Origin of the sequence: Nocardioides sp. GY 10113, from assembly GCF_004919105.1 — a bacterium.
Lineage (GTDB): Bacteria > Actinomycetota > Actinomycetes > Propionibacteriales > Nocardioidaceae > Nocardioides.
Map to the genome: position 1 here is coordinate 1 of NZ_STGK01000016.1, position 56,922 is coordinate 56,922.

The following is a 56,922-nucleotide window of genomic DNA, read 5'->3' on the forward strand; positions in this document are numbered from 1 at the left end:
ATTTCGGCGGCCCACGCCCGCCGCCTGGCCTGCACCGCCAAGATCGTCCCCGCCGTCCTCGGCGGCCGGTCCGAGGTCCTCGACCTCGGCCGCGCCCACCGCCTCTTCACCCCGGCCCAACGCAAGGCACTCCGGCTCCGGGACACCACCTGCCGCGCCGAGGGCTGCACGGTCCCCGCCACCTGGTGCGAGGCACACCACGAAGTCCCGTGGTCCCGCGGCGGCGCCACGGACCTCGAGAACGCCGTCCTCCTCTGCGGGTTCCACCACCACCGCACCCACGACCCGGCGTACGACACCGACAAGCTCCCCAACGGCGACCACCGCTACCACCGACGCCACTAGGCCGCCCTCGGCCGGAGCCTCCGCGGCGGCCGCGCCACGAGGCCCCGGCGGACCGGAACCGGACGCGCCGTTCCGCGGCCCTACCGGCACGGCCCGCACAGGACCGCGCGCGGACCGCATGTCAGCGAACCCGCGCGAGCCACGACTCGAGCAGGTAGGGTCCTGCCATCGCACGGCCCGCGCCACGTCACGGCGCGCTTGATGACTCACGACGACTCTCATGGTGTCCCCCCGTCCCCCCGCGCGCGCAGGGAGGCCGACGACGGACGCGACGCGACGAACCGCCTCCGACCGACCGCGCAGCGCCTGCTCCGCGATCGCTGGCCCGCCCTGACCGGCGAGCTCCGCACCGCACTCACGGCGGAGCGCGAGCCGGCGCTCGCGAGGCAGGTCGACGAGCTCGTCGTCGTCCAGCCCTGCGGGTGCGGCGACGGCTTCTGCCAGAGCTTCTACACCGCGCCGAGGCCGAACGGTCCGTGGGGACCCGGCCATCGGAACGTGGAGCTCGACCCGCCGTGGCGCGGCCTGCTGATCCTCGACGTCGTGGGCGACCGGATCGTCTACGTGGAGGTGCTCAACCGCCCTCCCCTGACCTGATGGCGAAGCAGGCCCGCGCCACCTCAGCCCAGCCCGGGGATCACCGTGTCGACGAGGTAGACGCGCAGATCCGGCACGTCGCGGACGAGGGTCCGCCAGACCCGGCGCGGGTCGAGGTCGTCGTACTGGTGGGCGGCGAAGCTCCGCATCGCCACGATCTGGCGCCACGGCTGGCCGGGGAAGCGCTCGAGGATCTCGTCGGGGACCCGATTGACGCCCTCGCCGATGCGGATCAGCCCCATCTCCACCGCCCACTGGCTGCGGACGTCGCCGAGGAACTCCTCCTCGCCCGCGCCCGCGATCCCGGCGAGGACGTCGCAGACCACGACGACGCGGCGCGCCGCGTCCAGTGCCTTCACCGGGTCGTCCGGCTCCGGGCTCACACCGGCACCGCCTCGCCCAGGACCCGGTCCCGCATCTCGCCCCGGAGGGTGTCCGCCGCGACGACGTCGACCGCGACCTGGAGCAGATCCGTCAGCGCGAGCCGCAGCCCGACCTCGTCCAGCAGCGTCGCCTCGTCGGTGAAGTCGACCAGCAGGTCGACGTCGGAGCCCGGCCGGTCCTCGCCCCGCGCGACCGAGCCGATCAGCCGAGGCGCGACCGCGTGGTGCTCGGCGACCAGCGCCCGGATCTCGGGCCGGTGCAGGTCCACGCGGGTCGACGGTCTCCCCCGGAGCGCGACGGCGATCCGTTCCAGCACGTCCGGGCTCGGCGTACGCCGACCGTTCTCGTACGCCGACAGGTTCGGCTGGGGGACCACCGCGGCGCGCGCGAGCTGCGACTGGCTCAGGCCAGCCGCCAACCGGGCGGCGCGAAGGTCCACCACACCACCCTATCGGGGTGTTATCGCTAGCGATATGGCTCGCGACGGGGAGCGACGACCACCCGCAGGATGCCGGCGAACACCGCGGCGACCGCCCCCCCGTCGACGTCGCCGTTGCCCCGCAACGGCACCACGAACTCGGGGTAGCGCCAGCCCTCGACGGCGATCCGGCAGCGGCGCTCGTCGAGGTCGAGGTAGGCCCAGTAATCGAGGCAGGGCGTGTCGGGCCACTGGTCGCCGTACGACCGGTCGATCTCGCTGTCGGGGTAGCGGGCGAGGAAGAGGGAGGGCGCGGCCTCCCAGAGCAGCGCGGACGGGCGCCCCTGCCCGTCCACCAGAGCCTGCCGGACGAAGCCGACGTCGGCCGCGTCGAACACCGGGTCGCAGTGGCGGCAGACGTCGTCCACCCAGGGCGCCTCGAACCTGCTCACGAGGCCGGAGGCTAGAGCGAGAGGGCCGACCGGGGCCTCCGATTTTCGGGAGGCCCCGGTCGTGCTCAGAACTCCTCGTCGAACCCGACGCTCCCGCTCACCCCCACCTGATACGCCGAGACCCGGCGCTCGAAGAAGTTCGACAGCTCCTGGACGTCCTGCAGCTCCATGAACGCCAGCGGGTTCGCCGACCCGTAGATCGGCTCCAGCCCCAGCCGCTGCATCCGGCGGTCCGCGACGTGCTCGAGGTAGCTGCGCATGTCGGCGACCGACAGGCCGGCGACCCCCATGCCGAGCAGGTCCTCGGCGAACTGCGCCTCGGCATCGACGCCCTCGATCAGCATCTGCCGGATCTGACCGGCCATCTCCTCGTCGAACAGGTCGGGCTCCTCCTCGCGGACCGTGTCGACCACGTCGAAGGCGAAGCCCATGTGCATCGACTCGTCCCGGAACACCCAGTTGGTCCCCGAGGCGAGCCCGTTGAGCAGGCCGCGGGAGCGCAGGAAGTAGACGTAGGCGAAGGCGCCGTAGAAGAAGAGCCCCTCGATCACCGCGGCGAAGCAGATCAGGTTGAGCAGGAACGCGCGCCGGTGCTCGCGGGTCTCCAGCCGGTCCAGGTCGAAGACCGAGTCGATCCACTTGAAGCAGAAGTCGGCCTTGTGCTTGATCGAGGGGATGTTGTCGACGGCAGCGAACGCCTCGTGCCGCTCGGCCTCGTCGGGCACGTAGGTGTCGAGCAGGGTCAGGTAGAACTGCACGTGCACCGCCTCCTCGAAGAGCTGCCGGCTCAGGTAGAGCCGCCCCTCGGGGGAGTTGATGTGCTGGTAGAGGTTGAGCACCAGGTTGTTCGCCACGATCGTGTCGCCCGTCGCGAAGAAGGCGACCAGCCGCGAGACCAGGTGCCGCTCGGCCTCGGTCAGCCGACCCAGGTCCGCCAGGTCCGAGTGCAGGTCCACCTCCTCCACGGTCCAGTTGTTCTTGATGCCGTCACGGTAGCGCTCGTAGAAGTGCGGGTAGCGCATCGGGCGCAGGGTCAGGTTCATGCCGGGGTCGAGCAGCATCTGGTTCACTCGCAGGCCTCGCAGGTCTCGGGGTTCTCCAGCGAGCAGGCGACGGCCTCGCTCGCGGCGACGGTCTCGGTGGGTACGGCGGCCGCGGCCGCCGCGGGGGCGACCGCGACGGTCGCCTGCTGGATCCGCGTCGCGGGCCGCGAGCGCAGGTAGTACGTCGTCTTCAGGCCGCTGCGCCAGGCGTAGGCGTACATCGAGGAGAGCTTCCCGATGGTCGGCGAGGCCATGAAGAGGTTGAGCGACTGGGCCTGGTCGATGAAGCCCTGCCGCTCGGCCGCCATCTCGACCAGCGCCTTCTGCGGCAGCTCCCAGGCGGTCCGGAAGAGGGTGCGCACCTCCTCGGGCAGCTCGGCCACGCCCTGGACAGAGCCCTCGGCCCGCTTGATCGCCTCGCGCACCTGCGGCGTCCACAGCCCGCGCTCCTTGAGCTCGCGGACCAGCGCGGAGTTCACCTGGAGGAACTCCCCCGACAGCGTCTCGCGCTTGAACAGGTTGGAGACCTGGGGCTCGATGCACTCGTAGCACCCGGCGATCGAGGCGATGGTCGCCGTCGGGGCGATCGCGATCAGCAGCGAGTTGCGCAGCCCGTGCTCGGCGATCCGGGCCTTGAGCGCGGCCCACCGCTCGGCCTGGGTCACCGTGGCACCCCACAGGTCGGGGTGCAGGTCGCCCCGCGACGCCCGCGTCTCGTCGTACGACGGGTGCGGGCCGTGCTCGGCGGCCAGCTCGCAGGAGGCCTCCAACGCGGTCAGGTAGATCTCCTCCGAGACCCGGGTCGACAGCGCCCTGGCCTCGGGCGAGTCGAACGGCAGCCGCAGCGCGAAGAGGACGTCCTGCAGCCCCATCAGCCCGAGCCCGACCGGGCGCCAGCGCGGGTTGGACGCCGCCGACTCCGCGCTCGGGTAGTAGTTGATGTCGATCACCCGGTCCAGGAACGGCACCGCCGTGCGGACGGTGGCGCGCAGCTTCTCCCAGTCGACCTCCGCCCCGGCGGCCCCGTCCGCCACCGGCCGCAGGTGCTGGGCCAGGTTGACCGAGCCGAGGTTGCACACGGCCGTCTCGCCGTCGGAGGAGACCTCGATGATCTCGGTGCACAGGTTCGACAGGTGCACCACCGGCTGGCCGGGGCCAGGGGTGTCGGTGGTCTGGTTGCAGTGCCGGTTGGCGGCGTCCTTGAACGTCATCCAGCCGTTGCCGGTCTGGGCAAGCGTGCGCATCATCTTCGCGTAGAGGTCGCGGGCCTTCACCTGGCGCACGTAGCGCCCGTCGGCCTCGGCGGCCCGGTAGGCCTCCTCGAACGCCGTGCCCCACAGGTCGGGCAGCTCGGGGGCCTGGTCGGGGTCGATCAGCGACCAGGTCTCGTCCGCCTCGACGCGGCGCATGAACTCGTCGGGGATCCAGTTGGCCAGGTTGAGGTTGTGGGTGCGCCGGGCGTCCTCGCCGGTGTTGTCGCGCAGCTCGAGGAACTCCTCGATGTCGGGGTGCCACGGCTCCAGGTAGACGCAGGCCGCGCCCTTGCGCCGCCCGCCCTGGTTGACCGCGGCGACCGAGGAGTCCAGCGTGCGCAGGAACGGCACGATGCCGTTGGACTGGCCGTTGGTGCCGCGGATCAGCGCGCCCCGGGAGCGGACCCGGGAGAAGCCGATCCCGATCCCGCCGGCGAACTTCGAGAGCCGCGCGACCTGGGTGTAGCGCGAGTAGATCGAGTCCAGCTCGTCGCGAGGACTGTCCACGAGGTAGCACGAGGACATCTGGGTGTGCCGGGTGCCGGAGTTGAAGAGCGTCGGGCTGCTCGGCAGGTAGGCCAGGCTCGACATCAGCCGGTAGAAGTCGATCGCCTCCGCCGGCGTCCGGGAGAGGCCGCAGGCGACCCGCAGCAGGAAGTACTGCGGGGTCTCGATCACCAGCCGGGTGGTCGGGTGGCGCAGCAGGTAGCGGTCGTAGACGGTGCGCAGCCCGAAGTACTCGAACCGACGGTCGGCATCCGTGTCGATCGCGAAGTCGAGCTTGCGGGCGTTGTCCTTCACGAACGCCGCGGTCTCGTCGCCGATCACGCCCTCGGCGTGGCCCAGCGCGATCGACTGGCTGAAGGAGGCGACGCCCTGGTTGCGGACCTCCTTCTCCACGTAGCCGGCGAGCAGCCGCGAGGCCAGCCGGGAGTACTGCGGCTCCTCGCCGATCATCTCGGCGGCGGTCTGGATCGACAGCCGGTCCAGCTCGGCCGTGGTGGCGCCGTCGTACAGGCCGCTGATGGTGCGGGTGGCGACCCGCATCGGGTCCACGTCCGGCAGGTCGTCGCTGACCCGGTCGACGGCGCGGACGATCTTGGTGACGTCGACGGGCTCGTGCTCGCCGTTGCGCTTGCGCACCTGCATCCCGGTGCGCGTCGGGGCCGCTGTGCCCCGCCGCGGCGCGGGGGCTTCGGTGACCGTCATGACTCTCTCCTCGCGAGGTCGGTCCCTGGGGTCCGGGTTCGCGGGAGAGGACGGTGCGGTCGCGGTGGTCGAGCGTGTCGAGCCCGGTCGGGACCTGCCAGCCGTCGGCCGTCCCACGAGGCCTCGGACCACCGCACCCGGCGGGTGCGGTGCGCTGGCAGGTCTTCGGACTCGCGGGCACGCCGCACGACCCGGCTGTCGCCGGTCGCTCGACCCCTACTGGCCGTCGCTTCCCGAGCTCGCGCTCAGTGCTGATGACGGCGGTCGTTCCCACTCACCGCTGCGGGGCAGTCCCGGACTCACACCGGGTTCCCTCTTGCCTCGACGTCCCTGGCTGGGGCGCCGAACCAGCTGCGTCGACCACCATATGTGGGCACGGGACGATTCCCGGGGACCACATCTTGGGGCGGCGTGTCCCCGGCGTGTCGCCGGCGTGTCGCGCTCGGGCGTGTCGGCCGGCACCGCTCAGACGAGCACCACCGGCACGATCGCGGCCGCCATCAGTCCCGCGGAGCCGACCGCCGCGGCGCGCTCCCCGAGCAGCCAGCCGCGACTCGCGACCAGGCGACGACGCATCGCCGCGGCGTACCCGACCGCGATCACCGCCGCGACCCCGGCGGCCAACCAGGGCAGCCACGCGCCGCCGGCAGGGACGGCGTCGACCGCCGCCGGCACGACGTGCGCGTGGCCATGGTGCCCGCCCGGGACCGCCATCAGCGCCGTGAGCACCGCCATCAGCGCCAGGCAACCGAACCGCTCCGCGGTCATCGGGTCGCCGCGGCCGGCGAGCAGCGTCGCCCCGGCCGCCGCCGCCATCACCGCGGCCCACCCGAGCGAGGGCAGCAGGAGCCCGCCGAGCATCATCGCGTCGACCATGCCGACGCCCATCACCAGCATGGCGACCAGGGCGACCAGGGCGAGCCGGCCGCCGTGCCGGTGACGGGACTGGTGACGGGCGCAGCAGTACGCCGCGACCACCGCCAGGGCCGCGGCGCCGACCATCAGGTCCTGGTGCCCGAGCACGCCGGCCTCCACCCCTCGACTCAGTGGCAGCAGGAGTCGCCGCCGGCTCCCTCGCCGCTCGCCGGCGCGCAGTGCCCCTTGGGTGACGCCGGCACGTCCAGCACCGGGTTGCCGTCGAAGAACCCGTAGGGCTTGAGCATGAAGCCGCAGTAGTCGACCGGCATCACGGGCCAGTCCTCCGGCCGCGGGAAGTGCGTGAGCCCGAACGTGTGCCAGAGCACCAGGTCCGCGCCCTCCAGCGGCCGGTCGGCGGTCATCCAGCTGGTCAGCCCGTCAACGCCCGGGTTCTGGTTGACGAAGTCGCCGGCCGGGTACCGCTCGTCGGGGTCGTACGCCGTGAACCACACCGGCCGGGTCGTGTAGGTGGCCCGGGCGGTGATGCGGGCCTCCGGGTCGGCCAGCAGCATCGGCGTCTCCGGTGCGTGCAGCACGTAGCCGGTCGGCTCGTCGACGAAGTTCCGCTCGGTGGCGCTGTTGATGTGCCAGACCCGGTTGAGCGCCGCGTTGTGGTCGCGCCCGCCCTCGGCCTCGCTGCGGATCGGCGTCGCGCGGTAGGTGAACGCGTTGCCGTACGGGTTCGACTCGCTGATCGGCAGCCGCTGCGCCTCGACCTCCACCGCCGAGTTCGCGGGCCCGTCGATGGCGAGGTCGACCCGGGCGCAGAAGAGATGCTGGTGGAACGGGGCGCCGACGCCCGGCGCGACCTCCGTCGCGTAGGGGAACCCCTTGCCCGGGTAGGCGCTGGGGAACAGGATGCCGGTGAGCTTCGCCTCGCACTCGATCGTGCCGTCGAGGTAGAGGTACCAGTAGAAGCCGTAGTCGTAGTTGCCGACCGTGGTGAAGAACGAGATCACCAGCCGGCGCTGGCGGCGCACGTCGGAGCCGCCGGTGAACAGGTCGGTGTGCTTCCAGAGGGTGCCGAAGTCCTCCTCGTGGATGCAGATCGCGTTGGGGATGGTCCGCGGCATCCCCATCTCGTCGGCCAGCACCGCGTCGGCGTAGTGGATCTCGCCGAGGCAGTCGCAGCCGAGCTCGAGGGAGTTGGCGTAGCGGCCGAAGAGGTACTCGCCGGTGTCGAAGTAGTTCTGCCAGTACCGGGTCGGCGACGGGTCGGCGTACGGCACCACCATCTCGGCGACCGACGCGCGGTAGGCGACGTCGCGGTCGCGGCCCTGGCGGCGGTCGAAGTACTGCAGGTTGCGCAGGACCAGGCCCTCACGGGTGTCGAAGCCGAAGTCCAGCTGCCAGTTCGCCCACCTCAGGTGCCCGTCCTCGACCGTGAAGGAGGGACCCTCGGGTTGGGTGATCTCGATCGGCTTGAGCCCGGTCATCTCCGGGCCGCGGTCCTCGGGCTTGTGGAAGTTCTCCGACTTCTGCGGGACCGCCATCACCTCGTGGTCGACGACCTTCAGCACCGTTCCGGTGATCGGGTCGACGTAGGCGCACAGTCCGTCGACCGGGTGCGCCCAGGGGTTGTCGGTCTCGTCGGTCCGGTAGAAGGCGAACGAGCGGAGCACCCGGTTCTCGGCCGGCAGGTCGGGGTAGCGGCCCGGCGAGAGCGGGACCGCGACGGTGTCCGCGACGTCGACGCCGCGGCGGGCCAGGGCGGCGGCCCACTCCTCGCTCTCACCGAGGATCCGGTCGACCTCCTCGAACTCGGTGTCGAGGACGGGCACCCGGCCGGCGCTGCCGTCGATCACGACGTCGGAGACGACCGCCCCGGCGTCGAGGTCGACCACCAGGTCCCGCTCCACGCCGCTGCGCAGGTCGAGGGTGAGCACGCGGGCGGCGCGGGTCGGCCGCGGCGCGTTGCCGTCGGCGTACGCGAGAACCTCACGCTTGTCCGGCTCGGCGAGGCCCACGTAGACGAAGCGGGTGTCGGCCCCGACGCCGGAGAGTGCGGTCACCAGGTCGCGGACGGCGAGGTACTCCTCCGCCGTCAGCGGCGCGAGGGTGGTGGCGGCGTGGCCGGTGGCGATGCCTCGGGAGACGCGGATCTGCGTGTCGGTCATGGCGCCATCACATCGGCAGCACGGGGGTGCTGTCAGCAGTCCGGACTCCTGGATACGACCTCTTCACACGACCCTCGCATCCCCGAAACAGAGCGGGTCGGGAGAGCTCTCTCCCGGGTGGGCGCGGTAGCGCAAGGAGGGGAGTCTCGGCCCGGGCGCCCGTGAACCGGCCATCCCCCTGGCCGGCCGGCGCCGGCGACCCCACGCTCGCCGCCACGGCGGGGTGGGCCGCCGTGGGACAGCCAGACGCGAGGCCTCGGAGTCCTCACTCGCGGCAGCGGGTCGGGGAGGTCATCGCGTCGGCGCCGACCCGGTCGGCGGTGAAGGAGATGGTCACCCAGCAGCGCCCGGTCCGCTCCCAGAGCCGGAAGGTCAGCGGGCGGGGGCGGGTCAGCCGGTAGTCGGTGCTCATGGTCCGTCGGACCGCGCCCACGTCGTAGCCGCTGAGCCGGGAGATCCGCCGGTCCATGCGGCGGGAGACGTTGCGGAGCGACTCGACCACCTCGGTGGCGCCCTCGTCGAGTCCGGCGGCGCGGCTGAGCCAGGCCGAGTTGCGGCGCGGGAGCTCGCGGCAGGGCACCGGCCGCACCCGGAGCTCATCGCCCCTGGCCAGCGGCGCCTCCAGGCACTGGGTCCGGCCGCCGCGGGTGAACTGGAACCGCAGGTCGTCGTCCATGCTGTCGCCGTTGCGGTCGGTGAGGCTGCGCGGCGCGAAGTGGATGCTCGAGTGGGCGGCGCCGAGGTACGTCGGCAGCATCACCTGGCGGAGGTAACGCCAGAACACCGCCGCGCTCATCGGCCTGGAGGCGGCGTCGACGAACCCGAGCAGGTCCTGCACCGGCGTCGCGCTCGTCGCGACGGCGTCGCCCGCGCACGGGCCCGCGGTCACCGCGATGGCCGCCCCGCCGTCCTTCTCGCGCACGCACGCCTGGTCCCCGAGGACGGTGAGGGTGAAGTGGTCGTCGGTGATCGGCGTCGCACCGACGTAGGTGCGCAGCCGCGGGCTGCGGCCCGCCAGCACATCGGTCCTGACCGCCCGCAGCGTCGGCACGGCCTCGGACAGGAGGTGCAGGACGTCCCGGCTGTCGCGGGCGGAGCGGTAGGCGAGGTTCGCCCTCAGCTCGGCGCGGAGCGCGCCCGTGGTGGCGAGCCGCTCTACGGTCGCCGTCCTCGCTCCCCAGGGCCGCGCGTCGTCGGCCTGGCTCGCCGGGGCGACACCCGCCAGGCCCGCGGTCAGCCCGAGCGTGAGGAGGGCGGTCGACGCGGCGGAGGCGAGGCGGCGGCGGCGGGGGCTACGGGTCACGGTGGTGCTGTCCTTCCACAAGCGCCGAACCACCTGTCCGGCCCCCGGACTCTAGGGCCGTGGGCGCCAGCCAATCCGCACGACCCGCCGGCGACGCGGCCGGCGGCCACCGGACTGGTGACGCTGGCGCGGCGACTGGTAGGGCCGTAGCGTGAGGCCATGCCGGAGCCGGCGGGGAACGCCCCGGACTTCACCCAGCACCGGGTCTTCTGGCGCCTGATCGGCTACTCGGCGCTGCTCGGCGTCCTGGGGTCCGTCGCCGGGCTGGTCTTCCTGGCCGTGGTCGGCCTCGGCCCACGGTGGTACGGCGAGCAGCAGACCGGCTGGATGGACGGGCCCTGGTGGTGGGTGCCGGTGGCGATGGCCGCTGGGCTGGTCGTCGGCCTGCTCCGCCGGGCGTTCCACAGCCCCGAGAAGGCACCCGGCCTGATTGAGGACGTTGAGGCGCAGCACGTCGACCACCGGCCGGTCCCGTCGGTCGTCGCCATCTCCGCCGTGTCGCTGATCGGGGGCGCCAGCCTCGGCCCCGAGGTGGCGCTCGGACAGGTCGGCGGAGGCGCCGCGGACGTGGTCAGTCAACGCCGCGGCCTCGACGAGGACACCGGCAAGGCGCTGACGCTCGGGGGCATCGCCGGCGCGTTCGGGGGGATGTTCTCCAGCCCGGTGCTCTCCGTCGTACTGGTCCTGGAGCTGGCGCGGCCGGGGCGCAAGGTCTTCGGCCCGGCCCTCTACGGCAGCATCGTCGCCGCGAGCCTCTCCTTCGCCATCTACTTCACCGTCGCCGGCACGATCTTCCTCGGCATCTACGAGGTGCCGTCCTTCGACTTCGCCGACTGGCACCTGGCCGCCGCCGTACCGCTCGGCATCCTCGCGGTCCTCGTCGTCCTGGCCACGATGGCCGTCGGTGCGGCGACGACGAAGGCAGTGGCGCTGCTGCGGCTGCCCGCGCTGCTGACGCCGGTGGTCGGCGGGCTGCTCTTCGGGCTGGTCGGGGTGGCGCTGCCGCTGACCAGCTTCACCGGCAGCGACCAGCTCGGCGTCGCGCTGGACAAGGGCTCTGCCCTGGGCACCGGCCTGCTGGTGGCGATCCTGGTCGGCAAGATGCTCGCCTTCGCCGTCAGCACCGCGACCGGGTTCATCGGCGGCCCGATCTTCCCGGTGCTCTTCCTCGGCGGGGTGAGCGGGATCCTCGTCCACCAGGTGGTGCCCGACATCCCCTTGGGCCTGGCCTTCGCCTGCCTCCTGGCCGCGGTGCCGGGCGCGATCGTCGGCGCCCCGTTCACCCTCGTGCTGCTGGCGGCGCTGATGACCCAGGTGGGCCCGCTGGAGACCGCGCCGGTGCTGATCGCCGTGGGGACGGCCTCGCTCACCGTCTCGGCCCTGAAGTACCTGCGGGCCCGGCGGAGCGCGGCCACGGAGCCGTCAGTGGCCTAGTCCACGACGGTTGACGCCAGGTCCCGGGCGGTCGGGGCCTTGGCCCCTTCACGCCACCGACGCCCGGGCGGAGTGTCGGACCGAGAGCTCCCGCCCCGCCGCTCCGAACGGTCGGTCCGGCGGGAAGGACCGACCGGAGGACCGCCATGGACGTCGACCACCGAGCCACACGAACCGCCAGCCGGACGCGCCGCGCCGCCGCCGTGCTCGCCGCCGTACTCTCCGCGGTCCTGGCGGCCACCGGCCTGAGCGCCACGGACCCGCCGGCCCGGGCCGCGACCGCCCTGGTCATCGACAGCCCGGCCGACTGCCAGCGGCTGTTCACCCTCATCGGCGCCACGATCGGCTCGGTCGGCAGGCGCACCTGCTACGTCTCGTCCGAGGGCTCCGAGGTGCACCTGCCGGCCGGCCACACCGTCACGATCGCGCCGGGATGGGAGGTCATGGTCGACTCCGTCGTGTTCTTCAACGAGGGGACGATCCGGAACAGGGGCTTCTTCAGAGCGAGCGGCGACGTCGTCAACAACGTGGGCAGCGCGGTCTTCGACAACGCCGGACGCCTGATCCTGGGCGTCTCGGACATGTCCTTCCTCGACCAGTCGGTCTTCCTCAACCGGGAGAAGGGTCACGTCGAGCTGAACATCGGCGGGCTGTCGATCGGCGACCACGGCTACAACCGGGGCGTGATCGACGTGGCGACGTCGCTCCAGGTCGGCGGCACGCTGGTGAACCACGGGAAGATCCGGATCGCCCACGGCGGCGAGGTGCCCGGCAACATCGTCGGGCGGCCGCCGGTGGTGATGCCGTACGACGAGGCGCCGGTGCTCGTGTCGTCGTACCCCACCGACGGCGCGGTCGGCGTCCCCCGCCGTGCATCGATCGTGCTGACCTTCTCCGAACCGGTCACGGCGATCCGCAGCTGGTACTCCGCCTCCTACCTCCTGGCCGAGGACCCGCCGGTCCGCGCAGCTCTCCGCACCCGCTACTACCGCGTGGCACCGAACAAGTACGTCATCGACCCCATCGACCCGCTGCCGGCGGGGGCGGAGATCTTCGTCTGGTTCTACACCGACCTGGTGACCGACCAGGACCGGATCGATCCGCCGGGCGCCTGGACCCCGGTCGAGTACTTCGTCTCGCTCTCGTTCACCACGAGGTGAGAGGCGGCCGCCGCCTGGCCGCCTCTCCGACGGGTGTCGCGACGGGCGCACGGCCCGGGCGGGGTGGCAGATCCGGCTGCGGACCCCGTGGTGATGCGCTCCCACACCGCGCGGATCGCGGGTCGCGTGCCTGAGAACCTGCTACTCCGGCGGGGTCCGCCAGGTCTTCCAGACCGGCGAGGAGACCGCATTCATGTAACACGCTGTTGCACGCCAGCCCGGCCTCCCGGAACCCGGTCCTCTGTTGAACACCGCCGACGGATCGCTGGCGGTCGGCTCCAGATCCGCCGGGGTGGCCCGGATGCCGTTCGGCTATCAGGAGGGCTGGCGCACTGGTGCTTCTTCTGGTTCTGTTCGCGGCCGGTGGCGGCGCTGAGCTGGAGGGGTTGCTCGTACCGATCGGCGCCAGCATGTTCGTCCTGGCGGCGGGTGGGCTCGTCCTCCCCGAGCGCAGCCCCAACGTCGACCGATGACGGCTACGTGAGCAGCTGCGCATGCCGCAGGTGACGCGCGACGCTGCCGCCATCCGCTCGTGTCGCGGTGCTGGGCGGCACCGCTGACCGATGCCCCACTGAGGCCGCGTGAGCGTGGGGCGGTCGGCACACCTGCGGTCCGACGTCTTGTGAAGATCGTCGTCGCCCTGGGCTCCGGTCAGAACCAGAGGGACGAGCGGGTGTGGCCGTTCGAATATGTGCAGGTGAACCCATCTGGCCATTGCCAGGAGTAGGAGACGCTGCGCTCGCCCGTCGCGCTCCAAGGAACCTCGTCGAGGTGTCGCTCGTCGAGCGGAGTGTCGCCGAGTCCGCATTCAGTCGTCATTCGATCCCACCCGGCCCGGAAGTAGATGGGGACCGCGACGACCATTGCGGTCACGACGAGGACAGCCGTGATGACGTACCTGCGCACGCGCGGAATCTACGGCTTCGCCGGCTCCGTTCATCGGTTCCCCCGGGGATTGATCCCCACGCCCCTCGCTCGGGCGGGAGGCTTCACGGGCGAACGGAGGGTTCCGCCACAAGAGGATGGCTGAGCGGGACTGCCTCGGCCGACTGCTCGGCCTCCTCCGGGAAGGGCGGCCTCCCCGGGCCGGTCAGCCCAGGCGCCAGCCCCCGTCGGTGGGCAGCACGACGCCGTGGATGTACGACGCCTCCGGAGATGCAAGCCACCACACCACCGCAGCGGCTTCAGCCGCCGTGCCCAGCCGCTTCGCCGGCACCTCCGAGCGCACCGCCGCCTGGAACTCGGGGTCGGCCACCGTCTCCGGCGGGAAGTAGGAAGGGTTCTCGATGAAGTTCGGCGCCAGCGCGTTGATGCGGACTCCATCACCGGCGAGCTCCTTCGCCGCGCTCCTCACCACGGCCAGCTGGGCAGCGCGGGCCGACTCGTAACCCGCGATCGGGTGACCGCTGGAGCGCAGCACCGTGGCTGAGGTCGGCACCACCACGATCCCGGTACCGCGTTCGCGCATGGATGGCACGCAAGCCCCCAACAACCAGAAGAGCGGGTGCACGAGTCGGTCGAAGAGATGCCCGAGCGTGGCGTCGTCGTGAGCCTCGACCGGCGCGACCGTGATCGGCGCCTCGAGGTTGGCCACCAGGACGTCGAAGGGACCTTCGGAAGCCACCAGGGCCTCGACCTCGGCCCGAGATCCGAGCGGTGTCGAAACGGCGACAACATCGTCGCCCTCAGCGCGGAATCGCTCCACCACGCCCGGCCCGAGGAACTCGTCCGCGTCGGTCACCAGCACCCGTCGTGCCATACACGGATCCTAAGGTGGCTCGCACCGGCCTGCGCGTGGCCCGGGTTGTCGAGCGGCGCCCGGTGAATCCAGGCCGGCTTGGGCCGTTCGGCCGACCGTATGCCGCGCCGTCCGGCCGGGGGGGATCCCGCTGGGACGATGAAGAACCGGCTCGCAGCCCAACCAGCCCGACCGAGCACGATCAGCGAACTGCAGGCCCTCATCGACGTCTTCGTCGACGCCCACAACACCACCCGCCCGAACCCAGGTCCTCGACCTCGTCGACGGACTCCACGTCCGGGTCATCAACGCCGCGACCGGCGAACTGCTCCGCGACCCGGTCATCGACCTCACCCGCGGCTACCAGCCACTCGGCCGGCCACCCGGACCCAAGCCCGGAAAAACCAGCAGGCCGGACCCAGATTCTGGGTCCGGCCTGTCCGGTATCTCTTGAGAGATCACACTGCGCGCCCGTAGGGATTCGAACCCCAAACCTTCTGTTCTTGAGTCAGATGGTTTCGGTAGTGCTCGTCGCTACCCATTGAGCGTCAATCCCACCGCCCTGGCCTGCCCAAATGCCGGTTCCCAGCGACGATAGTGCTCGTTGTTTCCCGTCGTCGCCCGTTGAATGTGCCCCGTTTATGGCCCCCAGATGACGCCGACTCGGGCCAGGGGCCGGATTGGGTGGCAGCGGTGTGCTTCACGCCGACTCGCCCTCTGCGAACCCGTCGAGCAGGACATCGAGCGCCACTGTCACGTCAACGGCCTCGGCGCTTCGGTCGTTGTAGTGGGCGTCGGCGATCCGGTCGCCGGAGTGCCCGAGCAGCGAGGCGCCCGCGGTCAAACCGAGCATCTTGATCGTCTTGGTGGCCGCGGTTCGTCGGAACGTGTGCGGGGTGATCCAGGAGATGTCCTCGTCCGTGCACATCGCCTTGGCCTCGGTCAGCGCGCGAGCAACGTTGCGCGGCCACAAGGGAGTGCCGGCCCGGGATGCGAATACCGGGTCCTCGGGGCTCACGTCGGTGCCCTTGGCCTCGGCCCTCGCGGTCGCCTCGTCCAGACGACGGCGCAGCATGCTCACCACGACGATGGGCAACGTGACGGTGCGGGCACCGTCCTTGGTCTTCACCTCGCCCCGCACCAGCCCCTGGCCCTTCACCGGGGTCATGTTGTCTTCGACCCGGAACAGGGCGGCGTCGAGGTCCAGGTGGTGCCAGCAGACGCCGGAGAGTTCGCCTGCACGGACACCGGTGCCCAGGCTCATCATCACCAGGTCGCGCAGCGGCACGGTGGGGTGATACCAGCGCCGCGCCTTCTCGCTGTAGCGCGGCTTCTCCCACTCCGTGATCGCGTCCCGCAACAGGGGCAGGTGGTGGGGCCTCATCGCCTTCTTGGGGTGGCGGCGTTCTCCCTTGGCGTCGACAGCCCGCGGGGTGACTGCGACGGGGTTGATCGCGACGGCCTGGTCGAGCACCGCCAGCCCCATGATCTGCGACAGAAGGGTGCGCGCGGTCGGGCGGTTGTAGCGCAGCGCCGAGTGCCAGCGGTGCACGGCACCCGGGGTCACCTCGCGGACGGTCAGATGCTCGAAGCCCGGCAGGACCGAGGAGTTCAGTGCGGTCTCGTACCGCTCCTTGGTGGTCGGTGCCAGACGAGTGCTCGCCTTGACCTGGGCCAGCCACTTCGCGGCCAGGACGGGGAAGGGAGTGTCGCCCCGGACCGGTGCGCCAGTGGTGGCGTTAGCAGCCAGGTCGCGGCACTTCTCGCGCAGCGCCGCCTCGGCCTTCGTCGGAGAGGAGCCGGTCGCCTTCACCTTGCGGTTCTGCCCGTCAGCGTGGCGGTACCGGGTGATCGCCACGTGAGTGCCGTTCTCCTGCTTCTTGATGTCGATCTTGCCGTGCGTGCCGATCGGGGTGCGGGGACGCGCCATCTCATGCCGCCTGGTTGTCGAGCCACGAATCAAGGTCGGCCCGACGGTATCGAAGGTGCTTCCCGACCCGCAGCGCTCGCGGTCCGGCCAAGTGCTGCCGCCAGCGGTAGAGCGTCTTGACCGGCACTCCGAGGTAGGCGCTGACCTCTTCCGGCGTCATGAGCGGGGAGCAGCAGTGGTTGTCGTTGCGCGTCGTTTCCTTCGTCATGGCCCGCAGGTGTGCGGCCAGGGCGTGAGAACTCCCCGCCCTCACGGTCCAGCTCGAAGAAGCGGTCGAGCCCCGCTCCACCTCCGCGTGACTGCACCGTCGCAAGTTGGTGGTCCAACGCCTCGCCGCGGGCACCACCAGGCGCCCCAGAACGGGGCTGAGGCGGCCAAGAAATCGCTCTGACCTCAAGGAGTAAAGACTCTTCACTGCGGGAGTCAAGATTCTTGACACCTCGCCGACGGAAGAGAGTCGAGGTCGCACGGGGCCCTTCCGCCGGTTGGGTGCGCGGCGGCATAGAGATTGATGAGCGCTTACGGGCCCCCCGGAATCACGCTCATCTACGAAACCGCCTCTCGAACAGAAGGACGCGAAGACATGAGCGCAAGCCCCCTGCACGACCACTGCCTCCACCCCGAGGTCAACCGACTCCTCGCCGCCGAGACCCTCGCCCACACCTGCGACCGAGGCAAGGCCATCAAGACCGAGGAGTCCCTCGGGGACGACACGTGGCTGGCCACGGTCGCCATCCTCCTCGGTGACGAGATCGGTGACTTCGACGAGGCCGTCGTCTCGATCGAGACGAACCGCGACCTGTGCCTGGTCGTGCGCCGCGGTGGGTTCGCGGCGTTCGAGATGGCGGAGTACGCAGCCGCCCGGATCGCAGCCGAGCAGATCGCCGCCAACTAGAAGTCCGTTGCCCGGCCCCGTACAGGCGGCGGCGGTTCGCGACCGAGCCTCGCGCCAAGTTGCAGTCCGCCGCCTCCGGGGCGGAAAGCAGCGGCGACCGCAAGCCCCCGTTCGGGCATGCTGGAGGCCCGGGTTCGCTCACGCAGGGCTGTAGGGAGGGCACGATGCCACACGACGTCGAAAATCTGCCGTCGTCCGCGGCTACCGGTCTGTGGCGGATCGCCTTCGAGCACGGGCCGCCGCTGCTCCTGCGAATTGATCCGGTCGACCCGGTGTGGCTCCGTCCCGCGGTCGTCGGACCGGACGGCGAGCCGATGGTCAGCGGCCTCCCGGACGGCAGGTGGAGCCAACTCGACATTGGACCGCACCTGATCCGATGGGGCGCGACCGGTGGTCCCGAGCCGGTCGCTGGAGACGGCGGGCCGGTGCCGGGTGTCCGGGTCGGGTACGGGGTGGTGGTCGGTCGCCGCACGAACCACGATGCCGGCTGGCGTACCCCGACAGTGGTTTCGATCGACAGGATCTCCTCGGAGGACCTGACCCACTCGCAGCGCGTCGGACTACGCCAGCGCGACCTCGAACGCGCACGACAGAAGCTGCGGGGTCGATACGACGGCGACGGGTTCGACTTCTGGTGGGCATGGCCGCCGGGCTGGGTACCCCTCGTGGTGGATCTCGACGCGCGGCTCGCCGCCCTAGACCCCGACTATCGCATCGAACGGATCCGGGGGAAGTTCGGGATCCTGTCGTTCAACGCCACGACCAGCATCACCCGCGAGCCGCTGGCCGCGTTCGAAGCCGCCATCCGCGACGCCGAGCAGCAGTCGCTCGTGACGTGCGAGGAGTGCGGAGAGGCCGGCGCCCTCTGCGGGGACGTCGAGGCTGGTGACCTGTTCCTGGCCACGCTCTGTGAGGAGTGCGCCAACGATGCGGCCGCCCCAGCCGTGCCGGGCGTGGATCCTCGCCACTTTCAGACCGTGCGGGCCGAGACGGACAGCCCGTGAGCGACCGCATCCCGCTCCTGGTCGACGTGGATGGCGTTCTGAACGTTCTGCTTCCGCGGGGCGCCGGCGGCCAGGTCGACACGCGGCGACTCGACGTCCACGAGGGGGTCTTGGGCCCGGACGGCCGGGCATTCACGCTGAGGTTCGATCCGCGCCTGCCGACCTGGCTAGACCGCCTGTCCGAGCGGTTCGAACTCGTCTGGAGCACGACCTGGAGCAACGCGAACGAGGCGATTTCGCCGCTGGTCGGCCTCCCTGGCGACCTCGATCAGGTCCGGCTCCCTCGGGGCGATGACTGGATCGGGGTCGCTCCATACCTGTGCCGCAAGACCGTGTTCGTACGGCGGTGGGCGGCCGAGCGTGGCGTCGCCCGGCTGGCGTGGATCGACGACGAGATCGTCGACGCCGACCGCGCAGCACTCACCGCCACATGGCCGCGGCAGGACCGGGCGCCGATGTGGATGGAGGGCTATGTCAACACCCCGGCGCTCGATGATGCCACTGTCGTGACGACGGACCCACTGGTTGGTTTGACCGAGGAGCAGGTCGACACGCTGATGGCGTGGGCAGAGAGTCGCTCCGGCCGGCTTGGTGCCGCTGAGGCCGGAGAGAACCGCCATGCCCATGACGCTGCCGTTGACTGAATCGTGCCCGAGATCCGCGAGGTTCGAGCGAGTCGATGACGCCTGGCGGGACTGTTCACCGCTCGCCGCACAGGTCGTCACGCGAGCGGGCAGCAGAGGGACCCCTGGACGGCCGAGAACCCGAGAGACCGAGGTAGTGGGCAAGCGAGCGCGCGAGGTCGCGTTCGAGACGATGTCGTTCAGGTCCGACAGAGGGTGAGGACCGCTACCGTCCAGCGCGTGGTGTGCGCGATTGACCTCCGGCTGTGGGCGAAGTGGGGAGACTACGACGCTGACGCCGCCAACAACCGGTACCCACTTCTCGCCCACCTGATCGACACCCTGGTTGTCGCCGAGCACCTCCACGACACCTGGCTCTCGCCGAGCGCCCGCACACGCCTGTCACGTCTGACCGGCGTTGGGGAGTCGGCGCTCCGCCCCACGCTGGCGCGACTCGCCGGGCTGCACGACCTCGGCAAGGCCAATCCGATCTTCCAAGGCCAGTTGGCCCACCCGACCCCCGACTTCGCTGACCACATGGCTGCGCTCGCCGACGCCGGCTATTGGGTTCCTGCCCAGGACGACGCCAAGGGCTATGCCGGCGAGGCGCTCGTGCGCCGCCACGAAGCCGTCACCGGAACCTTCCTGACCCCGGAGAGTGACGACGGGTACGCCCAGCACGCCGAGGCCATCGCGCTCGCCGGGCACCACGGTCACTTCCGGATCGCCGACCCCACCAACACCGAAACCCTCGCCTACCAGGACTTCCTCGACGAGACGGCGAGCGGTCCCTGGCGCGACCAGGTCAACGCCCACCAGCAACTCGTCGAGAGCCTCACCCCCGGATGGCAACCCCTCGATGCGGCCCCGCACAGCATCCCGATTCTCACCGCCTTCATCTGCTTGGCCGACTGGGTGGCCTCCGACCAGGATGCCGTCGCTGCAGGTTCACTGGCGGCCGCCGGTGGCGGAGCGGGCTGGGAGGACTTCGCGCGAGTACGGCGCGCCTGGTTCGCGGACCGCGTTGCAGCGCTCGGCACACCAGAACGCCCGATCGGTAACTTCACATCGACCTTCGGGTTCCCCCCGAACGCACTCCAAGACAGCCTCGTCGCCCGCCCCCAGTCCGGGCTGACGATCGTCGCGGCACCGATGGGCGAGGGCAAGACCGAGGCGGCTCTCGCCCGTTGGCAAGTGGCCACAGACGGGCGCCGCCTCTACTTCGCGCTCCCCACGATGGCGACCGCGGACGCCATGTTCGACCGCATCCGGTCCTTCCTGACCACGACCTCGAACGTGGGCGCGCTGACCCACTCCCGAGCCAGCCTGAACTCGTTCTACGCCGAACCAGCACGCACCTTCCGACCGATACCCGCCACTCCGGACTGTGGCGAGGACAGCGATCCCAGCGGGTTGACGCCGCAGAACTGGTTCCGCGGCCGACACCGCGCGCTCCTCTCGCCGATCGCGGTCGGCACCGTCGACCAACTGCTGTCGGGCGTGCTGAAGCACAAGTTCAACTTCATGCGCCTGCTCGGGGCATTCGACGCCACCCTCGTCCTCGACGAGGTCCACTCCTACGACCCCTACATGGCCGAGCTCGTACGCCGCCTGCTCGAATGGTGCGGGGCACTGGGCATCGACGTCATACTGCTGTCGGCAACGCTCCCGAGCGCCCAGGTCCACACCTACGTCAACGCCTACCGGCACGGCCTCGAACTCCCGCCCGTCGACGACATCGCCCTGTCGAATCCGATGCACCTCCACCAGCCGGCCTCCACGCTCGGGGCCGAGGCGCGAACCGCGGATATGGCGGTCACCGCGCTGAGCGACACGACTCCGGCAGCACGCCGCGAGATCACCCTCCAGCACCGCACCGTCCGCCACGGGAGGCTTGCCAACGCCGTCGTCGCCGAGGTTGAGGCCTTGCTGCGCGAGCATCCGGCCGCCAAGGTCGGCGTCATCGTGAACACCGTCAACGTCGCTCAGGATGTAGCCGACCGCCTCCGGGGCAGCGTGACGGGGCTCCATGTCTTGCACTCACGGATGACCGGATCGCAGCGGTACGACGCCACGACCGCCGCGCTTGAGGAGTTCTCCAAGACCTCCCGCGCGACCGCTGCGGTCCTCGTTGCCACCCAAGTAGCCGAACAGTCCCTCGACGTCGACTTCGACGTCCTGGTCACCCAGCTCGCACCCGCGCCGAGCCTGCTTCAACGGTGCGGCCGCGTCTGGCGTCACGTCACCACCAATCCCGCGCGCCCCGCAGCTGCCCGACCGGTCTCGACGCCGACCGTCATCGTCGTGTCCCCACTGGAAGTGGCCTGGCCCGGCACATTGCCCTACACCGTTGCCGAGATGCAGCGCACCTGGACCCACGCTCTCGACAAGGGGGCGCGCGGCCGGGTCCTGATCCCAGATGACCTGGCCCCGATGGTCGACGCCGCACACGTCACCTGGGACACGCTCGTCGCGACCGAGAGCGAGAGCGACACTGCCAGCCCGGCAGATCAAGCCCACCAGCATCACGTCATCGACACCGAGGCGAGGCGCCTCGCCGCAACCCGGCGCGCCATACCCCCACCCGCATCAGTGACGCTGCCGAGCCTGGCGAGCTTCACCGGCGACCGCGATCACATCGACGAGTACAACGAGACGCGGTGGACCACCCAGGCGTCCGTCACCGTTATCCTCACGAGCGCCGATCTCGCTCACCCGGCGCGCCGCTACCTTGCGCACCCCGATCTCCTCGCCGAGGACCGCCACCGCGGGGACGCGACGACCCGCCAACTCCTGGGAGCGACAGTCCCGGTCACAGGCACCTTGGCCGTCGAACTCGGCGTCCGATCGCGCACGCCTGACACGGGGGTTACAACATTCGTGCATGAGAGTCCACTCCTGCACTCCACGCTCGCGGTCGATCTCGATCGGTGTGCGGACTTCGAGCTCGACAGCCATCTCGGACTGCGGCGGGCGAGAGGCCAGTGAGTCACCGAACCAGGCAGATGGAAACCGATGCGAGAATGCACCAAGCGAGAGCGTTGCCGCAGGTGACAAAGTGTCCTTCCCGCGCAGGCGGGGTGAACCCACCACCACCGCGTATCCGAGCCGGCCGGCGGTGTCCTTCCCGCGCAGGCGGGGGTGAACCCGTGTAGATCCCCTCCGGGCCGGGAGCGGTCTTGTCCTCCCCGCGCAGGCGGGGGTGAACCCTTCACGGCCAGGCCGACCAGGGTCAGCGCGGCGTCCTCCCCGCGCAGGCGGGGGTGAACCCGACTACCTGACCGACGGCCAGCCTCGCCGCACATCCTCCCCGCGCAGGCGGGGGTGAACCCTTGCCGACAGTGCCGCCGAAGATCCACAGTTCGTCCTCCCCGCGCGGGCGGGGGTGAACCCTGGGACAGCTGCTTCGAGCAGACCGGCCAGCAGCCCTCCCCGCATCGGCGGGGGTGAACCCAAGATCGGCGAACTGATCCGTAACGTCTTAAAGTCCTCCCCGCGCAGGCAGGGGTGAACCGTGGTGCGAGTTGTTCGGAGGCCACATCGATACCGCCTCCCCGCGTAGGCGGGGGTGAAGCCTTCACCTGCGGCGTCACGGTCACGAACACGCCGTCCTCCCCGCGAAGGCGGGGGTGAACCCTACGAGCGCAACGTCATGACGTTCCGCGCGGAGCCCTCCCTGCGAAGGCGGGGGTGAGCCCGTGCCACTCGTCTTCGGCGTGGCCGTTGCCTTTCCTTTCCCCGCGCAGGCGGGGGTGAACCCAAGTTCGGCATCTACGCCCCCAAGGTCGAGATGCCTCCCTGCGCAGGCGGGGGTGAACCATGGGACCGCTGGTTCGAAGTCGCGACGCAGCAGTCCTCCCCGCGCAGGCGGGGGTGAACCCGATATCCAGCCGTGCTTCGCCACAATCAACCTGCTTCCCCGCGCAGGCGGGGGACAGCGCTAGAAGCGGGTTGCGTCGGGGGGCCGTCGTACGTTGCCGCAATCCGACCGCAACTGGAGTTCAGTCTCGATACGTTGCGGCGCGTAGGAGGCCCGCTCGTGCTCGAAGCCCACGCTCAACCGAAGCAGGACGTTCCTGCCGGCTCCCTCGCGCGTGCACACAGCGGCCCTCGTCACAATCTCGCCGAAATCGCCTGGATTCCGGTGACCACGGCTGACGGTAAGTACGCCGAGCTCTCGCTCGCAGAAGCCCTCCTCAACGGACACGAGTACGCAGGGCTGGCGTGCGCCGACCCGCTAGAGTACGCAGCACTGTCCAGGTACCTGATCGCGCTGACCTACCTCGTGCACGCCCACGACCCAGCGCGCGGCTGGCACGCGGTCGGCCTCGGGAAGGCTCCGTTCCCTCGGCACGCTGTCGACGCGGTTCTCGGCCGCCTGGCCGATCACTTGTGGCTCTTCCACCCGACCACCCCGTTTCTCCAGCAGCCGCGCCTGCGCGACGCGGTCACGAACGCGGCCACTCTGCGCGGGGGCGAGTTCGACCCGGCCGAGGTGTTCCACAATGTCGGTGCGCTCACTCCAGGCGGCAGCGGCGGCTGGTTCACCCGCACTCGTGCGGTCGGACAACTTTCGCCAGCACAGTGCGCCCGCGCCTTGGTGATCAGGCACTTCATGTCGCCCCACGGGAACGAGATGTTCGTTCGGTGCCCGGAGAGGGTGACGCGGATGTCCTCCGGCGGCGTCGGGTTCACCAGCGTCGGCGCGAGCACCCAGTTCTTCCGGACCGGCCCTACGCTGGCGGCCACCCTTGCGGTCAATCTGGTCCAGGAGATCGTCGACGACTGTGCCGGACAGACGTTCTTCGAGGCGCCCGAACCTGTCGGGCCGCCATCGAGGTTGTGGCTGTACACGTTCAGTACCGCTGCGACGTACCTGATCGAACCGGACCGAGATGAACCGGTCTGGTACACGCTGCGCGGACGGCACCCCTACGCTGCGTCGGCTCAAAAGGCCTTGCTGACCACCGCCAAGCACGCCGACCCGCACGTGGTGTGGGCTCAAGGGGCCAAGGCGAGCACCGACCCCAAGAAGCTGATCCTTGATCCGAACCTGCACCAGTACGACAACCTCGCCCACGCGCTGGCCCTCACCGCGAAGGCCACACCCCTGGAGAACGTCGTGACGGGTCGCCGGCCGATTCAGCCGCCCCGGGAGCACGCACGAGGGACGACCGCGATCTGTCTCAAGACGTCCGGCGCGACCATGGGGCCTCAGATCGCCAGCGCGGCGCGGATCTCCTGGGAGGCAAGCGGCCTCGTGGCCCCGAAGCGGCAGCGGCTCATCATGCTCGGGCTGCTCCGCCGCATCGGAGGAGCTTCCGGGTCGCTCTCCAGCATCCTCGGCTACCAGGTGCGGCAGGTCGTCGACGGCGGCCGCCGCGATCCCAGCGACATCACCGGGGGCGACAGGGATCGCGGGCTAGTCTCCCTCGCTCGCGGTGACCTGTTCGACGAACTCGACGACTTCCTGCGCCGCGCTCTCGCCGAAGTGCTCGACGGCTCCCGAACAACGGACCTACCTGCGGCAGCGGAGGTCACCGAGTTGGTCGCGGCGACCCTCACGGTCTTCGAACGAAGGTGCGCACCCTTCAGCAACGGCTCACGGCAGGCGGTTGCGATCGCCCGCGGCACCCAGCGGCTCTCATCGGCAGCTCGAAGGATTCTCACATGACGCAGACACCAGGCAGCAGCAGGAAGCGCGATACTCCGGAGGCGGTGGCAACGGTCCTCCGGCTCCGCACGGATACCGGCAGCAGGGCCCGCTTGCGCCGGGCCGGCAGCCCCGCCACCGAGCGCTTCGCCTACCCACTGCTGGCCGGCACGTGGACGGACGCCACACGCCAGCCGATCCTGTCCTTCGCGGCGCTGGCCGGGACCTTCGCACGAGTTGAGCACGACGAAACCGTGCCGCTCGGCGCGATGATCCGTAAGACCTGCTCCACCCCGGAGGACGTCACACGGATGGAGCGTCGCCTCACCGTCGCCCAGAATCAGACCCTGTCCGGCTTCCTCACCACGCTCCGCTACGTGTTCGGGAAGGCCACCGACGCTGGCTGCGCGGTCAACTACGTCGACCTGTACTGGACCGTCCTGAACTGGGAGCACCCCGACCTCGACCGCCGCAACCGCGTCCGCCGGCGCCTGTTCGAAACCTTCTTCCGCGCAGACAACGCCGCAGCGGCCGCTGCGGCCGCCGCGGCAGACCCGACACTCATGCCCTGACGGCCCAGACCAGAGAGACACATCGCGAATGAACGCGTTCCTCAACGCCCACATCCTGCAGCCCGCCCCGCTGGCCAACCTCAACCGAGACGACACCGGCGCCCCGAAGGACCTGGTCTACGGCGGGGTCACCCGAGCCCGCTGGTCGTCCCAGTCGCTCAAGCGTGCCGCGCGGGTAGCGTTCGAAGGGCAGTCGAACGCGGACCGCACCAGCCGCAGCAAGATCGTCGCCGACGACATCGCGGACCGCGCCATCGTCGCGCTCCGCGACGCTGGCGAGACCGTCGACGACGCCCTCGAGAAGGAGCTACGGACGGCTGCGCGGAAGAGGGTCAATTCGCTGGTCACGACCAAGAAGCCCGAGGACGGCAGCGAGACGCTGATCTGGCTCGCCGAGCACGAGAGCCAGCAGATCATGGAGCAGCTCGTCGCCGGCACGGACGCGGACTGCGTCCAGCCGCAGACCGCGTCGCTGTCCATCGCCGGGTTCGGTCGGATGTTCGCCGCCGCCAAGCCCCAGCAGACAGAGGCCGCGGTCCAGGTCGCGCACGCATTCAGCGTCAACGCCGCCTCGATCGACGTCGACTACTTCACTGCCGTCGACGACCTCGCCGCGATCGGCGCCGGGCACCTCGACGTCGCCGCCTTTACCAGCGGCGTGTTCTACCGCTACTTCAACATCGACCGGCGCCAGCTCCTGGCGAACTGGTCTGCGGCCGGGGAGGCAGACGCCACCCAGCGGCTCGAAGCGTTCCTCGGCTGCCTGTTCACGGCGCTGCCTACGGGCAAGCGAAACGCGACGGCACCTCACACGCCGCCCGTCTACATCATGCTCACCACGAGCAACCAGGGCGCATCGCTTGCCCACGCTTTTGAGGCTCCGATCCCCGCTAAGACCGAGGGCTACCTCCCCGACGCCATCAGCCGCCTCGAAGACTGGGCGACCCGTCTTGAGCTCTACTACCCGTCCATGACCGGCTCGACGGCGATCATGAACATGACGGCCGACGGCCCCCCGAGCCTGACCTTCGACAGCATGGTCTCGGCCGCTGCGCGATGGATCCTGGACGGTACGCCGCTGTGAGCACCCTCGTGCTGCGCATCGCGGCACCACTGGTTTCCTGGCCCTCGCCGTCGCGCCGACGTACCCGCGGCACCGAGCAGCTCCCGACGTACTCGGCTCTGGTCGGGCTCGCTCGTGCGGCGCTGGGGTTGCCCCGGCTGGAGCCCGGGCAGTCGCCTGAGTTCGATCTCGTCGCCGCGGTGCGGGCGGACCAGCCGGGTCGAGCCCTGCGGGACTTCCACACCGTCAACCCCATCTCGTATGGCTCGTACCGGAACTTGAGCGCGGCGGATGCGAAGAAGGCCGCCGACCTGGATGCCGCGGGCGCCGGGTTCAAGCGGGGAAATCCGGTGGTGTCCGAGCGGCACTTCCGCACCGACTCAGTCACCACCGTGTTCATCGACGACCCCGACCAGAGGCTCGCTGCCGCCTTCACTGCGCCGGGGTTCGCGATCGCGGCCGGCCGCAAGGGTTGCCCTCTCACCTTCCCTTTCGTCCTCGGAACAGTCGAAGCCGACCTTGAGGACGCGCTCGCAGCCGTCCCCACGGTGGGCGACGCCGTCCGCCCGGTGCCAGCACACCTGTTCCAGCCGCCGGCGCGGCTCCCCGTAACCAGAACCGCCACCAAGTGGGACGACCCCGCCGGCAGCGTCGGGCACGAATATCGCAGCCGCCCCAGATTCCACACCCAGGTGACGCCACCCGTGGTGTCGGACCTCTTCGCACTCCTGAGCCACTTCGGAGGATGACGTGTTGTTCCTGACCCACGTGCCGGCCCACCACGAGCGCCTTCGCGGGCTTCGCAGCTACCGGGACCGAGCGGTCCTGCATCGGCGCGTCATGTCGCTGTTCGGCGACCTCGGAGGCGGCAACACAGCACGCGAGCGCGGCAACGTCCTGTTCCGCGTCACTGCCGACGGACTGCTGGTGTCCTCGACCGTTGCACCCGCCGCCGGCGGCGTTAGGACGAAGGACGCCTCCGCGCTCCTACAGCTTCCAGCCGGTGTGGCAGTCCAAGGCGCTGTGGTCATCAATCCAGCATTGACCAAGAACCGCACTCGCGACGGGTCCGTCCGTCGTACCAGGGAGACGCTGCCCGAGGATGAGGTTCCCAACTGGCTCGCTGGACGACTCAGTGGGATGCGCGCGGTTGCGGTGCGAGGGGTCCGCCGCGAGACCGTGACACGCGCTGGCACGCCACTCGTTCTCGATGCCGTCACGTTTGACGCCGTCACCGACGACCCAGCCCAGATCGGTTCGGTGCTCACGGCAGGAATCGGCAAGGCGAAGGCGTACGGCGCCGGGATGGTCACCCTCGCTCCACGACGGTGACACTCGCCCGGCGATTTCGGCGACCGGTTCCTGGCTGCAAGTTCTGCAACGAATGGAGACCACCGGTGGGGTGATGCTCCGGCCTATGCCTCGTCTTGCTGTTACGAATGAACTTCGCTTTCCGCTCCAATTCCTTGCAGAACTTGCAGAAGCACCACCTGAACTGGGCTAACGCTCTTCCAGAACGTCGCAGGAATCTCTCAACGAGCCGGCGAAGCTCGCAAGTCAGGAAGGCTCGGAGACCCCCAGCAGGCGGCCTGCTGGGGGTCTCCGAGCCGTCGCAGTTCAGTACGGGTCGACAGCGAGCCAGTTGCGCCAGCCGTGACTGCCCGCGCGGTTGCGCATGGTGGCGCTGTCGCCGTACTCGGCACGCTCGTTGACCTTCTTGACGAGCCCGTTCTTGGACTGGATGCGACGCCCCTCGGGGATGTGCTGGTCATCGCACCACCGGGTGTACAGCATCCACATCTCCCCCCTGGTGATGATCGTGTCCGGATCGCCGTGAAGCGCGTCTGTTGCGGGCACCGGACGAGTCCAGTCCTTGAGGAACTCGCCAAGCCTGTCGCCAGAGTTGAGCCATGCTTCGAGACGCCGAGTGGAGTCGTCGGTGCGAGAGATCTCGCCGCCGTTGGCGATGAGTTGGCGGGCGCCATCAACGAGCCATGCCAGGATCGCCTCCTTCGCGCTGGGGTCCTCGCGAAGCCGGTCAAGGCGCGCCCCCTCGACCCTGCGGTCGATCTTCCGCGAGTGGCGGCAAAACACCACCCGCCGTCGCAGGGCCTCATTCTCCCCAGCGAGCGCACCGACCGCGGGGAGGTAGTTGGTGCCCAGGTACGGCGTGCCGGTGATCCGGATCGTCTCGGGGTCGATGCCCTTTCGCTCGATCTCGATGGGCTCGGCGTCCTGACTGAGGAGTTTGAACTTGCCCTCGTCCAACCGTTCGCCCGCGTTGGTCTCACCGATGATGAGCGCGCGCCTGTAGCGGATCGCCGCGAAGGAGAACTGGTTCCCGCCGTCCTTGCCGTCGAGGATAGCCCGCTTGTTGAGGGCGCCCTTGTAGCCCGCCGGCAGCACGCTCGTGATCAGGTCTGCCGCCGTCGAGATACCGCACCCGCCGGCACCGTGCGCAACGATCGCCGTGTCGTGGTTGCATGCCATCAGGACGGTTGACCACGCCAGTTGAGCCATGCGCTCGAAGTCCTCGTCGTAGGTCCACGACGGGTCGCCGCTATCGAGACGCCGCTCCACCGTGAAGAAGTCGCGACAGAAGTCCGTCCAGTCGGCATGGGTGGCGTCAGGGACGTAGCGCACCTCAGAGCAGTGCAGGTTCATCGCCCGCGGCGTGTGGGGCAGGATCTCTCCGGTCGCCAGATCGATCAGCCCGTCAGCAGAAGGGAAGGTGTGCTTCCAGTCCGCGGGCTCCCACTGGTCCGGAAGACGGTGGAGGCGACGGTCGCGCTTTGCGAGTGACACCGCGTTACGAAGTTGCGTTGCGCCGCGCGCGGCGGTCCGCATCTTCCGGGTCGATTCCTTGTCCTTGCCCAGGATCCGGCCGGCGCACATCTCAGCAACCGAGAGCACCAGGTTCTCGCCAGGATCAGACTCGAAGTGACGGCCGTTGTGACGCCACCACTGGCCGCTCCTGCCGAGGTCGAGGAAGATCAGCCCCTGACCGTTGGCTTCGACTGCGACCCGCGCCGCCCGACCTGCATCGTCGTTCGGGTGGTGTGCCCACCGTTCGATGTAGGTGAGTCCCTCGACAGCGTCCGCGAGGAGAGGGCCGAGCCAGTCGGTACCCGGCTCGACCTCCGCCATGGCTGCGGCGTAATCGTCGAGGCCGGCGCCGCTGCCCAGGTCCTCGATCCGACCGCTTCGCGGGTGGCGGACCGTTCGCGGCACATGGACGACTCGCACGCTCCCAGCGCCCTGGTCGAGTCCGGACTCGATGGTCCGTTGCGTGGCGACGTTGGAACCAGGGTTGTCCTCGTGGTCGGAGTCCGGGATCCAAAGAAGGTGTCGACCCTCGACCCCGCCGAGAGCACGATCGACATCAGGCGACAGGCGAGGAAAGTACTCCAAGGGGTTGTTGGGGTTGGACTTCCCCTCGTAGGCCATCGTGATGCCTCCAACGGCGACGATGTTAAGGGCGTCGGTGAGCGAGGCGAGTGAGTCGGCACGCACAGGTGACTCGATGATGGCGGGCGGGCGGGAGTGGTCGACCGCGTGGAGCCCGTCAACGAGTCGATCCATCGTGGACGTAGCCCGCGCCGCGGGGAAGTCGAACTTGTGCACCTTGGCGATCTCGCCCGATTCGGGATCCATCTCCTCGCGGGGGACCTCCCACCGAATCTGGGAGCCAACCTGGTTACCCGCAGCATCACGCCACGGGATCAGTAGCCAAGAGCGCCCGCCGGCGGTCGCAGCCCACGCGATCTGCGCGTTGGTCCATCGGCCGAGCCCATCGGGAACGGCGGGAAGGTCGCCCGTGCCGGAGAGGTACCCCCGCCGTGCGGCGATGTTTGCTGCGACGCGCCGCTGCGCGAGATAGCGCACTGCCCAGGGCGCCAAGGACGGCAAGGCCGCGACGCGGAACGCCGCGTCGTAGGCCGCGTCGCTGCAGTCAGGTTCCCGCTGGCGAAGAGTGCGGAGCGCCGCGATCGGATCAGGGTCCGAAAGTGACCACTGCTCGTCACCACTGTCCGAATCGCTACCGGTCAGGGAGGCCGCAAGCGGGGAAGCAGGCACGACCGCAAGGTGGGCAGCCCGCGCAGCCGCGGGGGCGCCGAGTTCCTCGAAGTCGACGAGATCGGCGCCATCGATCGGTGCGTCGTCGAAGTCGTGGTCAGCAGACTCGGAGTCTTGAACGACGGAGAAGGCCGGCGTCCCGCTGGCCTTGTGGACGTTGGTTTGCGCGAGGGCAAGCCACTGTGGCTGGTTGGTGTTCATCAGTCGCGCGGATCCCAGTCGGTTCCGGCGATCCGGATGAGTTCCGGCAGGCTGGACACCCGCTGCTCGGCAGCATCCAGATAGTCCTCCCCAACGAGAAGCCAGCGGTAGTCAGCGGTCACCGCAGTGAGAAGGCCCTCGGCCGCAGCAACCGCTTCGGCCCGGCACCTGAACGCCGCGATCGGCTCACTCCAGCGCCGAACCTCCCAAGGGTTGTCGTCATCGAGGTCCTGACGAGTCCAGAGGACCTCGGGCTCAACGCGGTAACGCCGCGCACCGCTCGTCGAAAACAGGACGGGGATCTCGACACGGACGTAGTCGTACGAGTTCCCCGGTCCGCCGAGCCAGGCGGTGAGAGCCCGGTACTGCGCGCTCAGGCGGAGGGACAGGGGGCCTTCCGGTTCGGGGTGCACCGTACGCACAACCGTCAGCGTCACGCGGTGGTCGTCTGCGACGACTTCCCTTGTTGTTGCCATTGGAATTGGGTCTCCGTTCGAGTGTGGTGTCGACGAAGTTTTGGTCCACCGGGGACCGCCGCTTCGCGCGAATCTGCTGTTGACACCACCCAGGTGTCCGGCACCGGTCCGTTCTCTCCCCGGCACCAAGATCCGCTTCGAATCCTTGACGTCCGGCGCAGTGGAAGACCTCGGCCAGGGCTCGACGACACTCGAGCTGACGCACCGCGCTGGCCGGACCTGCGGGACGTCGAGCGCCCGGTGCAGCAGGCGAAGACGAGCGACCGGGGCCAGTTCGCCAAGTCCTTCGACCCGCCGTGGCAGCCATCTACGCGAGCCGGCACCATGGAGCGCACACGCACCTGAGTCGCTGCTGTGCCTTCGGGGTCCTCTGGCGTCTGCCGCTCGCGGAAACGTCAGAGCTTGGTTGGCAACGCCTTCAACCCTCCGGCGCGTCCTGGTGGTCGCGCCGAACCGCGCAGCCGATGCGCGTAGGGGGCTCCGCCGGATTGCATCTCAGCAGCCGCGGGCACTGCGGGATTCGCGGGCATCCGACCACGAAGTCGAAGACATCCGGATGTCGCGAATCCTCCAGTCGGGCCATCGACCGCCACCGCCCCAACTTCCGCCCTCCGGGCGGTCACGAGGTGGTGGGGGGCTATGGAGGTGAAGTGGTCGGGGTGGTCGCGGGTTCAAAGACAGGCGCACGGCGAGGTGAAAGGCATTGAGGAAATCGCAGAGAATGGAAGCCGAATCGGGACGAACTAGCCACGCAACGAACGACCCGAGATCACACCGCCCCGGCGAGCGAAGCGAGCCTCCTTCGTATGGGGCCCCCCCTTGCCTGGCGGCGGGTTTCTCCCTGAAATGCGGTCCGCGACCGCGACCGCGAGCTGCGTGGCTGGCCACGCCAAGCCGGCCGGCCCGCAGCAGAGCCCAGCTTCAGGAACACCCGGAGTCGACACAGCGACGCCAAGAAGGACTCGCGTCGAGGTGACTAGACCAGGGCCGGATCCGGTGGCAGAGCGGGATGGCCGATGCGAGCATGCCGCGTGCCCGCTGCGAAGCCCCCCTCCCTTCGACGTACTCCGCGGCTGACCCCGCTGTGGGGCCAAGCGCTCGGTGCCGCGCTCTTCGCTATCGCAGGCGCCGTGCTGTTGTACTGGTTCGTCGCCGAGGTCCTCCTGGGTCTCCCGCTCCAGGTCGACGCCAAGGCCGAGGCCGGCCAGCAGGCGGCTCAGCGCAAGTTCCTCGCCGACCTGGTGAAGATTGCGCTCGGGTTGGCCGCGGGCATCGGCGCGGTGATCGCGCTGGTCGCCACCTACCGCAAGACCCGGATCGAGGAGTACGCCAGCCACCGCGACGACCACAGACTATTCAGCGAGCGCTATCAGAACGCCGCCGAGCTGCTCGGCCACGCCAAGCCCGCGGTACGCCTGGCCGGCGTCTACGCCATGGCCCGCCTCGCTGACGACTGGGACGAGCAGCAACAGCAGTGCATCGACGTCCTGTGCGCCTACCTACGACTCCCCGCCAACGAGAACGATCCCGGCGACGGGGAGGTCCGCGACACCGTCATCCGACTCGTCGCCGCCCACCTACAACCTGACGCCGAGCCGTCCTGGCAGGGCCGCAAGTTCGACTTCACCGACGTCACCTTCGACCACGGCGCCAACTTCAGCTGGGCCGTGTTCTCTGGCCAGACCTACTTCGGCAACGCGAAGTTCGCCGGCCCCGCCGACTTCCGGGGCGCGAAGTTCGCCGGCAACGCCCACTTCCGGGACGCGAAGTTCGCCGGCTACGCCTACTTCCTGAGAGCGGAGTTCGCCGGCCCCGCCGACTTCCGGGACGCGAAGTTCGCCGGCGACGCCCACTTCCCGGACGCCGAGTTCGCCGGCTACGCCCACTTCGCAGGCGCGAAGTTCGCCGGCGACGCCCACTTCCCGGACGCCGAGTTCGCCCGCGACGCCCACTTCGCAGGCGCGAAGTTCGCCGGCTACGCCCGCTTCAAGGGCGTGAAGTTCGCCGGCCCCGCCGACTTCCCGGACGCCGAGTTCGCCCGCCCTGCCGACTTCCCGGGTGCGAAGTTCGCCTACGCCTACTTCCAGAGAGCGGAGTTCGCCGGCAACGCCCACTTCCAGAGAGCGGAGTTCGCCGGCGACGCCGACTTCCGGGGCGTGAAGTTCGCCGGCGACTCCGACTTCCTGGGCGCGAAGTTCACCGGCCCCGCCGACTTCCCGGGCGCGGAGTTCGCCGGCGACGCCCACTTCCCGGGCGCGAAGTTCGCCGGCGACGCCCACTTCCAGAGAGCGGAGTTCGCCGGCAACGCCCACTTCCCGGACGCCGAGTTCGCCGGCCCCGCCGACTTCCCGGACGCCTTGTTCGCCGGCCCCGCCCAGTTCAAGAGCGCGAAGTTCGCCCGCCGCGCCGACTTCGCAGGCGCCGAGTTCGCCCGCCGCGCCGACTTCGCAGGCGCCGAGTTCGCCCGCCGCGCCGACTTCGGCGGCGCCGAGTTCGCGGGCCGCTATGCGCGCATGTGGGTCACGGTCACCAGCGGCGGATCTCTGGATCTGAGCGAGGTGAAGCTAGGCCGGGAGCGTACGAGCGAGGACACCGAGCAACCGGCGCGGCGGTCGGTGGTGTCGCTACGACACGCAACGCTGGCCGATCCAGCCTCGATCGCCGCAAGTGTGGCCGAGGCCGCGAACGGGTGCGTCTTGATTCTCCCTGGCGGCACGAGGGCCCCGGACCCCATGCCCAACACATGAAGCCGGTTGCACGTCTGTCGGCGAGCTCGCTCGAAGCTCTGGGAACGAAACGGGCCAGGCGGTGGGCCGGCACAAAGGTGTTGTCGACCCATGGCGCGCCGGTGGCCAGCACTCAGCGGCCGACATCAGTTCGTTGGTCGGCGTGAGCCGCTCGAGCGTCTACCGCGTCATCGAACTGAACAGGCCCGGCAGTTCAAGTCTTGAACTCCATCGGTTCAAAATTTGAGCTCCTTGAGGTCAGAGGCACCCTTTGCGCTACCCAGCCGGATCGACTCCCCTACGTCATCGCGTCGTATCGGGCGCAGGGGCGTGACCGGACCCGAGCCGAGCCGAGCCGAGCCGAGCCGAGCCGACTAGCGTCTGCATGACGCCGGAGCGCCGACGGTTCGGGCGCCGACAGACAGGGGTGAAGCGGTGAGGGTTGGCGTCGCCGGCGACTGGCACGGGAACACCGGGGTCGCGCTGGCTGCAGTGCGGACGTTCGCCGAGCAAGGCGTAGACCTCGTCCTGCACCTCGGCGATTTCGGTCTGCTCTGGCCCGGGAACTCCGGGCAGAAGTACCACCGCAAGGTCGAGCGCGTGTGCGCCGAACACAGTGTCCGACTCCTGGTGACGCCCGGGAATCACGAGCACTGGACAAGAACAGATCGCCTCCCGCTGGAGGCTCGTGACGGGTTCGGCGAGATCGGCTGGGTCACCGACCACGTCGCAGTCCTGCCGAGAGCCCACCGCTTCAAGATCGGCGATCGCTCGTTCGTCTCGCTCGGCGGCGCTGTGAGCGTGGACCGCGAATGGCGCACCGCCGACATCGATTGGTGGGCGCAAGAGGCGATTGAGCCAGAACACGTGCACGCGACAGTCGCGGGTGGGCCGGTGGACGTCTTCCTCGCCCACGACTCCCCGGCAGCGCCCTACTGGACGCCTGCTGTCGCGCAGATCTGCACTACGAATCCGCAAGACTGGCCGGCCGACGCCGTCGTGGACGCCGCGGTCGGAAGGACGCTGATGCGGCAGGCGTTTGAGGCGATCGCACCATCGCTGTTCCTTCACGGGCACTATCACGTGAGGGACTCGGCCGATGTCGTGCTACGGAGCGGTGGCGGATGTCGCATCGAGTCGTTGGCCGCCGACGGGGAGCCCGGTAACGTCGCCATCCTGGACTTGGACACCCTCCGGGTGGAAGACCTTCAGGTCAGGTGACCGCGACCGGCGTGTCGACGTCGCTCGCACTACGTCGACGCCCAGCGCTGATGCGGGCTAGATCGCCGCCCTGGCCGGATCCATCACCAACCGCCCCACTGCCGCGTTCGCGCCCGGCATCGAGGTCGCGCATGTGAAGTTGGACGAGACCTTCGACTGCGGCCCGGTCTTCGACTTCTCCCACACCGCCGACCTGATCGGCCTCGGTGAGCGCGCCGCCTTCACCGAGATCAGTAACCGGCCTCAGCGGCCGGGATCTGCGCCTAATACCCTCCCGCCATGAGAATGCGCAACCTCCTCCGCCCCGCTATCGCAGCCGTGGTCATGTCGGCCTCGCTGGCGACGATGGCGTCCCCCGCCCCCGCCAACGCCGCCACGGCGGAGTGCTGGAACCCGTCCGACTCCCGCACCTTCAAGGAGAAGCAGTACATCTTCATCGGCGCCCGGGGCAGTGGCGAGAGCAAGACCAGTTACTACGGGATGGGCAGCCGGGTCTGGAAGGCGTGGCAGGCCGTTAAGAACGACCCCAAGTACCGCGGAAAGGTCGCCTGTGTCGCGGTCAACCCCAACGTCTACCCGGCGCTGGCCGTCCCGAAAGGGTTCGACAAGATGGAGTGGGACACCTACATCGACGAGGTCATCGGCGGATACCCGTACATGAACACCCAGGCGGCGTACCTCGCCAAGCGATTCCCCAAGTCCAAGTTCATCTTCGCCGGTTACTCCCAGGGCGCCGCGCTGACGCACATCACCACCTCCAAGTGGGCGGCGTCGAGCACTCTGCGCGGCAAGGTTGAGGGCTCGATCCTCATCGCGGACCCGCTCGCCGGCGCGACCGACCGCCGGATGTCGTTCCCCAACGCCGCCAAGGAGTGGACCGGACCCAGCCAGCCGGGGGTGCTGTCCTTCGCGCGGGCGGCGACGAGCAACAACTTCGGCAACTTCCAGATCTGGACCACCGTCGCCCTCGCCAACGTCCTCCTCAAGCGGGTGCCCTTCTGCCTCGGCATTCCGTTGTGCAAGAAGGTCAAGAACGCGGTCAAGACCGCGAACGACTTCAAGACGATGGCGGCCGACCTGCACGCCTACGAGAACACCCCGGCGCTCTCCGGCCTCCTCACCGCCTCGCAGATCGCCCGCAAGGGCATTCCCGTCGCCTCGGTGTGCTACTCCGGCGACATCGTCTGCGCGCCGATCGGCAAGATGAGCAAGCAGTCCTTCGCCCGCATTTCCGTCACCTACCCGTCGGGCGGGTTCTCCGACTCCATCCACAGCAACAAGTACCAGATCGACTACCGGTGGGCATCCCCCACAGCGAGGTACATTGCCACCCACTGACCCCGACGAAGCGCGGCCCCGGCCCTCCCCGGAAAGCCGGGGCCGTGCCATCTCACCGAGTGCAATCTGGGTCCACCCGGAGGCGCGCCGGGGCGCGGCAGGGCCATCAGCGCCAGGCGGCTGCGCCGCGCACCCCTCCGGCATGAGCACCTCCCTGAACAACCCGAGCCGTGTCCCAGCCGGCGTCCCCACCGGCGGCCAGTTCGCGGCCTCGGCCCGCACCGAGGCCGGCCTGGCGCTGGCCAACCCCCACCCCTGACACCGAGGACACCGAGGACACCGAGGCACGATCGGCGTTGATCGTGCTGCACCTGCGACTGGATCCGAAGGTGATGGCGACCAAGGACGGCGCCTCCTTCGACGGGATCAAGGCCACCTACACCACCGACGACGGCGAGAGCGGCGAGTTCATTGCGCCTGACCCGGACTTCCGGGCTCGTCGGCCGCGGTGACGGCGGCTCCTGAGGACGCCGCGCCGCTGCCGGCCCTCCTGCGAGGGCAAGGCATTCCTCGGCCCTGCGGCCCTGAATCAGGACCACGCCCCCCGCATGACTTCCTCGTCGCCGAGGTCCGCCGTCGCCTCGTGAAAGCGGTTCAGGTGGTCGAGCGTCGCGGCGGGAGCGACCAGGAACCCAGACCGATGGAGCAGCGCACTAGCAACGGCGAGCGCCCGGACGGCTTCGCCTCGTTCCCTTGCCCCGTCGTGCTCGGCCAGGTCGGCGGCTAGGGCGAGCCAGGCGGAAGCCCGCTCGGGGTTGAGGTGGCCACCCTCCGGGGTGACCAGGTCCAGATCAGGAGAGATGTCACCGGACACGAGGTGGAGGATGACATTGGCGCGGTCACGGGCGACGGGTTCGAGCAGGTAGCCATCCGCGAGACCGTCGGCGTCTTCTTCGGAGGCGTAGCCCTCAGCCAGGTCGCCGGACGCGATGTTCGACTCCGGCGCCGACACGCCCGACAGGCGCAGGCGCGAGTCAGCTCGAAGGTCGGCCAGGTCGCGTGGCGAGGCAGCGTAGCAGGCGCGCGCGGCCCGGTTGCCCATCGCTCGACCGAGCACGGCCGCGGCTCTGTCCAGGCTGTCGTCCCGGTCAGCATCAACGAGCCTGCCAACCTCAGCGAGCAGGGCCCGCAGGCGCGAGCGGGCGCGACTGCGGGATGAGGAGGTCAGGCGCTCCGCAGCAGGGCCACGGTCGGCGACGGCGAGCAGGTCCCACGCAGACTTGGTCGACAGGGGGCGGCCGGGCCGATCGCGGTGGGCGAGGCGGCGTACGTCCTCGGCGTCGATGACCCACTGGGAGCCGACCCGCTGAGCTGCCAGTGATCCCTCTCGTATGCGTTCTCGCACACGCTGGGGCACCACTCCGAGGACTTCGGCCGCCTCGGCGACGCTCATGAGTGCACCCATGATTCCGCCATCCTGATCGCCACTACCTTCCGGGAATCCTAGCGTTCTCAGAATGGATGTGCGGCCCAGACGGAGCTGGACCGACGGCGTCACGTCCGAGGCAGAGGCATTGGCAGCAACCAGTACCGCGACGAATGTCCAGAGCGACCGGCGGGATGCCGGCGGGTACGTCGAACACGCGCTGTACCAGCGCCATGGCCTGCCGCACGACGGATGACAGGTCGACCACCAGACATCTATGGGCGTAGCAGACCCCATCCCTCACGGCCTCTCACCCGTCTTGGGGACGTGACGCCTCCCAGCATGCGAGCCGCTGAGGCGATTGCGAAGGTCGATCCTCCAATTGGCGCGACAGAAGTCGCATATAGACATGGGGGAACCGATGCTCAAACTGCACGCCAAACTCGCGCTTCCGATCGCGATGCTGGTGACGTTGGGTTTGGTCGCGCCGGCGTCGGCGACTGCCCCACCATCGGCTCGACTGGCGAACTCGCCGTCCGCGACCGCAGACGCCCCGGAGGTGGATGACCGGCGGAACCAACGCCGCCTCGCCGCCAAGAACCCCATCCTCGGTTGGCTGGTCGTCGTCGTGGTCGCTGGTGGCCGCCAGGCCGTCAGAGTGGGCGTCCGCGCCGCAACCTCAAAGGCCGCGAAACGCGCCGCGAAGGGAGTCGTGCGCGACTTGGGCCTGATCATCGACAGCGTCAGCACCCCCATCAAGGGCGACTACAAGACCGCGGGCGGGTTCAAGATCAAGGTCAACCAGGACCCGAAGCGGGAAGACGGGTACACCTCTTTCGATGCTTTCAAGACCCGATGGGGAGCAGCAGGAACCGGTCGCGAGTGGCACCACATCGTCGAGCAGAAGGCAAAGAACCACCAGGGCAACCTGTTCCCCTCCTGGAAGATCAACAACCGGCAGAACCTGGTCAACATCAGGACCGGCTTGCACCAGAAGTGCATCAACGCCCTGATGGCCACCAAGCTCAAGAACCTGATCAAGCGAGACCGCGACGCGCTCAAGGTCGTCGTTGTCGACGCCAACCGGGACCAGACGCTACGACGCACCCAGCGCGGGTACTCCTTTAACAACCAGCATTTGTTCGGCTTGCGCCTGCTTAACCACTGCGGCGTTGAGATCATCGGATCCGGAATCTGAGCGCAGCACCAACCGGTGGCGTTTAGGGAGTCAGCGAGGTGAGTGACCGATGAGCATGGAGGGTCGTTCGGGCCTGCCCGGGGACGGGCCACGACCAGGCTCACCCAAGGTCGCGCTGCAAACCGCCTACTGGCACCAGGACGAGTTCTACGCCGACCCCGCGATCGCGCTTACCCCGCAGGCGATGCCTATGCGGCTGGCGGTGATGCTGACGCCGATTGACCCCGCGCTTCCCCAGAACGAGTTGGGTGGGTTCAGGTCCTGGACGTTCTTCGCCGGCGCGCCGTCCCGTCCGGTCGGAAGCGGCCTGGATTGGCCGCGGCGCAGCCCAGAAGCACAGCGCGGGCCAGGGGTGCCCTTGACCCACGTTCTTCAGGTCGACCTGTACGGGCTAGCCGTCGACCAGGGGGACGAGGTCGTCGCCGAAGCCGGTCTGCCGGCCACCGGATTGCTGCAGTTCTTCCACGACTGCAGCACCTACGGCGACGAGGCTGGCGATGCAGATGCGTGGTCGGTGCGATGGGTGCCACGCGAGGAGGCACCGAGCGGGACGATCGGGTGGGAGCCCACGCCACAACCGGACGACATGGATCCCGAGGCCTACGACCCGCCGGTGCCGCTGGCACACGAGGTGGCGCCGTCGATCCCGAACATGGCCGGTATGGAGGTGGGGGAACCAGCGGCCGGGGCCCATTACTTGCGGCTCTACGAATGGATCCAGGCACATGCCTACATGCAAAACAACGGGCGTCGCGACGAACACTTCACGGCGCTGCAACGCACACCGTGGGACGACGGGTTCGAGCCGCTACCTGCCCCGTCGCGACTTCTCGGGTTCAGTGCGGTCCCGCCCAACGAGGACTACGACCGACTGGTGCGCAAGCATCTCCGTCTTGAGGCCGGGGACGAGCACGTGCTGCTGGCCGACATCAACCCGCTCCAGTTCGATGAGGCGAACGTTGACTGGTTGCACGGCGGCCGCCACTTGGAGTACTGGATTCGGCGCAGCGACCTGACCGTGCGGCGCTTCGACCGCGCCTGGGCGCTGATCCGCACCGACCACTAGCCCAGTCGAGTGCGCGTCGCGCCAGACGACGCATCGCGGCGGGCGCTTGGCTGCCGGCCAACCAGCCTCGGCTGCCATTGCCGCTGTTCGGCTCACCGTCGGCCCCGACGACGGTGGCTCAGCAATCGACGCTGCCCAGCTTCGCGAGGCCCTCCCGATCGCCCGGCCCGTAGGTAGTTCGTTCGGTGTACTCGTACATCAGCTCGCCCGGGTCGTCGACATGATCGAGCCCGACGACGTGCCCGAGTTCGTGGTCGACGATCGCTTGGGCGTACTCGGCGTCCCGGGGACCGAACGACGCGAACAGGTCTCGGTCGAGGATCACCTGACCCGTGACGTACCTCAGCCGACCCGGTGTCCCGACCGCGGTGCTGCCGCCGATTCCGGCCACGGCGCCGGCCAACTCTGGGAACTCCTCGGGTGTTGCCCAGGCGATCAGAACCGGCCGGCGCCGGGCCAACCCTCCACGCGGAGTGCCGCGATCATCCGTCAGACCGACTCGGACGAACTTCAGCCCGGTCGCAGCACCTGTGCGCGCGAGCCCGGTATCGACCAGCTCGTCGTAGTTCGCGGGAGCTCCGTCGGGGTTGACCACAACCTCGATCGGGCGGCAGGGGGTGAAGGCGACCGGAACGTCGCTGCCCCGCTGGGTCCGCATGAATGCATAGGTGCCAACGCCCTGGGACACCGTGGGCGCCACGCCCAGCCGATCGTTGTCGAACCCAGCGAGGCGTCGGATCGTGCGGAAACTGTTGTCCGGATCTAGGGCGACGACGCCGCCAAGGAGTACCGCGATGACTAGCAGGCCCGGCAGCAAGGCTCCATGTGACCGCCGGCCGCTGTCGGACAGACTCGAGGATGGCGGCGACGTCTCGCTGCCCGACCGGCCATCAGGGTGGTCCTGATCGATCATCCATCGCCCCCAGCGTCGTAAGCGACCATCTGCCAGCAGCACCCGACGCCCTGAGGAACCACCGCGCCATCATGACGCACCCAACGAACCGCAAAGGCCATCTTGAACACCTCAGACGTGCTGACACTCCCGAACGGCACTCGTGGCCCGACGACGTGTCCGCCAATGCTCGGGGCGTCACGGAATAGCCATACCCAGCCGCCGACTGCTCCCCACGGGACCCCCTTCCTCCGTCACGGGCAACCCAGCCGGCGCGCACCCAGTCCGGCGGCGTGGGCGCGGCAACCCGGCCGCGCAGCAGGGGTTCCACCACGTGCTCGGCGGCTGGCTGTCGGCGGCCCGCACGATCACTATCCGCCTGCGCGAGGAGCGCCGCTCCGGAGTCGGGCGCCGGGGCTGACCTCCAGCCGACCGCCTCCGCGTCGGGCTAGAACTCGCAGACCACGCCGTCGCCGTCGCGGTCGTCGTACCAGTCGTACTCCGGGTCGCGTCCGCGAACGTAGTTTCCGTACCCGGCGTCGTTGGCCTCGTAGCAGTACGAGAACCGCGGGTCTGTCTGGCTGGCGCTCGGGGTCGGCTTGGGGGTGGGTTTCGGGGTCGCGGACGGGGGCGGTCCACCCGTGTTGGCTGCGATCGTCGGCTGAGACCCGGGCTCGGGGACGTTGTCGGCCGGGCACGTCTCCAAGACGGTGAGCATTGCCTGCTTCTCGGGCTGGGTGACCCAGACCCGGTACTTCGTCTTCACTGCTGCCTGACGGGCGACGTACTCGCACCGATAGGACTTGTTCGGCGGCAGCCACGAGGCCGCGTCGGAGTCACCCTTCTGGCGGTTCGCGCTGGCATCGGCGGGCTGCAAGTTCAGCGGATCGTTCGCGAACGCCACCCGCTTGGCGTAGGGCCACTTCGCCGCGCCCTTCTGCCAGGCGTCGGAGAGTGCGACGACGTGGTCGATGTCGACCTCGCTGGTGCCGCCGCGCACGTATTGGATCGATGTCCCGGTGTAGGGGTCGGCGAGAGTCCCCGACATCACCTTGCAGCGGCCATCCTTCGTCTGCTCGGTGAGGGTGGCGACGAGCATGTCGGTGCGGGTGTCGCAGCCGTTCTGGTCGACGTCCACCCAGTCCGGGCCGAACTGGTCCCGGGAGTAGCCGGTCTTGGCGGCGCGGCCCTTCACGACCAGGGCGTCGACGACGTCGTCGGCGTCGCCGTCGGCCGGAGCTTCAGTCGGAGTCAGAGTCGGAGTCGCGGTGGTCGGAGTAGGCGTCGGGTCTTCTGTCGGTGTCGCAGAGGAGGTCTCGACCGGCGTCGGTGTCGGACTCGAGGACGCCGAAGTAGCGGGGTCGCCAGTCACGGTGGTCTCGCTGCCGGTCAACCCAATCGCGAAGACGGCAGCGAGGGTGACCACCGTCCAGAGCGACTTCCACGCGACGCTGAGGCCCGGGCGCTTCCAGAGCAGCCAGAAGCCGGGCACGAGGCACAACACCATGCCGATGACGATCATCGGCCAGGAGTAGAGCCATCCGCCGCGGGTCCGTGTCATGCGCGCAACCTAGGTTGCGCATCGGTTCGTCGCCGAATTGTTGGAAGACGACACCTGGATCGGGAGGTCGGTCACGACCGCGTCGCCCGCCCTACGGGCCGCGCCCGTTCGAGCACTGGGACGAAGACGCCGAGATTCGTTGGCCGGATCGGTAGCGCTCGCCGCAGGCACTGCACACCTCAGTGCGGATCGCTCGCCCGAGCGTTCCATCATCCCTCGTCAAAGGCCACCCATGGACACGATCAACCCCAGTCAGGACCCCGATTCCAAGACCCGCAACCGCGCCCGCAAGGCCGTCGGCTTCACCTTCGGCTTCATCACCGCCGCCGTTGGCGGCGCGATCGCGGCCTCCCTGCTCTCCGGTAATCAACAGCGGGCACCCGCGCGGAGCCGGCCCCGAGACCGGCCCGAATCGAGAGCAATGCGGCCCGTTTCCGGCCCCTAGATGCACCAAAGGCCCTCTCCGCCGATGGGAAAAGGGCCTCTGAACTGCAAACTCTTGCGCGCCCGTAGGGATTCGAACCCCAAACCTTCTGATCCGTAGTCAGATGCTCTATCCGTTGAGCTACGGGCGCCCGCCGCGTTACCGCGACCAGAAGAGACTAGCGGAGGGTGGCGCCGGATGCCGAATCAGCGACGCAGGGCGCTCGTCCCGGTGGCTGTGGGACGATCGACCCATGCCGGGATACCCACCGGAGGACCGTGAGATCTTCGAGTCCGAGGCGCTCGGACTCTACGAGTCCGCCGTCAAGGAGCAGGGGATCCGCCTCGACGACCCGCGGATCGCCGACGGCGGTGCGACCAGGCGCGGCTTCGAGCTGCTCGTCCGGATGGGGCTGCTGCACCGGGACGCCGAGGCCCAGGTATGGCTGCCGGCCGATCCCGCCGCCGCCCAGTCCCAGGTGGTCGCGCCGTTGGGCCAGGAGGGCACCCGACTGATCGAGGAGTCCGCCCGCTGGGCCAAGACCCTGGGCGCGCTGGGCAACACCTGGCGACGCGCCCCGCAGCCGGAGGACACCAGCGGCCTGGTCACCTACCTGCACGGCCTCGCGATCAGCCCGTTCCTCAACGACCTGGTGGCCGACGCCGAGGAGGAGCTGCTCACCGCGCAGCCGCAGACCGGCCGCGACCCGCAGTCGATGGCGGCGGGCGTCCTGCGCGACATCGACGCCCTCGAGCGCGGCGTCCGGATGCGCACGCTCTACCAGCACAGCGCCCGCCGCGACGCCGTCACCCACAAGTACGTCGCCCGGGTCACCGCCGCCGGCGCCGAGGTCCGGACGCTCGACGAGTTCTTCAACCGGCTGATCGTGGTCGACCGCCGCGTCGCCGTCATCCCGGGCGCCGACGGCCTCGCCACGGCCGTGGTGGTCCGCGACCCGGCCGTGGTCGCGTACCTGGTGGACGTCTTCGACCGCGCGTTCGCCCGGGCCCGCCCGTTCACCAGCACCGAGCGGACGGTCACCCGCGAGATCGCCGCCGAGCAGCGGGCGATGACCATCCGGATGCTGGCCGAGGGCCACGCCGACGTGATCAGCGCCAAGCGGCTCGGGGTGAGCCCGCGCACGTACGCCGGCTACGTGGCCGAGCTCAAGGAGGAGTACGACGCCGAGAGCCGCTTCCAGCTCGGCTACACCCTCGGCCGGCTCGGCGTCACCGGCAACGACGAGGGCGAGCCTCCGCCCACCGAGGGCGGCCCGGACGCCTGAGGGCGCCGCGTGGGGCCACCGCCCGGGGACACCATGCCCCGGGCGCGCCCCGCGCGCGGGCGAACCTTCAGCTGCCGCCTCCCCAGCTGGTGTCCCGACCGTGGTCGGGTCCGGCGGCTGCGACGGGGAGGGCCCTGCGCGTCAGCTTCTTCATGTGTCCGCTCCTGCTCCTGTGTCAACGGCGACTCGTCGTGACGCCGCCCGTGGGGTGTCGACGGGACGTCCGCCCCGGCCCCTGGCCGCCGTCGGCGGAGGACCGGACTTCCGTCCAGAAGGCGAACTCTTCCCCCGTTCGCCCCAGGCAAACCCGACAACTGGAAGAAAAATGAGACGCGACGGGCCATTGCGACCGAAAAAGCGGAACGCCCCTGGTGAGCGGGGCTCACCAGGGGCGTTTTCCTTCGGCGGAGGCGGCGGGATTTGAACCCGCGAGAGGGGGTTACCCTCAACCCGCTTAGCAGGCGGGCGCCATAGACCGGACTAGGCGACGCCTCCCCACCGGCCAGATTTCTCCGGCCAGCGCGCCAAGGCTACAAGCACCGGCCCTCTGCACCGAATCCGGCCACCCCGGAACCGGCCCGAGGCGGCCAGTGCCAGCCTGCGAGCAGCCGGTCAGCGGATCAGCGACCGGCGGCGATCAGGTGCGCGCGGACGTCCCGGGCGAAGTCGTCCTTGTCCGCGGCCAGCAGCTGGACCGGGATCGTCGTCGTACCGCCCTGCTTGAGGCGCAGCACCACGCACTCGATGTCGCGCGGCGCCGCGGCCACGGCGTCCTCGACCTCGCTCCACCGGGCCTCGCGCACGCCGACGCCGCGGACCAGGCGGACCCGGTAGCCGGTCGCGGTGAGCCGGACGACGGCGAGCCGGCTGCGCAGCCACCAGCCGAGGATGCCCAGTCCGACCAGCCCGAGCAGCAGCAGCACGACGATCGCGTTCGGGTCGATGCCCAGACCGGCGGCCGCGACCGTGAAGACGAGCACGACGACGGCGAACACGACCAGATACGCACCGACGAAGCGCGCCATCACCGGCGGGGCGAGGCGGTAGTCGGTCACGGACGGCGCTGCGTTGCTCATGACCCGCATTGAACAAGAGGACCCCGCACCGGCCAAAGCCGCGGCGGCCCGGCCACCGGCCCCGGCGGCCGGCGGCTCCCCTAGACTCCCAGACCGTCGGCTTGGTCGGCTCGTGTGCCCGAGACCCCGCTCCAGCGGTGCCGGAGGCACACGACCCGCGCTCGGCCGGCCTGGAGGAGTGCCGGAGTGGCCGATCGGAACCGCCTTGAAAGCGGTCGTAGGGAGACCTACCGCGGGTTCGAATCCCGCCTCCTCCGCCCATCGGGCAGGCGCGCGCGCCTGCCTTGCGAACGGCCCTAGGCTGCGACACATGCGGACGCTGCTCAACGTGATCTGGCTGGTGCTGGCGGGCTTCTGGCTGTTCCTCGGCTACCTGGCCGCGGCCGCCCTGTGGTGCATCACGATCATCGGCATCCCGTTCGGCATCGCGTCGTTCCGGATCGGGCTCTACGCGCTGTGGCCGTTCGGCCGGACCGTCGTCGCGAAGCCCGGCGCCGGCGCCGGCAGCCTGATCGGCAACATCCTGTGGATCATCCTGTCCGGGATCTGGCTGGCGATCGGCCACGCCGTCTCCGGGGTGCTGCTGTGCCTGACGATCATCGGGATCCCGCTCGGCCTGGCGAACTTCAAGATGATCCCGATCAGCCTCACCCCGCTGGGCAAGGAGATCGTCGACCTCGACGACCCGCGCGCGACGTACGCCGCGGGCTAGCCGCGTCCCCGTCCGACCGTCGCCTCATCGTGGAACCACCGGTTGGCCGCGTGCTCGCCGGCCATCGACCGATCCACGCTCAGAGCAGCGCGGCGGTCCGGTGCGGCTCGGGACGCAGCGGCTCGACGGCCTGGGTGGCCACCCGGCGGCCCCCGCCGGAGCTCGGGCCGCTGCCGGTCACCAGGCGGTCCACCTTGATCACCGCCCAGCCCAGCAGCACGCCGACGACGAGGCCGAAGCCGACCGAGAGCAGCGCCTCGCCGGCCGCGATCTCCGGATTGCCCAGCGCGGTCGCCGTCGGCGCGGTCGCGGCGACACCGAACGCGCAGACCCACCAGCCCTGCCGGCGCCGCGCCCGCATGTGGCAGCCGTAGACGATGGCCGGGACGCCCAGGATCGCCGAGATCGGCCGCGGGAACGCGCCTAGGTTGTCCCGGCTCCAGCGCACCACGGCCAGCAGCTGGTCGATCAGGGTGTAGGCGCCGTAGCGGCGCAGCATCTCGGCGTAGAGCAGCGTCACGGCGAGCAGCAGCGCACCCACCGCCACCACGATCAGGCCGCGCCGCCCCAGCCCGTGGAACCCCGCGCCCAGGCGGTAGACGACGCTGAACGCGCCGAGCAGCGCCAGGCCGAGTACGACGTACTCGTAGCGGTTGACCCGGATCGCCGGCTCGAAGCCGATGCTGGCCAGCGCGCCGACGGCGGCCGTGCCCAGCGCGATCCCCGCCTCGCGTGCCGAGGCCCAGTAGCCCCGGCAGGGGACGGTGACCATCACGCCCAGCACCGCCGCCACCGCTGAGATCAGCACCGCGGCCCCCGCGCGCAGCACCTCCTGCTCGGAGACGACCGCGGTGATCGCGAACGCCAGCGCGATCGCGCCGAAGACGAACGGTCGGCCGCCCTCGCGGGCGGCGAGCGCCCAGCCGTAGGTGCCGGAGACCACGATCGCCCCGACGCCGGCGAGCCACTCCGGCCCGATCGGGACCATCGCGGCGAGCAGCATCATCGCGCCGGCGATCGCGGCCAGGCCGGCGATCCGCAACGGCCACGGCGAGGAGATCGCCTGCTCGACGCGGATGCTGACGCGGCGCTGGAGGTCGGCGACGGGAGCAGGCACGGCGCGTCAGCCTACAAGCGTCGGTTGCGCAGCGACGGGTTGGCGTCGCGGACGCGCGCCAGGACGGCGGGGTCGGCCACGCCGATCGTCACCCCGGTCGCCGCCGCATCACCGGCGTCGACCTCGGCCACCACCTCGCCGGCCGGGTCCACCAGGATGCTGTTCCCGCAGTACCGCGGCCCCGGCTGGCCGACGGCGGCGACGTAGACGGTGTTCTCGATCGCCCGCGCCGTGACCAGCGTGCGCCAGTGGTGCACCTTGCCGGGGCCGGCCACCCAGGCGGCGGGCAGCACCAGCAGGTCGGCGCCGGCGTCGACCAGCGCCCGCGCCAGCTCCGGGAACCGCAGGTCGTAGCAGGTCATCAGGCCCACCCGCCATCCGGCGACCTCGACCACGCACGGCTCGACCGGGCCGGGGCTGAGTCGGTCGGACTCGCGGTAGCCGAAGGAGTCGTAGAGGTGCACCTTGCGGTACGACGCCGAGGCGCCGCCGCGCAGCGCGAGCGTGTTGTAGGGCCGCGCCGGGTCCGGACCGACCTCGAACATGCCGGCGACCACGGTCGCGCCGCGCTCCGCCGCCACCCGCGCCAGCTCGGTGGCGAACGGGCCGTCGATCGGCTCGGCGTACCCGCTGATGTCGGAGCCGGGCGGGCCGAAGTCCCGCGCGAACGCCTCGGGCAGGACCGCCAGGTCGGCGCCGGCGGGCACCAGGTCGGCGAGCGCGGCCCGGTTCATCGCCGGGTCCAGGGCGGACGCGGACTGGACCAGCGCGATCCTGAGCGGCGCGGGCGGGGGCGGCAGGTCGGTACGGCGGCTCACCCTCCCAGCCTGCCAGCACTCGGGGAACTCCGCGGGACGCCCACCCGGCTCGTGTGCCCCGGGCCCCGCTGTGCCGATGTCTCAGGCACACGACCCGAGCCGGTGCCCGATGTGTCAGTCTGCGGACGTGACCGAGGCGGACCTGACCAGCTTCTGCGCCGTCGTGCTCGCCGGCGGCCGCGCGACCCGCCTCGGCGGCTTCGACAAGGCCTCCATCGAGGTCCACGGCAGGACACTGCTCGAGCGCGGTCTGGACGCGGTCGTCGACGCCGCCGAGGTAGTCGTGGTCGGCGAGCAGGTGCCCACCGAGCGACCGGTCACCTTCGTGGTCGAGGACCCGGCGTACGGCGGACCGGTGGCCGGCCTGCTCACCGGGCGGGACCACCTGCTGCGGCGGACGCCGACCCTGGCGGTGCTGGCCGTCGACATGCCGTTCCTCACCCCGAGCACGTTCCGCCGGCTGCACCGCGCCGCGCTCGGCCACGACGGCGCGGTGCTGACCGACCCGGGCGGTCGGCGGCAGCTCGCCTTCGTCGTCGACCTCGCCCGCCTGGACCGGGTCCGCCCCGACCGCGAGGCCCAGCACGGGGCGGCGCTGCACCGGCTCCTGGCGCCGCTGGACCTGGTCGAGGTACCGGGTATCGGTGACGAGCACCGCGACATCGACACCTGGGCCGACCTGCGCGACGCGGCGGACTGAGCCCGAGCCCCGCCCGACAACCCCGGGGGCCCTTGTCTTCGCCCCCCTGCGGAGGTCACTCTGGTCGGGTGAACCTCCACGACTGGATCGATGAGGTCTGCGACCTCCTCGACATCGAGTCCGAGGCCGACGAAGGGCTGCTCAACGACCTCGCCGACCGGGCGGTGGCGAACGTGCACGCCGCCGCGGGACCGGTCACGGCGTTCCTGGTCGGCGTGGCGGCCGGCGCCACCGATGCCGACCCGGATCGCGTCGAGCGGATGGTCGAGCGGGTCCAGGGCCTCGCCGACGCCTGGGACCGGCCCGCCGGCGTGGTCGAGGAGGAGATCGAGGACGTCGAGGTCGAGGAGCTCCCGGCCGCGGACGCGCCGGCGGACGAGTACGACGACGAGGACTCGCTCGTCTGAGCCACCCGTGCCCGGCGACCGCGGACCGGGCAGACTGGCGGCATGCGCGCCGTCACCGTGACCGAGCCCGGCGGACCCGAGGTCCTGACCATCGCCGACGTCCCCGACCCCGTCGCGGGTCCGGGCGAGGTCGTCGTCCAGGTGGCCGCCACCGCCGTCAACCGCGCCGACCTCCTGCAGCGCCAGGGCTTCTACCCGCCCCCGCCAGGCGCCTCGGAGATCCTCGGGCTGGAGTGCTCCGGCACGGTGGCCGAGGTGGGCGAGGGCGTCGAGGGCCTCGAGGTCGGCGACGAGGTCTGCGCGCTGCTCGCCGGCGGCGGGTACGCCGAGCGGGTGGCGGTCCCGGCCGGCCAGCTGATGCCGGTGCCCGCCGGGGTCGACCTGGTCACCGCGGCCGCGCTCCCGGAGGTGGCGTGCACGGTGTGGTCGAACGTCTTCATGGTCGCGGGGCTGCGACCCGACGAGGTGTTCCTGGTGCACGGCGGAGGGGGCGGGATCGGCACGTTCGCCATCCAGCTCGCCTCCACGATGGGGGCGCGCGTCTTCACCACGGCCGGCAGCGAGGCGAAGCGCGAGCGCTGCCGCGAGCTCGGCGCCGAGGTGGCCATCGACTATCGCGAGGAGGACTTCGTGGAGGTGGTCCGCGCCCACACTGACGGTGCGGGGGCCGACGTCGTGCTCGACAACATGGGCGCCAAGTACCTGGGCCGCAACGTCGACGTGCTCGCCGACTCCGGCCGGCTGGTGATCATCGGCATGCAGGGCGGGGTCAAGGCGGAGCTGAACATCGCCCAGCTCCTGGGCAAGCGGGGCGCGGTGATCGCGACCGCGCTGCGCTCGCGCCCGATCGAGGACAAGGCGCGGATCTGCGCGTCGGTGGTGGAGCACGTCTGGCCGCTGGTGGCCGACGGCTCGGTGCTGCCGGTGGTCGGCAGGGCGCTGCCGATCGAGGAGGTCGCCGAGGCCCACCGGCTGCTGGACGGCGACAACGTCGGCAAGGTGCTGCTGACCTTCTGACCGAGTGGCGCGCTCGCCCGCTGGCGCTGTGGTGCGCTGGCTAGGGTGAGGCACATGAGCGAGAAGCCCTCCGCCCAGGACGCGCCCGGCCCGGCCGACCCGCAGCGGATCATCGTGGTCGGCCCCGACGGGCAGCCCGTCGGCTCGGTGCCGGCGAGCGCGATGACCGAGCACGTCGCCGACGGCGCCGGGGACGCGGGCGAGGACGACGGCGAACGGTCCCTCACCGACCTGGTCGAGCAGCCCGCGAAGGTGATGCGTATCGGCAGCATGATCCGGCAGCTGCTGGAGGAGGTGAAGTCGGCGCCGCTGGACGAGGCCAGCCGGCTGCGCCTCGCCGAGATCCACCGCGCGTCGATCTCGGAGCTGGAGCAGGGCCTGGCGCCCGAGCTGATCGAGGAGCTGGAGCGCCTCTCGCTGCCGTTCGACGAGGCCGCGACGCCCTCGGAGGCCGAGCTCCGGATCGCCCAGGCCCAGCTGGTCGGATGGCTGGAGGGGCTGTTCCACGGCATCCAGACGGCGATCTACGCCCAGCAGATGGCCGCCCGGGCCCAGTTCGAGCAGATCCGGCGCGCGCTCCCCCAGGGCACGCCGATGCCCGGCATGCCGCACCCGGAGGCCCACCAGCCCGACGGCGCGGAGGAGGGCCGCCCCGGCGGCATGTACCTCTAGCCGGCGAACCCGGCCGGGCGGCGCCGGATCAGGCGTGCCGCCGCTCCCGGCCCAGCCAGGAGACCAGGACGAGCCCGAGCAGGCCGGCCAGCGCCAGCGCGGCACCGGGCGCGACCAGCCGGCCGAGGGACGGCGGGTCGACGGCGGCACCCTCGACGGTGGTCAGGGTCGGCGTCGGCACCGCGGGCGGCGCCGGCCGCAGGTAGCCGTCGAGCTGCCCCTCCAGCTCGGCGGTCAGGCCGTCGGGCAGCAGCACCGCGCCGGTGCAGGGGTCGGCGTCGTAGTCGGCCTTGCTGGCGGGAGTCTCGCCGCGACCGATCTCGGTGCCGAAGAACAGGTAGGTGGCGTTCTTCTTCAGGCGGCCGACCAGGGGCTCGCCCGGCGGGTGGGAGATGTCGACGGTCAGCGTGCTGCCGGCGCCGGCCAGGCTGGTGAACCCCTTGGTCACCTCGACCGTGTGCTCCCATCCGCTGATCCGCAGCCCGCCGGCGCTGACCGGCTGGCGGCCGGTCACGCGGCCCGCGAAGACGGCGTCCACGCTGTCGGCGCGCGCCACCACGGCCGACTCGTCGGCGAGGTCGAGGTCGCCGCAGCCCGCGGGCAGCGCGGCACGGACGGCTCCGGGGACCGGCGTCGTCGCGGCGTGCGCGGCGCCCGCCGTACCCGCCGCACCGACCGGCACGGCGGCGACGACGAGCAGGGCGAGGGCGGTCGGGAGCAGTCGGCGCTGCGCGCCCGAGCGCGGGCGCGGGGAGCCGGTCACGCGCCCATCCCAGCAGACGAGGCACCCGGGAACCAGCGCCGGATCTCGACCGCCGCGCCGTCCTCGTTGACCGATGCGGTGACCGCGTCCGCGGTCTGCTTCACCTCGTCGATGGCCTGGCCCATCGCGACGCCGCGCCGCGCCCAGGTGAGCATCTCCAGGTCGTTGCGGCCATCGCCGATCGCCAGGACGTCGTCGGCGGCGAGGCCGAGGGCCTCGGCGACGTAGGAGAGGCCGGAGGCCTTCGAGACGCCGACCGGCGCGAGGTCCAGCCAGGCGGTCCAGCCGATCGCGTAGTCGGTGCCGTGCAGGCCGAGCCCCTCGGCGAGCGCGACGAACTCCTCCACGGTGGCCTTGGGGTCACGGATGATCACGCGGCTGACCGGCGCCGAGACCATGTCCTCCACGTCGGCGACGGTGGTGTTGCCACCCAGCTCGCCGTCGGGGAACGGGGCCGAGACGCGGTAGCCGACGCCCCGCTCCTCGACCGCGACCAGCGCCTCCGGGTGCCGCTCGAGGACGGCACGCACCGCCGGCGCGGCATCGAAGGTGACCTCGTGGACCACCTCCATCGGCGGGTAGCGGAAGACCACGGCGCCGTTGGCGGCGACGACCCACAGCTGCTCGCCGTGGCCGTGCAGCTTGAGCAGGTCGGCGACCACGGTCATGTTGTGCGGGGCCCGCCCCGACGCCAGCACCACGTGGCAACCGGCGTCCAGGACGGACTGCACGGCGTCGTGGACGGCCGTGGTGACCTCCTCGTGGCTGGCGCCCTGTCCGTCGATCCAGCGCAGCAGCGTGCCGTCGATGTCGAGCGCGACGATCTTCGGTTGCCAGCCGGCGGGCAGCGGCTCCTTGGCCGATGCAGCCACGGGCAGGCGCTCAGCCATCGACGGCCCCCTGGGCCGCGCCGACCGGCGCCAGGACCTCGAGGCCGCCGAGGTAGGGCTGCAGCGCCTTCGGCACCCGCACCGAGCCGTCGGCCTGCTGGTGGGTCTCCAGGATCGCCACGATGGTGCGGGTGATCGCGGTGAGCGTGCCGTTGAGGGTGGCCACCGGCGTGGTCGGGCCCTCCTCGGAGCGGGTCCGGATGTCGAGGCGGCGGGCCTGGAACTCGGTGCAGTTCGAGGTCGAGGTGAGCTCGCGGTACTTGCCCTGCGTGGGGATCCACGCCTCGCAGTCGAACTTCCGGATCGCGCTCAGGCCCAGGTCGCCGGCTGCGATGTCGACCACCCGGTAGGCCAGCTCGAGCTTGTCCAGGAACTCCTTCTCCCAGGCCAGCAGCCGCTCGTGCTCGGCGTAGGACTCCTCCGGGGTGGTGTAGACGAACATCTCCACCTTGTCGAACCAGTGCACCCGGATGATGCCCTTGGTGTCCTTGCCGTGCGAGCCCGCCTCCTTGCGGAAGCAGGGGCTGAAGGCGGCGTACCGCTTGGGCAGCGTGGCCGCGTCGAGGATCTCGTCGGAGTGGTACGCCGCCATCGGCACCTCCGAGGTGCCGACCAGGTAGAGGTCCTCGCCCTCGATCCGGTAGACGTCGTCGGCGGCCTGGCCGAGGAACCCGGTGCCGTCCATCGCGCGCGGCTTGACCAGCGACGGCGCGATCACCTGGGTGAAGCCGGCTTCGCGGGCCTGGTCCATGGCCATGTTGACCAGCGCCAGCTCGAGCTGGGCGCCGACGCCGGTGAGGAAGTAGAAGCGCGAGCCGGAGACCTTCGCGCCGCGCTCGAGGTCGATCGCGCCCAGGAGCTTGCCGAGCTCGACGTGGTCGCGCGGCTCGAAGTCGAACTCACGCGGGGTGCCGACGTGCTCGATGACGACGAAGTCGTCCTCGCCGCCGGCGGGCGTCTCCTCCGCGGCCAGGTTCGGGATGCTGCCCAGGGCGGCGGTCCACTCGGCCTCGGCCTCGCCGCGAGCGGCCTCGGCGGCCTTCACCTCGGCGGCCAGGGCCTTGGTCCGGGCCAGCAGCTCCTGCTTCTCCTCGCCCTGCGCCCGGGGGATCAACGCGCCGAGCTGCTTCTGCTCGGCACGCTTGGCCTCGAACGTGGAGATCGCCTCCCGGCGGGCGGCGTCGGCGGACAGCGCGCGGTCCACGACGTCGTCGGACAGGCCGCGCTTGGCCTGGGCGGCGCGGACGCGGTCGGGCTCGTCACGAAGGGTGCGCGGGTCGATCATGGGACGAGGCTATCCGGGAGGACCGCTTCCCCGCCGACTCGGGCGAGGCCCCGGACAGCGGCTCGGGCACGACGCACGGGCCCCGCCCCCGCGGTCCGGGCGGGGCGGGCCCCGGTCCCGCGCCAGAAATTGGGACCCTGTCCCGCCTTGAGACCGGTGGCACGTCAGCCGATAGGGGCGGCGAGGACCTCGGGGACCTCGACTCGTCGGACTCGTCCGACCCGTTGCTGGGCCGGTCCGGCTCGAGGGCGGTCAATTCCCAACTGGGGGGTGGGGAATGGCGCCGCTCGACCGGCCGGAGCGCCCAGCCCGTCGAGTCAGTACAGGGCGACCTTCTCCGGTGCGGGGAAGAGCTCGTCCAGCTCGGCCAGGTCCTCCGGGGTAGCCACCCAGGAGGACGCGGCCGCGTTGGCTGCCACCTGCTCCGGTCGGGTGGCGCCGGCGATCACGCTGGCCACCGGCTCCTGTGCGAGCAGCCAGCCGATCGCGACGGTGACCTCGCTGATCCCGCGCTCGCCGGCGAACTCGCCGTACGCACGCATCCGCGGGGAGACCGCCTCCTCCAGCAGGTGCTGGCGGGTGGTGGAGAGCCGCGTGCCCGCGGCGGCCGTGCCGGCGGCGTACTTGCCGGTGAGCAGCCCGTTGGCGAGCGGGAAGTACGGCAGCACGCCGAGCCCCAGCTCCCGGCTGGCCGGCAGCACCTCGAGCTCCGCGCGACGGTCGAGCAGGTTGTAGTGGCTCTGGCTGGAGATGAACCGCTCCGTGCCGAGCTCGCGGGCGACGTACTCGGCCTGCGCGATCTGCCAGCCGGACCGGTTGGAGTGGCCCAGGTAGCGGACCTTGCCCTCCGCGACCAGCTCGTCGAGCGCCGCCAGGGTCTCCTCGATCGGGGTCAGCGGGTCGGGGGTGTGGAACTGGTAGAGGTCGATCCAGTCGGTACCGAGCCGGCGCAGCGACGCCTCGACGGCGTTCTTGAGGTAGCGGCGCGAGCCGCGGGCGCCGAAGTCGGGGCCGTTCGCGCCGCCCATGTCCATCCCGAACTTGGTCGCCACGATCGCCTCGTCGCGCCGCCGGCCCAGCGCCTTGCCGAGCCGCTCCTCGGCGAGCCCGGGGGTGGCGCCGTAGATGTCGGCGACGTCGAAGAGCGTGATCCCGGCGTCGAGCGCGGCGCCGACCACCTGGTCCGAGCCGCGCTGCGTCTCGCTGGCCGCGCCGGGGCGTCCGAGCACGTTGCAGCCCAGGCCGACGGCCGAGACCGCGAGGCCGGAGCGACCGAGGCGACGCAGCGGAACCGGGGCATCGGAGACGGCGGCGGTGTGGCTCATCCCACCGACGCTAGCGGTCGCGCACCCCGACAGGACCGGCGGCACCCCCGCGGTGCCCTATCCTCGCGGCGTGCTCGACCGACCCCGCCTGACCCCGCTGATCTGGGCCCTCGTCTGCCTCGCCGCGTTCACGACGCTGGCGGTCGGGGTCACCGCGGAGTGGGCCTGGCTGGTCGATCTCGACGACCGGGGCCAGCCCGCGAGCGCGTGGGCGATCGACGGAGCGGTGCTGCCCCACGTGCTGCGGATGGTCGAGCTGGCCTTCGCCGCCGTCCCGATGACGGTGTACGCGATCGTCCTGGCGGCGGCCATGTGGTTCCGCGGCCACCGTCGCGCGGCCGTGCTGATCGCCGCGGTGATGGCCGGCTGCGGGCTCGCCACCCGGCTGGTCAAGCTGGGGATCGCGCGGGACCGCCCCGCCTGGCAGGACCCGGACTTCTACCTGAGCAGCCCGGCGTTCCCGTCCGCGCACGCGTCGTCCGCCGCCGCGCTCGGCGGGCTGCTGCTGGTGCTGATCACGATGCTGGTCCGTCGCGCAGCGATCCGCCGGCTGCTCGACGTACTGGTGGTGCTGGCCGTGCTGGTGGTCGCCGCCGACCGGGTGCTGCTCGGCCGGCACTACCCGACCGACGTGGTCGGCGGCCTGCTGCTGGGCGCCGCCAGCGTGCTGCTCGGGCTCGCCCTCTACAGCCCGTTGCCGCGCAGCCACGCGCGCAAGGCCGAGCCGCTCGCCGAGCCCTTCGCCGCCGGCCGCGACCTGGCGGTGGTGCTCAACCCGATCAAGGTCGACTCGGTCCCGCAGTTCCAGACGCTGGTGACCACGATGGCCCGCGAGGCCGGATGGAACGACCCGACCTGGCACCTCACCACCGTCGAGGACCCCGGCACCGGGCAGGCCGAGCAGGCCGCGATCGACGGTGCCGACCTGGTCATCGTCTGCGGCGGGGACGGCACGGTCCGCGAGGTCTGCGCCGAGCTCGCCGGCACCGGCATCCCGGTCGGGATCATCCCCGCCGGCACCGGCAACCTGCTCGCCCGCAACCTGGACATCCCGCTGTTCATCCGGGCGGCCATCGACATCGCGCTGACCGGCCAGGACCGGGCGATCGACATGGTCGAGGTGACCGGCGACGGCCTGGAGAAGACGCACTTCATGGTGATGGCGGGGCTGGGCTTCGACGCCGCGATCATGGAGGGCGTCAACGAGGACATCAAGAAGAAGGTCGGCTGGCTGGCCTACGTGCTGTCCGGGCTGAAGGCCCTGATGTTCCCGGCGATGAGGCTGGAGGTCTCCGTCGACGGCGGCCCGTTCACCAAGCACCGCGCCCGGACCTGCGTGATCGGCAACGTCGGCAGCCTGCAGGGCGGCATGGCACTGCTCCCGGACGCCACGATCGACGACGGCCAGCTCGACGTCGTGCTGCTCTACCCGCGGCGGTTCTGGTCGTGGATCCCGCTGGTGCTGCGGGTGCTCACCCGACGCGAGGCGAAGGCCGGGGAGTCGCTGGCCCGGATGACCGGTCGCACGGTGGTGGTCCGCGCCTCCCAGGACGTGCCCCGGCAGCTGGACGGCGACACGATCGGCACCGGCCGGGAGCTGGCCATGGAGTGCATCCACGGTCGGCTGCTCGTGCGGGTCCCCCGCTGACCTCCGCGCGGTCGTGTGCCTGAGGTCCCGCTATACGGCGTGCTGAGGCACACGACCCAGCAGGCGCGACCTGAACCTCACAGCCGCGCCATGCGGGCGTGGGCGACCGCCTCGCCCTCCTCCGGGGAGAGCTCCTGGTCGCTGCTCCACGCCGCCACCGACTTCGCGTAGGTGCGGGCCTCGTTGCGGCCCCGGATCGAGGTCAGCACCACGCCGTCGCCGCCGTCGTCCAGCAGGGCCAGCGACCAGGAGAGCCGCCCGCCCATCTCCTCGAACGCGTCGTACCGGACCACCGCGAGGTGGCGCAGCGCACCCGCCGCCTCGGCCCGCAGGGCGGCCACCTCGGCGCGCAGGCCCGGGACGTCCTCGGGGAGGTCGGAGCCGGCGCCGGAGCGGCGCCGTCCGAGCACCGCGACGGCCAGCGCGGCCGCGGCGAGGACGAGGGCCAGACCGGAGAGCAGCAGTTCCATGGCGGCGAGGGTAGTTCGCGCAGCGTCCCACCTCCGGCCGACCCGCCAGGCGCGGCCCCGGCGACCACTAACCTGAGCCG

53 protein-coding genes, 3 tRNA genes and 1 riboswitch are annotated in these 56,922 nt (G+C 70.6%); of the genes, 29 read left to right on the forward strand and 27 right to left on the reverse strand.

The window, feature by feature from the left end; genetic code table 11:
- Both E8D34_RS16970 and E8D34_RS16975 read left to right on the forward strand, forming a co-directional pair.
- Window positions 1-345 (forward strand): HNH endonuclease signature motif containing protein (locus tag E8D34_RS16970; protein ID WP_136595853.1); only part of this gene is annotated, 345 nt, incomplete at its 5' end.
- Window positions 346-546: 201 nt separating this feature from the next.
- Window positions 547-942, forward strand: a complete 396-nt coding sequence (locus E8D34_RS16975) for a hypothetical protein (RefSeq protein ID WP_240771421.1) — start codon at window positions 547-549, stop codon at window positions 940-942.
- Window positions 943-965: 23 nt separating this feature from the next.
- Here E8D34_RS16975 and E8D34_RS16980 read toward each other — a convergent pair whose 3' ends face one another.
- The 8 genes from E8D34_RS16980 to E8D34_RS17015 form a co-directional block, all read right to left on the reverse strand.
- On the reverse strand, window positions 966-1,325 hold the full coding sequence (locus E8D34_RS16980) for a DUF86 domain-containing protein (RefSeq protein ID WP_136595854.1): 360 nt from the start codon (window positions 1,323-1,325) through the stop codon (window positions 966-968).
- Window positions 1,322-1,765, reverse strand: coding sequence for a helix-turn-helix domain-containing protein (locus E8D34_RS16985; RefSeq protein WP_168929488.1), 444 nt, complete (start codon window positions 1,763-1,765; stop codon window positions 1,322-1,324). Before E8D34_RS16985 ends, E8D34_RS16980 begins: the two co-directional genes overlap by 4 nt.
- Window positions 1,766-1,791: 26 nt before the next feature.
- Window positions 1,792-2,196 (reverse strand): hypothetical protein, encoded by a 405-nt coding sequence (locus tag E8D34_RS16990; protein ID WP_136595856.1) that lies wholly within the window; start codon window positions 2,194-2,196, stop codon window positions 1,792-1,794.
- A 65-nt stretch (window positions 2,197-2,261) separates the two neighbouring features.
- On the reverse strand, window positions 2,262-3,257 hold the full coding sequence (locus E8D34_RS16995) for a ribonucleotide-diphosphate reductase subunit beta (protein ID WP_136595937.1): 996 nt from the start codon (window positions 3,255-3,257) through the stop codon (window positions 2,262-2,264).
- Between the two features lie 5 nt (window positions 3,258-3,262).
- Complete coding sequence (locus tag E8D34_RS17000; RefSeq protein WP_136595857.1) at window positions 3,263-5,701, reverse strand: ribonucleoside-diphosphate reductase subunit alpha; 2,439 nt, start codon at window positions 5,699-5,701, stop codon at window positions 3,263-3,265.
- Between the two features lie 138 nt (window positions 5,702-5,839).
- A riboswitch (cobalamin riboswitch) is annotated at window positions 5,840-6,068 on the reverse strand.
- A gap of 98 nt (window positions 6,069-6,166) precedes the next feature.
- Window positions 6,167-6,724, reverse strand: coding sequence for a hypothetical protein (locus E8D34_RS17005; protein ID WP_136595858.1), 558 nt, complete (start codon window positions 6,722-6,724; stop codon window positions 6,167-6,169).
- 20 nt (window positions 6,725-6,744) lie between these two features.
- Window positions 6,745-8,736, reverse strand: a complete 1,992-nt coding sequence (locus E8D34_RS17010) for a primary-amine oxidase (protein ID WP_136595859.1) — start codon at window positions 8,734-8,736, stop codon at window positions 6,745-6,747.
- Window positions 8,737-9,001: 265 nt separating this feature from the next.
- Window positions 9,002-10,039 (reverse strand): hypothetical protein, encoded by a 1,038-nt coding sequence (locus tag E8D34_RS17015; protein WP_136595860.1) that lies wholly within the window; start codon window positions 10,037-10,039, stop codon window positions 9,002-9,004.
- 159 nt (window positions 10,040-10,198) lie between these two features.
- On the opposite strand from E8D34_RS17015, the gene E8D34_RS17020 reads away from it, so the two are divergent.
- From E8D34_RS17020 to E8D34_RS20855, 3 genes are all read left to right on the forward strand, one after another.
- Entirely contained in the window at window positions 10,199-11,473 is a 1,275-nt protein-coding gene (locus E8D34_RS17020; protein ID WP_136595861.1) for a chloride channel protein, read from the forward strand.
- Window positions 11,474-11,619: 146 nt separating this feature from the next.
- Entirely contained in the window at window positions 11,620-12,633 is a 1,014-nt protein-coding gene (locus tag E8D34_RS17025; protein ID WP_136595862.1) for an Ig-like domain-containing protein, read from the forward strand.
- A 335-nt stretch (window positions 12,634-12,968) separates the two neighbouring features.
- The gene (locus E8D34_RS20855; protein WP_168929489.1) at window positions 12,969-13,106 is read left to right on the forward strand and encodes a hypothetical protein; all 138 of its coding nucleotides are present in this window, start codon (window positions 12,969-12,971) and stop codon (window positions 13,104-13,106) included.
- A gap of 178 nt (window positions 13,107-13,284) precedes the next feature.
- On the opposite strand, the gene E8D34_RS17030 is transcribed toward E8D34_RS20855, so the two are convergent.
- From E8D34_RS17030 to E8D34_RS17045, 4 genes are all read right to left on the reverse strand, one after another.
- On the reverse strand, window positions 13,285-13,539 hold the full coding sequence (locus E8D34_RS17030; protein ID WP_136595863.1) for a hypothetical protein: 255 nt from the start codon (window positions 13,537-13,539) through the stop codon (window positions 13,285-13,287).
- 184 nt (window positions 13,540-13,723) lie between these two features.
- The gene (locus E8D34_RS17035) at window positions 13,724-14,374 is read right to left on the reverse strand and encodes an SDR family oxidoreductase (RefSeq protein ID WP_168929490.1); all 651 of its coding nucleotides are present in this window, start codon (window positions 14,372-14,374) and stop codon (window positions 13,724-13,726) included.
- Between the two features lie 697 nt (window positions 14,375-15,071).
- Window positions 15,072-16,334 carry a site-specific integrase gene (locus E8D34_RS17040; protein WP_136595865.1) on the reverse strand — a complete coding sequence of 421 codons (1,263 nt, stop codon included), beginning with the start codon at window positions 16,332-16,334 and terminating at the stop codon, window positions 15,072-15,074.
- Window positions 16,303-16,509 (reverse strand): helix-turn-helix domain-containing protein, encoded by a 207-nt coding sequence (locus E8D34_RS17045; protein WP_136595866.1) that lies wholly within the window; start codon window positions 16,507-16,509, stop codon window positions 16,303-16,305. The genes E8D34_RS17040 and E8D34_RS17045 overlap by 32 nt, the downstream gene beginning before the upstream one ends.
- 375 nt (window positions 16,510-16,884) lie before the next feature.
- On the opposite strand from E8D34_RS17045, the gene E8D34_RS17050 reads away from it, so the two are divergent.
- The 9 genes from E8D34_RS17050 to E8D34_RS17090 all read left to right on the forward strand — a co-directional run bounded on the left by E8D34_RS17050 (window position 16,885) and on the right by E8D34_RS17090 (window position 27,443).
- Window positions 16,885-17,196, forward strand: a complete 312-nt coding sequence (locus E8D34_RS17050) for a hypothetical protein (protein ID WP_136595867.1) — start codon at window positions 16,885-16,887, stop codon at window positions 17,194-17,196.
- Between the two features lie 164 nt (window positions 17,197-17,360).
- Window positions 17,361-18,200 carry a hypothetical protein gene (locus tag E8D34_RS17055; RefSeq protein WP_136595868.1) on the forward strand — a complete coding sequence of 280 codons (840 nt, stop codon included), beginning with the start codon at window positions 17,361-17,363 and terminating at the stop codon, window positions 18,198-18,200.
- Complete coding sequence (locus tag E8D34_RS17060) at window positions 18,197-18,844, forward strand: HAD domain-containing protein (protein WP_136595869.1); 648 nt, start codon at window positions 18,197-18,199, stop codon at window positions 18,842-18,844. Before E8D34_RS17055 ends, E8D34_RS17060 begins: the two co-directional genes overlap by 4 nt.
- A gap of 219 nt (window positions 18,845-19,063) precedes the next feature.
- Window positions 19,064-21,811, forward strand: coding sequence for a CRISPR-associated helicase Cas3' (gene cas3, locus E8D34_RS17065; protein ID WP_136595870.1), 2,748 nt, complete (start codon window positions 19,064-19,066; stop codon window positions 21,809-21,811).
- Between the two features lie 1,051 nt (window positions 21,812-22,862).
- Window positions 22,863-24,497, forward strand: coding sequence for a type I-E CRISPR-associated protein Cse1/CasA (casA, locus tag E8D34_RS17070; protein ID WP_168929491.1), 1,635 nt, complete (start codon window positions 22,863-22,865; stop codon window positions 24,495-24,497).
- Complete coding sequence (gene casB, locus E8D34_RS17075) at window positions 24,494-25,048, forward strand: type I-E CRISPR-associated protein Cse2/CasB (RefSeq protein ID WP_136595872.1); 555 nt, start codon at window positions 24,494-24,496, stop codon at window positions 25,046-25,048. Before casA ends, casB begins: the two co-directional genes overlap by 4 nt.
- 28 nt (window positions 25,049-25,076) lie before the next feature.
- Complete coding sequence (cas7e, locus tag E8D34_RS17080; RefSeq protein ID WP_136595873.1) at window positions 25,077-26,132, forward strand: type I-E CRISPR-associated protein Cas7/Cse4/CasC; 1,056 nt, start codon at window positions 25,077-25,079, stop codon at window positions 26,130-26,132.
- On the forward strand, window positions 26,129-26,860 hold the full coding sequence (gene cas5e, locus E8D34_RS17085) for a type I-E CRISPR-associated protein Cas5/CasD (RefSeq protein WP_168929492.1): 732 nt from the start codon (window positions 26,129-26,131) through the stop codon (window positions 26,858-26,860). Before cas7e ends, cas5e begins: the two co-directional genes overlap by 4 nt.
- A 4-nt stretch (window positions 26,861-26,864) precedes the next feature.
- Window positions 26,865-27,443, forward strand: coding sequence for a type I-E CRISPR-associated protein Cas6/Cse3/CasE (locus E8D34_RS17090; protein WP_168929493.1), 579 nt, complete (start codon window positions 26,865-26,867; stop codon window positions 27,441-27,443).
- Between the two features lie 285 nt (window positions 27,444-27,728).
- On the opposite strand, the gene E8D34_RS17095 is transcribed toward E8D34_RS17090, so the two are convergent.
- Window positions 27,729-30,389, reverse strand: a complete 2,661-nt coding sequence (locus E8D34_RS17095) for a DUF5906 domain-containing protein (RefSeq protein WP_136595876.1) — start codon at window positions 30,387-30,389, stop codon at window positions 27,729-27,731.
- Window positions 30,389-30,826, reverse strand: coding sequence for a hypothetical protein (locus E8D34_RS17100; protein WP_136595877.1), 438 nt, complete (start codon window positions 30,824-30,826; stop codon window positions 30,389-30,391). The genes E8D34_RS17095 and E8D34_RS17100 overlap by 1 nt, the downstream gene beginning before the upstream one ends.
- 1,169 nt (window positions 30,827-31,995) lie before the next feature.
- Here E8D34_RS17100 and E8D34_RS17105 point away from each other — a divergent pair.
- The 4 genes from E8D34_RS17105 (at window position 31,996) to E8D34_RS20860 (ending at window position 36,602) form a co-directional block, all read left to right on the forward strand.
- Entirely contained in the window at window positions 31,996-33,612 is a 1,617-nt protein-coding gene (locus tag E8D34_RS17105) for a pentapeptide repeat-containing protein (RefSeq protein WP_136595878.1), read from the forward strand.
- Between the two features lie 414 nt (window positions 33,613-34,026).
- On the forward strand, window positions 34,027-34,812 hold the full coding sequence (locus E8D34_RS17110) for a metallophosphoesterase (RefSeq protein ID WP_168929494.1): 786 nt from the start codon (window positions 34,027-34,029) through the stop codon (window positions 34,810-34,812).
- Between the two features lie 279 nt (window positions 34,813-35,091).
- Window positions 35,092-36,150, forward strand: coding sequence for a cutinase family protein (locus E8D34_RS17115; protein ID WP_136595880.1), 1,059 nt, complete (start codon window positions 35,092-35,094; stop codon window positions 36,148-36,150).
- 296 nt (window positions 36,151-36,446) lie between these two features.
- Window positions 36,447-36,602 carry a hypothetical protein gene (locus E8D34_RS20860; RefSeq protein ID WP_168929495.1) on the forward strand — a complete coding sequence of 52 codons (156 nt, stop codon included), beginning with the start codon at window positions 36,447-36,449 and terminating at the stop codon, window positions 36,600-36,602.
- Between the two features lie 77 nt (window positions 36,603-36,679).
- Here E8D34_RS20860 and E8D34_RS17120 read toward each other — a convergent pair whose 3' ends face one another.
- Complete coding sequence (locus E8D34_RS17120) at window positions 36,680-37,543, reverse strand: helix-turn-helix domain-containing protein (RefSeq protein ID WP_136595881.1); 864 nt, start codon at window positions 37,541-37,543, stop codon at window positions 36,680-36,682.
- Between the two features lie 382 nt (window positions 37,544-37,925).
- Here E8D34_RS17120 and E8D34_RS17125 point away from each other — a divergent pair, with 382 nt between their 5' ends.
- Window positions 37,926-38,714, forward strand: a complete 789-nt coding sequence (locus tag E8D34_RS17125) for a hypothetical protein (RefSeq protein WP_136595882.1) — start codon at window positions 37,926-37,928, stop codon at window positions 38,712-38,714.
- Between the two features lie 49 nt (window positions 38,715-38,763).
- Window positions 38,764-39,780, forward strand: coding sequence for a DUF1963 domain-containing protein (locus tag E8D34_RS17130; RefSeq protein WP_136595883.1), 1,017 nt, complete (start codon window positions 38,764-38,766; stop codon window positions 39,778-39,780).
- Between the two features lie 118 nt (window positions 39,781-39,898).
- Here E8D34_RS17130 and E8D34_RS17135 read toward each other — a convergent pair whose 3' ends face one another.
- Window positions 39,899-40,693, reverse strand: a complete 795-nt coding sequence (locus E8D34_RS17135) for a matrixin family metalloprotease (RefSeq protein ID WP_136595884.1) — start codon at window positions 40,691-40,693, stop codon at window positions 39,899-39,901.
- Window positions 40,694-41,120: 427 nt separating this feature from the next.
- The gene (locus E8D34_RS17140; RefSeq protein WP_206056775.1) at window positions 41,121-42,233 is read right to left on the reverse strand and encodes a DUF1524 domain-containing protein; all 1,113 of its coding nucleotides are present in this window, start codon (window positions 42,231-42,233) and stop codon (window positions 41,121-41,123) included.
- A gap of 232 nt (window positions 42,234-42,465) precedes the next feature.
- Here E8D34_RS17140 and E8D34_RS17145 point away from each other — a divergent pair, with 232 nt between their 5' ends.
- Window positions 42,466-42,678: a hypothetical protein gene (locus tag E8D34_RS17145; RefSeq protein ID WP_136595885.1), complete on the forward strand. Its 213-nt coding sequence runs from the start codon at window positions 42,466-42,468 to the stop codon at window positions 42,676-42,678.
- Window positions 42,679-42,735: 57 nt separating this feature from the next.
- On the opposite strand, the gene E8D34_RS17150 is transcribed toward E8D34_RS17145, so the two are convergent.
- Window positions 42,736-42,808, reverse strand: a tRNA-Arg gene (locus tag E8D34_RS17150).
- A gap of 102 nt (window positions 42,809-42,910) precedes the next feature.
- Between E8D34_RS17150 and E8D34_RS17155 the strand changes: the two genes are divergently transcribed.
- Window positions 42,911-43,942 (forward strand): LuxR family transcriptional regulator, encoded by a 1,032-nt coding sequence (locus E8D34_RS17155; RefSeq protein WP_136595886.1) that lies wholly within the window; start codon window positions 42,911-42,913, stop codon window positions 43,940-43,942.
- 405 nt (window positions 43,943-44,347) lie between these two features.
- Here E8D34_RS17155 and E8D34_RS17165 read toward each other — a convergent pair.
- Window positions 44,348-44,437, reverse strand: a tRNA-Ser gene (locus tag E8D34_RS17165).
- A gap of 125 nt (window positions 44,438-44,562) precedes the next feature.
- On the reverse strand, window positions 44,563-45,018 hold the full coding sequence (locus E8D34_RS17170) for a hypothetical protein (protein ID WP_136595888.1): 456 nt from the start codon (window positions 45,016-45,018) through the stop codon (window positions 44,563-44,565).
- A gap of 172 nt (window positions 45,019-45,190) precedes the next feature.
- Here E8D34_RS17170 and E8D34_RS17175 point away from each other — a divergent pair.
- Together E8D34_RS17175 and E8D34_RS17180 are read left to right on the forward strand one after the other, a co-directional pair.
- Window positions 45,191-45,275: transfer RNA gene (locus E8D34_RS17175), tRNA-Ser, on the forward strand.
- Between the two features lie 53 nt (window positions 45,276-45,328).
- Window positions 45,329-45,730, forward strand: a complete 402-nt coding sequence (locus E8D34_RS17180; protein WP_136595889.1) for a YccF domain-containing protein — start codon at window positions 45,329-45,331, stop codon at window positions 45,728-45,730.
- Window positions 45,731-45,809: 79 nt separating this feature from the next.
- Here E8D34_RS17180 and E8D34_RS17185 read toward each other — a convergent pair whose 3' ends face one another.
- Window positions 45,810-46,847, reverse strand: coding sequence for a hypothetical protein (locus E8D34_RS17185; RefSeq protein ID WP_136595890.1), 1,038 nt, complete (start codon window positions 46,845-46,847; stop codon window positions 45,810-45,812).
- 11 nt (window positions 46,848-46,858) lie between these two features.
- Window positions 46,859-47,665 carry a carbon-nitrogen hydrolase family protein gene (locus tag E8D34_RS17190; RefSeq protein WP_240771422.1) on the reverse strand — a complete coding sequence of 269 codons (807 nt, stop codon included), beginning with the start codon at window positions 47,663-47,665 and terminating at the stop codon, window positions 46,859-46,861.
- 127 nt (window positions 47,666-47,792) lie between these two features.
- On the opposite strand from E8D34_RS17190, the gene E8D34_RS17195 reads away from it, so the two are divergent.
- From E8D34_RS17195 to E8D34_RS17210, 4 genes are all read left to right on the forward strand, one after another.
- Window positions 47,793-48,365 (forward strand): NTP transferase domain-containing protein, encoded by a 573-nt coding sequence (locus E8D34_RS17195; RefSeq protein WP_240771423.1) that lies wholly within the window; start codon window positions 47,793-47,795, stop codon window positions 48,363-48,365.
- A 68-nt stretch (window positions 48,366-48,433) separates the two neighbouring features.
- A complete protein-coding gene (locus tag E8D34_RS17200; RefSeq protein WP_136595892.1) occupies window positions 48,434-48,772 on the forward strand; it encodes a DUF6457 domain-containing protein in 339 nt (112 codons plus the stop codon).
- A 42-nt stretch (window positions 48,773-48,814) separates the two neighbouring features.
- Window positions 48,815-49,789 (forward strand): NAD(P)H-quinone oxidoreductase, encoded by a 975-nt coding sequence (locus E8D34_RS17205; RefSeq protein ID WP_136595893.1) that lies wholly within the window; start codon window positions 48,815-48,817, stop codon window positions 49,787-49,789.
- Window positions 49,790-49,843: 54 nt separating this feature from the next.
- On the forward strand, window positions 49,844-50,461 hold the full coding sequence (locus E8D34_RS17210; RefSeq protein ID WP_136595894.1) for a bacterial proteasome activator family protein: 618 nt from the start codon (window positions 49,844-49,846) through the stop codon (window positions 50,459-50,461).
- A gap of 28 nt (window positions 50,462-50,489) precedes the next feature.
- On the opposite strand, the gene E8D34_RS17215 is transcribed toward E8D34_RS17210, so the two are convergent.
- The 4 genes from E8D34_RS17215 to E8D34_RS17230 form a co-directional block, all read right to left on the reverse strand.
- Window positions 50,490-51,224: a hypothetical protein gene (locus tag E8D34_RS17215; protein ID WP_136595895.1), complete on the reverse strand. Its 735-nt coding sequence runs from the start codon at window positions 51,222-51,224 to the stop codon at window positions 50,490-50,492.
- On the reverse strand, window positions 51,221-52,114 hold the full coding sequence (locus E8D34_RS17220; protein ID WP_136595896.1) for an HAD family hydrolase: 894 nt from the start codon (window positions 52,112-52,114) through the stop codon (window positions 51,221-51,223). Before E8D34_RS17220 ends, E8D34_RS17215 begins: the two co-directional genes overlap by 4 nt.
- Window positions 52,107-53,399 (reverse strand): serine--tRNA ligase, encoded by a 1,293-nt coding sequence (serS, locus tag E8D34_RS17225; RefSeq protein ID WP_136595897.1) that lies wholly within the window; start codon window positions 53,397-53,399, stop codon window positions 52,107-52,109. The genes E8D34_RS17220 and serS overlap by 8 nt, the downstream gene beginning before the upstream one ends.
- 317 nt (window positions 53,400-53,716) lie before the next feature.
- A complete protein-coding gene (locus E8D34_RS17230) occupies window positions 53,717-54,724 on the reverse strand; it encodes an aldo/keto reductase (RefSeq protein ID WP_136595898.1) in 1,008 nt (335 codons plus the stop codon).
- Window positions 54,725-54,794: 70 nt separating this feature from the next.
- On the opposite strand from E8D34_RS17230, the gene E8D34_RS17235 reads away from it, so the two are divergent.
- Complete coding sequence (locus tag E8D34_RS17235) at window positions 54,795-56,372, forward strand: diacylglycerol kinase family protein (RefSeq protein WP_240771424.1); 1,578 nt, start codon at window positions 54,795-54,797, stop codon at window positions 56,370-56,372.
- Between the two features lie 77 nt (window positions 56,373-56,449).
- Here E8D34_RS17235 and E8D34_RS17240 read toward each other — a convergent pair whose 3' ends face one another.
- Window positions 56,450-56,842 carry a DUF4446 family protein gene (locus E8D34_RS17240; protein ID WP_136595899.1) on the reverse strand — a complete coding sequence of 131 codons (393 nt, stop codon included), beginning with the start codon at window positions 56,840-56,842 and terminating at the stop codon, window positions 56,450-56,452.
- Window positions 56,843-56,922: the final 80 nt, after the last annotated feature.

What these genes read in the sequence shown, in the direction of transcription:
- E8D34_RS16975 (WP_240771421.1), top strand. Translation starts at nt 547, where the DNA reads ATGACTCACGACGACTCTCATGGTGTCCCCCCGTCCCCCCGCGCGCGC.
- E8D34_RS16995 (WP_136595937.1), bottom strand. Translation starts at nt 3,257, where the DNA reads ATGCTGCTCGACCCCGGCATGAACCTGACCCTGCGCCCGATGCGCTAC.
- E8D34_RS17000 (WP_136595857.1), bottom strand. Translation starts at nt 5,701, where the DNA reads ATGACGGTCACCGAAGCCCCCGCGCCGCGGCGGGGCACAGCGGCCCCG.
- E8D34_RS17010 (WP_136595859.1), bottom strand. Translation starts at nt 8,736, where the DNA reads ATGACCGACACGCAGATCCGCGTCTCCCGAGGCATCGCCACCGGCCAC.
- E8D34_RS17020 (WP_136595861.1), top strand. Translation starts at nt 10,199, where the DNA reads ATGCCGGAGCCGGCGGGGAACGCCCCGGACTTCACCCAGCACCGGGTC.
- E8D34_RS17025 (WP_136595862.1), top strand. Translation starts at nt 11,620, where the DNA reads ATGGACGTCGACCACCGAGCCACACGAACCGCCAGCCGGACGCGCCGC.
- E8D34_RS17045 (WP_136595866.1), bottom strand. Translation starts at nt 16,509, where the DNA reads ATGACGAAGGAAACGACGCGCAACGACAACCACTGCTGCTCCCCGCTC.
- E8D34_RS17050 (WP_136595867.1), top strand. Translation starts at nt 16,885, where the DNA reads ATGAGCGCAAGCCCCCTGCACGACCACTGCCTCCACCCCGAGGTCAAC.
- E8D34_RS17055 (WP_136595868.1), top strand. Translation starts at nt 17,361, where the DNA reads ATGCCACACGACGTCGAAAATCTGCCGTCGTCCGCGGCTACCGGTCTG.
- casB (WP_136595872.1), top strand. Translation starts at nt 24,494, where the DNA reads ATGACGCAGACACCAGGCAGCAGCAGGAAGCGCGATACTCCGGAGGCG.
- cas7e (WP_136595873.1), top strand. Translation starts at nt 25,077, where the DNA reads ATGAACGCGTTCCTCAACGCCCACATCCTGCAGCCCGCCCCGCTGGCC.
- E8D34_RS17095 (WP_136595876.1), bottom strand. Translation starts at nt 30,389, where the DNA reads ATGAACACCAACCAGCCACAGTGGCTTGCCCTCGCGCAAACCAACGTC.
- E8D34_RS17115 (WP_136595880.1), top strand. Translation starts at nt 35,092, where the DNA reads ATGAGAATGCGCAACCTCCTCCGCCCCGCTATCGCAGCCGTGGTCATG.
- E8D34_RS17120 (WP_136595881.1), bottom strand. Translation starts at nt 37,543, where the DNA reads ATGAGCGTCGCCGAGGCGGCCGAAGTCCTCGGAGTGGTGCCCCAGCGT.
- E8D34_RS17125 (WP_136595882.1), top strand. Translation starts at nt 37,926, where the DNA reads ATGGGGGAACCGATGCTCAAACTGCACGCCAAACTCGCGCTTCCGATC.
- E8D34_RS17130 (WP_136595883.1), top strand. Translation starts at nt 38,764, where the DNA reads ATGAGCATGGAGGGTCGTTCGGGCCTGCCCGGGGACGGGCCACGACCA.
- E8D34_RS17135 (WP_136595884.1), bottom strand. Translation starts at nt 40,693, where the DNA reads ATGATCGATCAGGACCACCCTGATGGCCGGTCGGGCAGCGAGACGTCG.
- E8D34_RS17140 (WP_206056775.1), bottom strand. Translation starts at nt 42,233, where the DNA reads ATGACACGGACCCGCGGCGGATGGCTCTACTCCTGGCCGATGATCGTC.
- E8D34_RS17145 (WP_136595885.1), top strand. Translation starts at nt 42,466, where the DNA reads ATGGACACGATCAACCCCAGTCAGGACCCCGATTCCAAGACCCGCAAC.
- E8D34_RS17155 (WP_136595886.1), top strand. Translation starts at nt 42,911, where the DNA reads ATGCCGGGATACCCACCGGAGGACCGTGAGATCTTCGAGTCCGAGGCG.
- E8D34_RS17170 (WP_136595888.1), bottom strand. Translation starts at nt 45,018, where the DNA reads ATGAGCAACGCAGCGCCGTCCGTGACCGACTACCGCCTCGCCCCGCCG.
- E8D34_RS17180 (WP_136595889.1), top strand. Translation starts at nt 45,329, where the DNA reads ATGCGGACGCTGCTCAACGTGATCTGGCTGGTGCTGGCGGGCTTCTGG.
- E8D34_RS17205 (WP_136595893.1), top strand. Translation starts at nt 48,815, where the DNA reads ATGCGCGCCGTCACCGTGACCGAGCCCGGCGGACCCGAGGTCCTGACC.
- E8D34_RS17210 (WP_136595894.1), top strand. Translation starts at nt 49,844, where the DNA reads ATGAGCGAGAAGCCCTCCGCCCAGGACGCGCCCGGCCCGGCCGACCCG.
- E8D34_RS17220 (WP_136595896.1), bottom strand. Translation starts at nt 52,114, where the DNA reads ATGGCTGAGCGCCTGCCCGTGGCTGCATCGGCCAAGGAGCCGCTGCCC.
- serS (WP_136595897.1), bottom strand. Translation starts at nt 53,399, where the DNA reads ATGATCGACCCGCGCACCCTTCGTGACGAGCCCGACCGCGTCCGCGCC.
- E8D34_RS17230 (WP_136595898.1), bottom strand. Translation starts at nt 54,724, where the DNA reads ATGAGCCACACCGCCGCCGTCTCCGATGCCCCGGTTCCGCTGCGTCGC.
- E8D34_RS17240 (WP_136595899.1), bottom strand. Translation starts at nt 56,842, where the DNA reads ATGGAACTGCTGCTCTCCGGTCTGGCCCTCGTCCTCGCCGCGGCCGCG.